General features: G+C 32.9%; 54 protein-coding genes and 1 tRNA gene (1 of these 55 only partly in view). 18 read left to right on the top strand and 37 right to left on the bottom strand.

Going from position 1 to position 57671, the window contains the following annotated elements; translation table 11 throughout:
* Positions 1–250: 250 nt before the first annotated feature.
* From tpx to FLV_RS02570, 9 genes are all read left to right on the top strand, one after another.
* Entirely contained in the window at positions 251–748 is a 498-nt protein-coding gene (tpx, locus tag FLV_RS02610) for a thiol peroxidase (protein ID WP_243230512.1), read from the top strand.
* Between the two features lie 9 nt (positions 749–757).
* Positions 758–1132, top strand: a complete 375-nt coding sequence (locus FLV_RS02605) for a diacylglycerol kinase (protein WP_243230510.1) — start codon at positions 758–760, stop codon at positions 1130–1132.
* Between the two features lie 21 nt (positions 1133–1153).
* Positions 1154–3616 carry a DNA translocase FtsK gene (locus FLV_RS02600; RefSeq protein WP_243230509.1) on the top strand — a complete coding sequence of 821 codons (2463 nt, stop codon included), beginning with the start codon at positions 1154–1156 and terminating at the stop codon, positions 3614–3616.
* A gap of 7 nt (positions 3617–3623) precedes the next feature.
* Positions 3624–4316, top strand: coding sequence for a LolA family protein (locus FLV_RS02595; RefSeq protein ID WP_243230507.1), 693 nt, complete (start codon positions 3624–3626; stop codon positions 4314–4316).
* A gap of 9 nt (positions 4317–4325) precedes the next feature.
* Entirely contained in the window at positions 4326–5780 is a 1455-nt protein-coding gene (locus FLV_RS02590; RefSeq protein WP_243230506.1) for an LptF/LptG family permease, read from the top strand.
* Positions 5781–5782: 2 nt separating this feature from the next.
* A complete protein-coding gene (gene ribB, locus FLV_RS02585; RefSeq protein WP_031453675.1) occupies positions 5783–6913 on the top strand; it encodes a 3,4-dihydroxy-2-butanone-4-phosphate synthase in 1131 nt (376 codons plus the stop codon).
* Between the two features lies 1 nt (position 6914).
* Positions 6915–7313, top strand: a complete 399-nt coding sequence (locus tag FLV_RS02580; RefSeq protein WP_110306815.1) for an acyl-CoA thioesterase — start codon at positions 6915–6917, stop codon at positions 7311–7313.
* 138 nt (positions 7314–7451) lie between these two features.
* Positions 7452–7539: transfer RNA gene (locus FLV_RS02575), tRNA-Ser, on the top strand.
* 260 nt (positions 7540–7799) lie between these two features.
* Positions 7800–9020 (top strand): site-specific integrase, encoded by a 1221-nt coding sequence (locus FLV_RS02570; RefSeq protein WP_243230505.1) that lies wholly within the window; start codon positions 7800–7802, stop codon positions 9018–9020.
* Between the two features lie 120 nt (positions 9021–9140).
* Here FLV_RS02570 and FLV_RS02565 read toward each other — a convergent pair whose 3' ends face one another.
* The 27 genes from FLV_RS02565 to FLV_RS02435 form a co-directional block, all read right to left on the bottom strand.
* Entirely contained in the window at positions 9141–9404 is a 264-nt protein-coding gene (locus FLV_RS02565; protein ID WP_243230504.1) for a helix-turn-helix domain-containing protein, read from the bottom strand.
* Positions 9405–9470: 66 nt separating this feature from the next.
* The gene (locus FLV_RS02560; protein ID WP_243230503.1) at positions 9471–9908 is read right to left on the bottom strand and encodes a hypothetical protein; all 438 of its coding nucleotides are present in this window, start codon (positions 9906–9908) and stop codon (positions 9471–9473) included.
* A gap of 42 nt (positions 9909–9950) precedes the next feature.
* Positions 9951–10235, bottom strand: coding sequence for a hypothetical protein (locus FLV_RS02555; protein WP_073409904.1), 285 nt, complete (start codon positions 10233–10235; stop codon positions 9951–9953).
* A gap of 14 nt (positions 10236–10249) precedes the next feature.
* Positions 10250–11287 (bottom strand): hypothetical protein, encoded by a 1038-nt coding sequence (locus FLV_RS02550; protein ID WP_243230502.1) that lies wholly within the window; start codon positions 11285–11287, stop codon positions 10250–10252.
* A gap of 27 nt (positions 11288–11314) precedes the next feature.
* Positions 11315–12112: a hypothetical protein gene (locus FLV_RS02545; RefSeq protein ID WP_243230501.1), complete on the bottom strand. Its 798-nt coding sequence runs from the start codon at positions 12110–12112 to the stop codon at positions 11315–11317.
* Between the two features lie 28 nt (positions 12113–12140).
* The gene (traN, locus tag FLV_RS02540; RefSeq protein ID WP_243230500.1) at positions 12141–12986 is read right to left on the bottom strand and encodes a conjugative transposon protein TraN; all 846 of its coding nucleotides are present in this window, start codon (positions 12984–12986) and stop codon (positions 12141–12143) included.
* A gap of 18 nt (positions 12987–13004) precedes the next feature.
* Positions 13005–14288, bottom strand: coding sequence for a conjugative transposon protein TraM (gene traM, locus FLV_RS02535; RefSeq protein WP_243230499.1), 1284 nt, complete (start codon positions 14286–14288; stop codon positions 13005–13007).
* Positions 14289–14292: 4 nt separating this feature from the next.
* Entirely contained in the window at positions 14293–14778 is a 486-nt protein-coding gene (locus FLV_RS02530) for a hypothetical protein (RefSeq protein ID WP_243230498.1), read from the bottom strand.
* Positions 14779–14791: 13 nt separating this feature from the next.
* Positions 14792–15412 (bottom strand): conjugative transposon protein TraK, encoded by a 621-nt coding sequence (traK, locus tag FLV_RS02525; RefSeq protein ID WP_243230496.1) that lies wholly within the window; start codon positions 15410–15412, stop codon positions 14792–14794.
* A 17-nt stretch (positions 15413–15429) separates the two neighbouring features.
* A complete protein-coding gene (traJ, locus tag FLV_RS02520; protein WP_262916378.1) occupies positions 15430–16584 on the bottom strand; it encodes a conjugative transposon protein TraJ in 1155 nt (384 codons plus the stop codon).
* Positions 16585–16638: 54 nt separating this feature from the next.
* Entirely contained in the window at positions 16639–17274 is a 636-nt protein-coding gene (locus tag FLV_RS02515; RefSeq protein WP_243230494.1) for a TerB family tellurite resistance protein, read from the bottom strand.
* Positions 17271–17900 carry a hypothetical protein gene (locus FLV_RS02510; protein WP_243230493.1) on the bottom strand — a complete coding sequence of 210 codons (630 nt, stop codon included), beginning with the start codon at positions 17898–17900 and terminating at the stop codon, positions 17271–17273. The genes FLV_RS02515 and FLV_RS02510 overlap by 4 nt, the downstream gene beginning before the upstream one ends.
* Positions 17901–17915: 15 nt before the next feature.
* The gene (locus FLV_RS02505) at positions 17916–18602 is read right to left on the bottom strand and encodes a conjugal transfer protein TraI (protein ID WP_243230492.1); all 687 of its coding nucleotides are present in this window, start codon (positions 18600–18602) and stop codon (positions 17916–17918) included.
* A 25-nt stretch (positions 18603–18627) separates the two neighbouring features.
* Positions 18628–21099 (bottom strand): TraG family conjugative transposon ATPase, encoded by a 2472-nt coding sequence (locus FLV_RS02500; RefSeq protein WP_243230491.1) that lies wholly within the window; start codon positions 21097–21099, stop codon positions 18628–18630.
* 39 nt (positions 21100–21138) lie between these two features.
* Positions 21139–21456, bottom strand: coding sequence for a DUF4133 domain-containing protein (locus FLV_RS02495; protein ID WP_243230490.1), 318 nt, complete (start codon positions 21454–21456; stop codon positions 21139–21141).
* 10 nt (positions 21457–21466) lie between these two features.
* Positions 21467–27037: an Eco57I restriction-modification methylase domain-containing protein gene (locus tag FLV_RS02490; protein WP_243230489.1), complete on the bottom strand. Its 5571-nt coding sequence runs from the start codon at positions 27035–27037 to the stop codon at positions 21467–21469.
* A 38-nt stretch (positions 27038–27075) separates the two neighbouring features.
* Positions 27076–27504: a DUF1896 family protein gene (locus FLV_RS02485; protein WP_243230488.1), complete on the bottom strand. Its 429-nt coding sequence runs from the start codon at positions 27502–27504 to the stop codon at positions 27076–27078.
* 11 nt (positions 27505–27515) lie between these two features.
* Entirely contained in the window at positions 27516–27860 is a 345-nt protein-coding gene (locus FLV_RS02480; RefSeq protein WP_410745947.1) for a DUF4134 domain-containing protein, read from the bottom strand.
* A gap of 138 nt (positions 27861–27998) precedes the next feature.
* The gene (locus FLV_RS02475; RefSeq protein ID WP_243230486.1) at positions 27999–28478 is read right to left on the bottom strand and encodes a hypothetical protein; all 480 of its coding nucleotides are present in this window, start codon (positions 28476–28478) and stop codon (positions 27999–28001) included.
* Between the two features lie 572 nt (positions 28479–29050).
* Complete coding sequence (locus FLV_RS02470) at positions 29051–30121, bottom strand: DUF4365 domain-containing protein (RefSeq protein ID WP_243230483.1); 1071 nt, start codon at positions 30119–30121, stop codon at positions 29051–29053.
* Positions 30122–30275: 154 nt separating this feature from the next.
* A complete protein-coding gene (locus FLV_RS02465) occupies positions 30276–31337 on the bottom strand; it encodes an MBL fold metallo-hydrolase (protein WP_243230480.1) in 1062 nt (353 codons plus the stop codon).
* Positions 31338–31525: 188 nt separating this feature from the next.
* Positions 31526–32089: a hypothetical protein gene (locus FLV_RS02460; protein WP_243230479.1), complete on the bottom strand. Its 564-nt coding sequence runs from the start codon at positions 32087–32089 to the stop codon at positions 31526–31528.
* A gap of 313 nt (positions 32090–32402) precedes the next feature.
* Complete coding sequence (locus tag FLV_RS02455; protein ID WP_243230478.1) at positions 32403–33269, bottom strand: hypothetical protein; 867 nt, start codon at positions 33267–33269, stop codon at positions 32403–32405.
* A 360-nt stretch (positions 33270–33629) separates the two neighbouring features.
* On the bottom strand, positions 33630–34178 hold the full coding sequence (locus tag FLV_RS02450; RefSeq protein WP_243230477.1) for a hypothetical protein: 549 nt from the start codon (positions 34176–34178) through the stop codon (positions 33630–33632).
* 24 nt (positions 34179–34202) lie between these two features.
* Positions 34203–34883 carry a hypothetical protein gene (locus FLV_RS02445; RefSeq protein ID WP_243230476.1) on the bottom strand — a complete coding sequence of 227 codons (681 nt, stop codon included), beginning with the start codon at positions 34881–34883 and terminating at the stop codon, positions 34203–34205.
* A 111-nt stretch (positions 34884–34994) separates the two neighbouring features.
* On the bottom strand, positions 34995–35774 hold the full coding sequence (locus tag FLV_RS02440) for a helix-turn-helix domain-containing protein (protein ID WP_243230475.1): 780 nt from the start codon (positions 35772–35774) through the stop codon (positions 34995–34997).
* Between the two features lie 385 nt (positions 35775–36159).
* The gene (locus FLV_RS02435) at positions 36160–36882 is read right to left on the bottom strand and encodes a hypothetical protein (protein ID WP_243230474.1); all 723 of its coding nucleotides are present in this window, start codon (positions 36880–36882) and stop codon (positions 36160–36162) included.
* A 344-nt stretch (positions 36883–37226) separates the two neighbouring features.
* On the opposite strand from FLV_RS02435, the gene FLV_RS02430 reads away from it, so the two are divergent.
* Both FLV_RS02430 and FLV_RS02425 read left to right on the top strand, forming a co-directional pair.
* A complete protein-coding gene (locus FLV_RS02430; RefSeq protein WP_243230472.1) occupies positions 37227–38903 on the top strand; it encodes an AraC family transcriptional regulator in 1677 nt (558 codons plus the stop codon).
* 86 nt (positions 38904–38989) lie between these two features.
* Positions 38990–39166, top strand: coding sequence for a histone H1 (locus FLV_RS02425; protein WP_243230470.1), 177 nt, complete (start codon positions 38990–38992; stop codon positions 39164–39166).
* Between the two features lie 141 nt (positions 39167–39307).
* Here FLV_RS02425 and FLV_RS02420 read toward each other — a convergent pair whose 3' ends face one another.
* The 4 genes from FLV_RS02420 to FLV_RS02405 all read right to left on the bottom strand — a co-directional run bounded on the left by FLV_RS02420 (position 39308) and on the right by FLV_RS02405 (position 41838).
* Positions 39308–39856: a hypothetical protein gene (locus FLV_RS02420; protein ID WP_243230469.1), complete on the bottom strand. Its 549-nt coding sequence runs from the start codon at positions 39854–39856 to the stop codon at positions 39308–39310.
* Complete coding sequence (locus FLV_RS02415; RefSeq protein WP_243230468.1) at positions 39849–40316, bottom strand: N-acetyltransferase; 468 nt, start codon at positions 40314–40316, stop codon at positions 39849–39851. Before FLV_RS02415 ends, FLV_RS02420 begins: the two co-directional genes overlap by 8 nt.
* Positions 40317–40748: 432 nt before the next feature.
* Positions 40749–41351 (bottom strand): hypothetical protein, encoded by a 603-nt coding sequence (locus FLV_RS02410; protein ID WP_243230467.1) that lies wholly within the window; start codon positions 41349–41351, stop codon positions 40749–40751.
* Between the two features lie 13 nt (positions 41352–41364).
* Positions 41365–41838, bottom strand: coding sequence for a hypothetical protein (locus FLV_RS02405; protein WP_243230466.1), 474 nt, complete (start codon positions 41836–41838; stop codon positions 41365–41367).
* A gap of 879 nt (positions 41839–42717) precedes the next feature.
* Between FLV_RS02405 and FLV_RS02400 the strand changes: the two genes are divergently transcribed.
* Together FLV_RS02400 and FLV_RS02395 are read left to right on the top strand one after the other, a co-directional pair.
* Positions 42718–43641 (top strand): serine protease, encoded by a 924-nt coding sequence (locus FLV_RS02400; protein WP_243230465.1) that lies wholly within the window; start codon positions 42718–42720, stop codon positions 43639–43641.
* Between the two features lie 12 nt (positions 43642–43653).
* Positions 43654–45039 carry a hypothetical protein gene (locus tag FLV_RS02395; protein ID WP_243230464.1) on the top strand — a complete coding sequence of 462 codons (1386 nt, stop codon included), beginning with the start codon at positions 43654–43656 and terminating at the stop codon, positions 45037–45039.
* A 399-nt stretch (positions 45040–45438) separates the two neighbouring features.
* Here FLV_RS02395 and FLV_RS02390 read toward each other — a convergent pair whose 3' ends face one another.
* Positions 45439–45771 (bottom strand): hypothetical protein, encoded by a 333-nt coding sequence (locus FLV_RS02390; protein WP_243230463.1) that lies wholly within the window; start codon positions 45769–45771, stop codon positions 45439–45441.
* Positions 45772–46228: 457 nt separating this feature from the next.
* On the opposite strand from FLV_RS02390, the gene dndC reads away from it, so the two are divergent.
* The 5 genes from dndC to FLV_RS02365 are packed head-to-tail and all read left to right on the top strand — an operon-like array spanning position 46229 to position 52007.
* Positions 46229–47593, top strand: a complete 1365-nt coding sequence (dndC, locus tag FLV_RS02385) for a DNA phosphorothioation system sulfurtransferase DndC (RefSeq protein WP_243230462.1) — start codon at positions 46229–46231, stop codon at positions 47591–47593.
* Positions 47590–49689 carry a DNA sulfur modification protein DndD gene (gene dndD / locus FLV_RS02380; RefSeq protein WP_243230460.1) on the top strand — a complete coding sequence of 700 codons (2100 nt, stop codon included), beginning with the start codon at positions 47590–47592 and terminating at the stop codon, positions 49687–49689. Before dndC ends, dndD begins: the two co-directional genes overlap by 4 nt.
* Positions 49673–50062, top strand: a complete 390-nt coding sequence (locus tag FLV_RS02375; protein WP_243230458.1) for a DndE family protein — start codon at positions 49673–49675, stop codon at positions 50060–50062. Before dndD ends, FLV_RS02375 begins: the two co-directional genes overlap by 17 nt.
* Positions 50063–50107: 45 nt before the next feature.
* A complete protein-coding gene (locus FLV_RS02370) occupies positions 50108–50674 on the top strand; it encodes a hypothetical protein (protein WP_243230457.1) in 567 nt (188 codons plus the stop codon).
* Between the two features lies 1 nt (position 50675).
* Positions 50676–52007 (top strand): DGQHR domain-containing protein, encoded by a 1332-nt coding sequence (locus FLV_RS02365; protein ID WP_243230456.1) that lies wholly within the window; start codon positions 50676–50678, stop codon positions 52005–52007.
* 5 nt (positions 52008–52012) lie between these two features.
* Here FLV_RS02365 and FLV_RS02360 read toward each other — a convergent pair whose 3' ends face one another.
* The 5 genes from FLV_RS02360 to FLV_RS02340 all read right to left on the bottom strand — a co-directional run.
* On the bottom strand, positions 52013–52966 hold the full coding sequence (locus FLV_RS02360; protein WP_243230455.1) for a hypothetical protein: 954 nt from the start codon (positions 52964–52966) through the stop codon (positions 52013–52015).
* Between the two features lie 141 nt (positions 52967–53107).
* Positions 53108–54148 carry a helix-turn-helix domain-containing protein gene (locus FLV_RS02355; RefSeq protein WP_243230454.1) on the bottom strand — a complete coding sequence of 347 codons (1041 nt, stop codon included), beginning with the start codon at positions 54146–54148 and terminating at the stop codon, positions 53108–53110.
* Positions 54148–56343, bottom strand: coding sequence for a hypothetical protein (locus FLV_RS02350; protein ID WP_243230453.1), 2196 nt, complete (start codon positions 56341–56343; stop codon positions 54148–54150). The genes FLV_RS02355 and FLV_RS02350 overlap by 1 nt, the downstream gene beginning before the upstream one ends.
* 3 nt (positions 56344–56346) lie before the next feature.
* Positions 56347–56562: a hypothetical protein gene (locus FLV_RS02345; RefSeq protein ID WP_243230452.1), complete on the bottom strand. Its 216-nt coding sequence runs from the start codon at positions 56560–56562 to the stop codon at positions 56347–56349.
* On the bottom strand, positions 56559–57671 hold the 3' portion of the coding sequence (locus FLV_RS02340) for a DEAD/DEAH box helicase (protein WP_243230451.1). Its footprint extends 297 nt past the window's final position; only the last 1113 of its 1410 coding nucleotides appear in the window; its start codon lies off the right edge, out of view; the stop codon is at positions 56559–56561. Before FLV_RS02340 ends, FLV_RS02345 begins: the two co-directional genes overlap by 4 nt.

Here is a 57671-nt window from a genome sequence, read left to right as displayed (position 1 = left end):
GTCGAAGCCCACGCAAGCAGCTCTGCAATCTTTGTCAAAATTACTTTGAGCAGGCTTCGACTCCGCTCAGCCTGACAAGCGCAAGGCAAATCTAAAATCTACCTTCTGAAAATCAAAAATTATGAGATAATTTTGTGAATTCGTGGCCATTCAAAACCCATACTTAATCTCGACTTAAACCCATAACAAATACTTTTAGATTCAAATATTAATCCTTACTTTTGAACCTCATTAATTTTAAACAAAAATCATGGCATCTATCACATTAGGAGGAAATCCGGTTCATACATCAGGCGAATTACCGGCAGTTGGATCACAATTAGCTGACTTCAGTTTAGTACAAAACGATTTATCAGTAGCTTCTTTGAGTAACTTCGCAGGTAAAAAATTAGTTTTAAACATCTTCCCTAGTGTTGATACAGGAACTTGTGCTACATCTGTTAGAACTTTCAACGCAAGTGCAAGCGCATTAGAAAACACAACCGTTTTATGTATTTCAAGAGATTTGCCTTTCGCTCAAAAACGTTTTTGTGGTGCAGAAGGTTTAGAAAATGTGGTAAACTTATCTGATTTTCAGGAAGGTTCTTTTGGAAAAGCTAATGGCTTAGATATCATCGACGGACCATTAAAAGGTTTACTTTCAAGAGCAATCATCGTAGTTGACGCTGACGGAAAAGTGGTACACACAGAACAAGTTGCTGAAATTGCAAACGAACCAAATTACGAAGCTGCTTTAGCAGCACTATAATCCCATTAAATGGAATTTCAAAAAGACAATACTTTTATTAAAGGCCGACTTAAAAGCGTAACTTACGCTTTTAAGGGAGCTGTTAAATTAATCAGTACCGAACACAGTGTTATGGTACAGTTTTCACTTGGAATATTAATGACTATTGCCGGTTTCTATTTCGATATTTCTCATGAGGAATGGCTTTTTCAAATCTTTGCAATTGGTCTTGTACTAAGTGTAGAAGGCCTGAATACAGCTGTAGAAAAAGTTGCCGATTTTATTCACCCAAATTATCACGAGAGAATCGGTTTCATTAAAGATATTGCTGCCGGAGCAGTATTTTTTGCCGCAATGACAGCAATAGCAATAGGCTTGATTATTTATATACCCAAATTTATATAGGCAAAATAAGGATACGCAGGAATGGCAAAAACAAAAAAAGAAACTGTAGACAAAAAAAGCGAATCAAAAGACGAAACTAAAAAATCATGGAAATTATCCAAACAGCAAAAATTTGTTTTGGGCTGTCTTTTGGTATTATTCTCTATTGCATTATTAGTAGCGTTTATTTCTTTTTACATAAACGGACAATGGCAGACCGACCAAAGTACAGTTAGCCACTTAAATGACCGTACTGAAGTAGTGCAAAACTGGCTCGGAAAATTCGGAGCTTACCTTGCTGACCTTATTGTTTACAGAGGTTTTGGCCTGGCTTCTTTTGTACTGGTTCGCCTATTTTTCTTAACCGGGTTATTTCTTGCGTTAGAAATGTCTACCAAAAGACTAAAAAACATTTGGTTCTGGGATTTATTTGCCATAATCATTGTCTCTGTCTTATTTGGATTCTTTGCTACTTCAGCTCCGGAATTAGGCGGAACCATTGGATATGAACTTAATTTATTTCTTCAGGATTATATTGGAAAAACAGGAACTTTACTGACCCTGCTTTTCGGATTAATCGTTTACTTGATTTTCAAAATAAAAGTATCACCTGAAAAAATTCAGTCTTATTTTGACTCTACTAAAAATGAATTCAAATCAGAATTAAATTCAATAAAACCAGCACAACAGCAGCAACAGCCTGAAAGTGCTTATAATTTAGAAGAATTTGCCATTGAGGAAGAAGATCCTGAATTAGACAATATTCATTTAAAAACCGAAGACACTCAATTCGAAATCAACAAAGAGGCTTTAAAACCAACTATATCAAATTCATCAGAAATTGATTTAAATCCGGTTATAAAACCCGTTCAGATGGATATCAATCCTGCAAACACAACAACTCCGGTACATCATAATGAAGAATTTGTTATTGAAAAAGCCGAAGAAGAAGATATTATCGAAGAAAATCTGGCATCGCGTTTAGTCGCAGATTTCGGATTATTCGACCCAACTTTAGATTTATCAAATTATAAATTCCCAACCATCGACTTATTAAAAGAATATTCGACCGGCGGAATTACGATTAATCAGGAAGAACTGGAAGAAAACAAAAACAAAATTGTAGATACACTTCGTAACTACAAAATTGAAATTGCACAGATTAAAGCAACTGTTGGGCCATCTGTAACCTTATATGAAATTGTACCGGAAGCAGGAATCAGAATTTCTAAAATTAAGAGTTTAGAAGATGACATTGCACTGTCTTTATCTGCTTTAGGAATTCGTATTATTGCGCCAATTCCAGGAAAAGGAACTATCGGTATTGAGGTTCCGAACAAAAACCCCACTATGGTTTCGATGAAAAGCGTTATCGGATCAGCGAAGTTTCAGGAAGCTGAGATGGAATTGCCCATTGCTTTAGGGAAAACTATTTCCAACGAAACTTTTGTTGTCGATTTAGCTAAAATGCCTCACCTTTTAATGGCAGGTGCTACAGGACAAGGAAAATCGGTTGGACTGAATGCTGTATTAACTTCACTTTTATACAAAAAACATCCTGCCGAAGTTAAATTTGTTCTTGTAGATCCGAAAAAAGTAGAACTTACACTTTTTAATAAAATCGAAAGACATTATCTGGCTAAACTTCCAGACACAGAAGATGCTATTATTACTGATAACGCAAAAGTTGTCAATACTCTGAATTCTCTTTGTACCGAAATGGACAACCGTTATTCTTTATTAAAAGATGCAATGGTTCGTAACATCAAAGAATACAACGAGAAATTCAAATCAAGAAAATTAAACCCGGAAGCCGGTCACCGATTTTTACCTTACATTGTTTTGGTTGTCGATGAGTTCGCCGATTTAATTATGACAGCAGGAAAAGAAGTTGAGATTCCTATTGCACGTCTGGCTCAATTGGCCCGTGCTATTGGTATTCACTTAATTATCGCTACACAGAGACCATCAGTAAACGTTATTACAGGTTTGATTAAAGCCAATTTCCCTGCGAGAATTGCCTTTAGAGTAACATCAAAAATTGATTCCAGAACTATTTTAGACACCCAAGGAGCCGATCAGTTGATTGGACGCGGAGATTTATTATATTCAAACGGAAACGACGTAATCCGCGTTCAATGTGCTTTTATCGACACTCCTGAGGTCGAAAAAATCACAGATTTTATTGGTTCACAAAAAGCGTATGCAACAGCTTATTTACTTCCGGAGTTTATTGGAGAGGAAACTGGCATCAATCTTGATATGGATATTTCTGAAAGAGATACTTTATTTAGAGAAGCTGCGGAGATTATTGTCAATGCACAACAAGGTTCAGCTTCATTACTGCAAAGAAAACTAAAATTAGGCTACAACAGAGCAGGCCGTTTGATCGATCAGCTGGAAGCAGCCGGAATTGTAGGCCCTTTTGAAGGCAGTAAAGCACGAAACGTAAACATTTCAGATTTAAGTGCTCTTGATCAATTTTTTAATAATGAACAAAATTAACCCCATCATGAAAATGAAAATTCAGGAAATCACAAACAATTCCATCATGAAAACAAGTAAAAAATGTCTGCAAATGGCAATTTTATTGCTTTTAAGCTTTACTTCTGTTCAGGCTCAGGATAAAAAAGCCAAAGATTTATTGAACCAGGTAACCGCTAAAATAAAGAGCTACGACAACATTTCTATTGATTTTAAATATTCTTTAAACAATGCCAAAGAAAACATCAATCAGGACAGTAAAGGAAATGTAATTATGAAAGGAAATCAATATGTATTGAATTTCATGGGTGTTACTAAAATTTTTGACGGACAAAAAACATACACCATTATCCCTGAAGATGAAGAAGTTACTATTTCTAAAGTAAACGAAAAAGATGATAATGCAATCACACCTTCAAAAATGCTTACTTTTTTTAATTCCGGATACAAATACAATATGGATATTGTTCAAAATGTTAAAGGAAGAAAAATTCAATATATCAAATTAGTACCTACTTCCGGAAAAGACCAAAGAAAAGAAATCCTTCTGGGCATCGATGTGCAGACCAAACACATCTATAATTTGATTGAAACAGGAAAAAACGGAACAAAAACGACTTTAACCGTTAATTCTTTTAAAACCAATCAGCCTTTATCAAAAAATCAATTTACCTTTGTGGCGAGTAAATATCCAAAATACTACATCAATAAATTAGATTAAATTACAAGGTTGAAAATTTTAGACAAATACTTACTAAAAACATTTCTGATTACGTTTACTACGGTATTCGTAATCCTTTTTTTTATATTCATACTTCAAACAGTCTGGCTATTTATTTCTGAACTCGCCGGCAAGGATTTGGATTTGATATTGGTTGTCAAGTTCCTGCTGTTTTCCATGCCAAGGATTATTCCGCTTGTTCTGCCCTTATCAGTTTTGTTAGCTTCGATCATGACTTTTGGAAATCTGGCAGAAAACTATGAGTTTGCAGCGATGAAATCTTCGGGTATTTCCCTTCAGAGAGCCATGAGAGTACTCATTATTTTCATCTTTTTATTAAGCATTGTTGCCTTCTGGTTTTCTAATAATGTTATTCCTTTTGCCGAATATAAATTTGTTAATTTCCGAAAAAACATTGCCCAGGCCAAGCCTGCCATGGCAATTGCAGAAGGACAATTTAATGATGTCGGCTTCTATAATATCAAGGTCAATAAAAAATCCGGAGAAAACGGCAATATTTTAACTGGTGTTACTATTCATGAAAAACCCACAAATATGGGGGAAAACAAAACGGTTATCAAAGCAAAAGACGGAGAATTAATAAGCAGCGAAAAGTCAAGCATTTTAAAATTAGTACTCAACGATGGTTATTATTATCAGGATGTAACTCCAAAAAAATACGAAGACAGAGCTAAATTACCTTTTGTAAAAGGTGCTTTTAAAAAACAAATTATCAATATTGATCTATCCGAATTAAACAAAACAGATACTGAAAACGAAAACATCAACAACACCAGCAACATGCTAAATGTTAACGAGTTGCGATACACACTGGATTCACTAAATAAGAACAGGGACAATGAAGTTGTTTCGTTTACTGAAAACATAAACCAACGAGTAGGATTGTCAAAATTTGTTACTATTACAAAAGAAAAAAAGAAAAAAAAATCATTACCTAATAATCTTTTATCCCTTTATGACACTAAACAAAAAAAGGCGATTTTAGATATGGCGAGCAGTAATATGACAAGTACAATCTATTCTATAGAGTCAACTCAAACAGAATTAAAAGACAAACAGCGCGATATTAACAAACACCTCACAGCATTTTACGAAAAGTTCGTTATTGCTTTTGCCTGTTTTTTAATGTTTTTTATCGGCGCACCTTTAGGAGCTATTATCCGAAAAGGAGGACTCGGCTTACCAATTGTATTTGCGGTTTTAATCTTTATTACATTCCATTTTATCAATACTTTTGGGAAACGACTTTCACAAGAAGGCGGAATGACTCCGTTTCTGGGAGCCTGGATGTCTTCGTTAATATTATCTCCTTTGGCAATTTTATTAACCTATCGTGCTACTAACGATAACGGACTTATCAATTTTGACGCTATAACAACACCTGTTCAACAAGTATTTCAGAAAATTTCCGAGCGATTTTTCCCTGCTCAAAACAATAAATAATTATGTCAACAAAAATACAACTCAATACCATTGAGGAAGCTATAGAAGATATTCGTCAAGGTAAAGTCATCATTGTAGTCGATGATGAGGATCGCGAAAATGAAGGAGATTTCCTTGCTGCAGCTGAAAAAACAACTCCGGAAATGATCAACTTTATGGCGACTCACGGCCGTGGCTTAATTTGTACGCCTCTTACTGAAAGCCGTTGTAAGGAGCTTGATTTACGTCCGATGGTGACCAATAATACAGATCACATGGAAACTGCTTTTACTGTTTCTATTGATTTAAAAGGAAACGGGGTTACAACCGGAATTTCTGCCGCTGACAGGGCAAAAACAGTTTTATCATTAGTAGATCCGAATACAAAACCGCATGAATTAGCCCGCCCGGGACATATTTTCCCTTTGGTTGCCAAACAAGGAGGTGTATTACGAAGAACAGGGCATACAGAGGCCGCTATAGATTTTGCAAGATTAGCCGGTTTTAAATCGGCTGGGGTTATTTGTGAAATCTTAAATGAAGACGGAACCATGGCACGTTTGCCACAATTGGTTGAAGTTGCCAAAAAATTCAATTTGAAATTAGTTTCGATAGAAGATTTGGTTGCCTACAGAATGCAGCACGACAGTCTGATCGTTAAAAAAGAAGATTTTGATATCGAAACCCGTTTTGGCACTTTCAGATTAAGAGCTTACGAACAAACAACGAATAAACAAATACATATTGCCTTAACCAAAGGAACGTGGAATTTAGGAGAATCAATCTTAACCCGTATCCATTCTTCACAGGTTAATAATGACTTATTGGGTACTTTAACCAATAATGTCGATCAGCAATTAGATGATATGTTTAAGATCATCAATGAAGACGGTAAAGGTGCGGTTATTTTTATCAATCAGGATATGACTGCTGTGAATCTTTTAAACAGAATCTCTGAGTTGAAAGCCTTACAGGCAGCAGGTACCATGAAAGCCCCTAAAGTGGTGATAGACACTAAAGACTATGGTATCGGTGCCCAAATTTTACATGATCTTGATATTTCAAAAATCAAACTGGTTTCTAATACCCAGCAAACCAAACGTGTTGGAATGATTGGTTACGGTCTGGAGATTACAGAATATGTAAACTATTAATATGGGGACTTTAGAAGAAAGAATTATAAAGTCTGAAACGCATATTTTCAAGGCTGTTTTTCCGAGTACGACCAACCATTACGATACTTTATTTGGAGGTACGGCACTTCATCTGATGGATGAAGTTGCTTTTATCTGTGCGACACGATTCAGCCGAAAGAAGGTGGTGACTATTTCTACAGGCCAAATTGATTTTAAAAAAGCAATTCCGGCCGGAACTTTAATCGAATTAGTTGCAAAAGTGGATAGTGTTGGAAGAACAAGCTGTAAAATTCATGTTGATATTTTCATGGAGCAAATGTATTCAGAACTTCGCGAAACGGTAGTTTCAGGAACTTTTTCGTTTGTTGCCGTTGATGAAAACAAAAAACCAACGCCGATTTTAGACGATTTAGAATAATTTTTAAAAATTTACACTTTCGTAAACACTGATAATTAGATACTTGAAAATCTATCAAAAAAAGTTCTAAAAAAGTTTCCAAAACCGAAAAAGCGTCTTATATTTGCACTCGCAATCAGCAAATGATAGCAACATACTGGAGAAATGGCAGAGCGGTCGAATGCGGCAGTCTTGAAAACTGTTGACTGTAACAGGTCCGGGGGTTCGAATCCCTCTTTCTCCGCCAGTAGAAGTTTCAAAAGAAACTTTAAAAGTCAAAAGCCTTTAAATACAAGTATTTAAAGGCTTTTTTGTTTTTTGTCACTTGTCAAAAAACACATATATTACCAAAGTACGGTGACCCTATGAGTGACCCCTATTTTTTTTCGCAAAAAAACGCAAAAAAAGGGTCACTAAAAAAAGTGAATTGCCCGGGAATTCCCTGAAAACACTACAAACTTTCAGCGATTTTAAATCAATTTGATTATTAATTTAAAATTGTGAGTTATGTTAAAAGTAATTTTTTATCTCAAAGCAGGTAAATTCAACAAAAGTGGAGAATCTCCAATTTATGTCCGCATTTCGTACAAGAAGCAATCCATAACGATGGCTGCGGGTAAATCGATCTTAAAACAAAGATGGCAATTTACCGACAACCTAAGAAGTGTTCTAAAACTTGAAAAAGAAAAGGTAATCAAGAATGCCCTGGATCTTTTTCTTCTTGGTATGGAGAAGAAGTTCAATGAACTTCTTAAAATCGATCCCGATTTTTCATTGCAATTACTCAAAGATGAATTTAAAGGAGAAACAGCCGTAAAAGAAGATGGTGTGAGCCTAATCGAAATTATGAACAGGCATAATGAGTTCTTTAAAAGAAAGGTTGATGCCAAAGAGCGATCAAAGGCTTCCTACCAGAAATATGAACGTGCAAAAGATTTGCTCATCACATTTATGACAAAGCAATATGGAATACAAGATATTTCTTTACCTGAAGTGAACAGTGCCTACGTGTACAATCTTGAGGCTTTTCTTAAATATGACAGTAGCTTTAAAGGCAAAATAGGCATTCAAAATAACTCAGTAGTCAAATACATGCGGATGTACAAAACAGCATGTAAATACAGTATCAGAATGGGAATAATAGAGAAAGACCCTTTTAGTGTTTATGATGGCAAACTACATGTCACTGATGCTATATTTCTTACTCAGGAAGAATTAAACTTAATTGAAAACAAAAAATTTTCAGTTAAGCGCCTCGAAAAGGTTAAAGATGTCTTTCTTTTTAGCTGTTACACCGGTTATGCACCTGTAGATGCCGCTAACCTTACATCCAATAATATATCTTCGGATGGGAATGATAATCTTTGGATTGTGACCAATAGAGCAAAAACAGCAATTAGAGCAAATGTCCCTATCCTTCCTCCCACCTTGGTGATTATTAATAAATACAGGAACATGCAAATTGGACTGATCCCAAAGTTATCAAATCAAAAAATGAACGCTTATCTAAAGGAAATTGCTGATTTGTGCGGTATCAATAAACACCTCACTTGGTATGTCGCGAGGCATACGTTTGCAACAACAGTTACTTTAGGAAATGGAGTAAGAATAGAGAATGTTTCGGCTATGATGGGACATACTAATATTAAACAGACGCAGCATTATGCTAAGGTACTGGATATAAATATCATGGAAGATATGTCAAAATTAAAACAAAAGTATACTTGAACAATTAGCCGGTTAAACACTCACTACTATTAAAAAAGGCAAAAGAATTCACAATTGAATCCTTTTGCCTTTGTGTTGAAATAGTATATTATTTGTTTGCAGATGTACAATCAATAATAATCACAGCTCGTTTTCGCTAAGTATTTTTTCTATTTTACTTGATTCATACAAGTAAATATCACCTAGTTTAGTATAAGGAAGTATACCCGTTTGACGGTATTTAATGATTGTATTATTTGAGAGTCCAAATATTTTCTTTAAATCTTCATTTCTATAATATCGTAAACTGTCTTTTGTATTGTTTCCTTTTATTTTTGAATCTATTTTTTCCAGTCTGGCATATAAAGGATCTAGCAATTGTTTGATTGCTACTATATAGGACATTTTTGTTTTATTACCTTCTTTAGACATAATAGTTAATTTTTAGTATTGCATTTTAAATGATACAGATTACCAGCAAATTAATTTTTCTCTCCGTTTTTCAAGTATAACAATAATATTCTCAAGAAATCTTATTTGCTTGTCTTTATAGGTAAATCCTTTTGACTCAGAAAACTGTTTACTTATTGTATCTATGTTTGTTTGAAGTCCTAAATCTCCTATATATGTAAAATTATTTTCTATAAAAAGCTGAATTTTGCTTCTATTGCACTTTTGATTTCGATCATCAAAAAATAAAATTTTCTCATCCATAAGAATATAAAAAAGTTGTGCCAAATCGCTCTTGTTGAAATTAGAACTGCACTTCTCTTTTGCTAAGGCATTAAGTGACGAATTCCTTTTACTGAGGTTAGGTTTATTTTTTTCTAAAAACCTTTCTATTTCTTGCATCCTCCCATACAATTTTGAAACCGCATCGGGAAGTTCATCAAAAGCAAACTTCTTCATAACATAAACTTTTTTTGCAATTATATTTCTTTATCAATGTCACTAAGAATTGAAATAAATCGTACTCCTTTGGTTTCTATTGCGTTTTGGAAGATAACTTATATAGCCATACTCATTTAGCTCACGCATGCATTTATGGTAGGTTACAGGCCCGGTTATCTTAGCTAACTTCATAATTTCAGACCTATAGACCTCGATAGGATTTACAAAACCCTTTTGTGTCCTAAATTGAAGCAATGCAGCATATATACCAATATGGGTAACACTGATACGGTAATCTTTTTCGATTGCCTTAAAGAAATCAGATAAAGGTTTTAGTGTTTTCATTATATTTAAGTTTATCAGCTTATACGCATACTATTCCTTTTCGAATGTTTCTCCTGCTGGCTCTCACTTGTTTTTTGAATTTGTTTTACAGTTTCCATTGTTTTATTGCCCAATGCTGTTGAGACTGTAATTTTTCTTGAATGCTCATCATAAATGTTTACCGATTTAAACTGAGGGTTGGCTTCAATATAAAACCGATGTTCATTTCCATTTTTAATCAAGGTTACAGGCAGCCTGTTTCCTTGTTTTAAAGAATAATTTAATTTATCGCCTTCTGTTTTATTGGTTAATTCCTTTAAAGGAAGTTCCTGTATGGCTTTTTCAAGATCATAACCGTATCCGAAATGAAATTCTTTGATTCTATGATTGCCACTAGCATCTTTGTCGTTAAGATCTAGTTGCATCCAGGATCTGTCCTTTTGAACCGCTCGTCCACCTAATAAATTATAAGCCTGTGTTGTGTCAACAGAATTCCCTTGCTGTAATTTGAAATATTGACTTCTATTTTCTTCAGGTTTTAACTCATTATACAGACTAGCTTTATAACCTTCAAATTGATACCCTCCGCTCTGGTCTTTAACAAAAGACAGCTCATGATTCAGTCGTTCTTTTTCGTTGACGTAATAGGAAACCGGAACAGTAAACTGTTCATGACCTTGTTTGATTTGGTACTCAATTTGATTTGACAAATCTTTAAAACCAATACGCTGTACCTGATCGTACAGCGCTTGGTTATTCTTCTGCTCTTCTTTTGCATCCTTATGTACTGCAATTTGATCTCTAAGTGGTGCAATAACTAGTTTACGAATGAGTCTTACCAATAAATTAGGATAAAGCTGTTTAAGAATTTTGTTCTTTTCCTGCTTGAGCATCTGCAAAACAAAACGTTCCTCAATATTTTTAGTTCCCTTATACTTTGTTCCAATACGCTCGTAATGATGCAGCTTTTCTTTGATCAGTGACCTATTGCCCGAAAGACTAAAATTAAACAGTTTACTAAAACGCTCTTCCCTGGAGCGCCACTGGTTTAATTCCATCTCTACTCTGTTCATGGGAAGTTGTTCGTTCATCATTACTGATTACATGGATTGACTTTTCTTTTTCTTCTTAGCTTCCTTTGGCACTTCTGGCCCATCATCATCGGCAGTTTGGTTTTGCTTTTTACTGCCTTGTTTTTCGGAAATTTGCTGAGTTTCGGATTGCTTTTCTTCTTTAGACTTACGATTATCAATGCGCTGCAAATTGCTGTCATATACATTAATTGTCTTGAATTGTGGGCTGGCTTCAATATACTGCTTAATCTCATTGCCTTCCTTTTGGAAAGTAGCGGATTGCAGGTTACCCTTTTTTAAAGAATTGATCAAGTCTTCTTTGTATTTTGGGGTTTCCAGTTCTTTAATTGGATGCTTGGACAGTGTTGCTTCTAAATCATAGCCGTAATTCTGATGGTAATGGTTTAGCTTAAAGTTTCCATTAGATTCGGATTGTTTAAAATCGATTTGAAGCCAGGCGTTGTAAATTTCGCCCTCCTTGTTGGTAAGATCTTTGTTTACAGATCTGCCTTCCATAAGATTGTAAGCCTCTTTCATGGTGATGTTGCTGCCTTTATTGATATAAAAGGTTTGCTCCAAATTTTCTTTGGAATTCTCTTTTTGCAATTCCACTTTATAAGAATTAAAGAAATACAAATCACTTTCTTTTGACTTATTGAAATTTAATGTAGCTACAGCAGTATCATTACCATATTGCGCATTATGCGTCAAAGTAAAATTAGGTTCTTCTTTCTGCATTTTTTCTTTTAATTCAGATTCCAGTGCTTCACCGAAACCGGTATACTTAATCTGATCTCTTAAGTATTCAAAATTTTTCTCGTTCATGATTTCAATTTTTTAATTATTAAATAGTTTATAGTTTGGGAAGTACAGTCACCTGTACCAGTTTTGTATTCTTGACATGTTCTTCTAAATGTCTGCCGCCATTTTTCTCCATTAGCTGAATGGCTAAGTATTTTTTTTCCGGAATTGTAAATTTTGGCAGCGCAAACACAAAGATATTTTCTGCTTCAGCTTGAATTTTATCAATATCATTCAGTATATAAATGGGCGTAATTTCAATTTCCTGTGAAGCAGTACGTTTTATTTTTTTAGTGTCGCGAATAAAAAAACGAAGCTGATCAATCTCATAATTGATTTTAGAATGGTTGGTTATCTTTATCCTGTAATACATTACTTCGTCACGAATAAAAATTCCATTGAGCCTAAAATCAATATCGTATTTACTTTCCTTTTGACCTCGCAGCTTTTTTTTGTCGTATAAGGCTAACTTTGAATATTGCTCAATCTCCTGATCATTAATAATTTCATCTGAAAAATAAATTTCCTGTCCATCCGGCTTAGTTTTATTCAGCGTAAGATTTAGCTGCGGGAAATCTTCATTATAATCCAGCACGAAAGAGTAGAGTTTACCATCAGCTGTGACTACCGTAAGATTAGTTTGGAAAAATCCTTTTTGGGCAGCCTTAACCTGAAGGATGTTTTCAAGACCTTTTGCTTTTTGTACGAGTATATCGGGGCTTCCCTTGTCGACACTTTTTATGGCAAAAGGAAATACAATATTGGTGGTTTTTGAATAGGCTATCATTAAAGAGTCCGATTCCGTTTTGGATAAATGGTTTTTACTTGATTGCTGTGCCAATACACTGATGGTCATAAATAATAAATAACTCATCACCAATAGTTTAAAATTTTTCATCTGTATCATTTTTAGTTTTTAATTGGAATCATTTTGTTTCTGTTTTTCATCACGCAGCAGTACTTTATATCCCGCTTTTACAACTACTTTAACCAGTTTTACTTTTTTACTTAGCAGGCTTTTAGCCGCTTCAATTCCCGCTCCAGCTGCCTGAGCTCCCCAGGAATCGTCTAGTGATGCAAGTCCTAAAGTTTGCATGGAGCGATCAGCGGATGCTTTGGCGACATCACGATTAATCGCTCCCGGAATATAGATACCAACAAGTCCATCCATATCATAAACAGACAAGTCCACCGGGAATAGGGAGTTATTGTATCTGATACTAGTAATATTAATAGTTAATCGTTCTCCTTTTAAGGAAGCTGTTCCAAACAAAAAATTGTCTTTTGGAACTTTAATGCCATTTATAAATATGTCGTTCATGATTCGGAACTTAACCGTGGAGCCATTTACAATTGTTTGCGTTTCATGAATAATGGCTTCTATAGCATTCTGCATTAAATCATTATTTTCAAATTCGTCTAAAGAGTAAAAACCATTCTGTTTGTACTCAGAACTATTTAATGCTTTGTTTTGTAAAAAAGAAATAGGATCTTCATACGCTTTGGTGGAAATAGTAAAGACTTGTCCACGCTGAGCCTCGGAAGCTTTTTTTAATTTTTCCTGTACTCTGTTTGGATGTTGGATATCCAAAATACTCTCCAGCATTCCACCGAGCTGTTGCAGTTCCGGATCCTGACTGTCTTGCCCATCATTCATAGATTGCATCATTTGTTCCAGCCTGTCCACATCATTGGAATGTATTGAGGGTTCATCTGATTTTGTATATCTAGCATAATCACTGTTTTGCTCTGGGACTAATACTGGCGTATTGATTGCTTTTTGCAATGCTTCCAATTTTTGATGCACTTTTTCTTCGTTTGGATCGCGATAAACAGATTTATTTAAACCATGTTGTTCTTTTCTTTGAGTAACAGCACTGCTGTCCTCAGTGGAATCAATCTGAAAGGATTGGCTTAAATAGTTGGGATCTTTTTTGATAAGTTCATCAAGCTTTGCTGAATCAAGAGCAGCCAGATCGTAGTAATTCATTTTATCCATTGAAAGCCCTTCTTTCAGGTTCGCATTGGGAAGTTTTAGATTAAAACCTTTTTGCTGTGCTGCTACTGAATTGGCAGCATCCATTTTTCCACCACCCAATGCCCAAAATATGGCAGTTAGAAATGGCAAAGCCAATATTGGCAGTACCAAGAGCATCTTACGATGCTTTAAGTCCTTTAATGATTTTGTGTTTTGTTCCATGATATTAATTTTTAAGATGTGAGTAATAATAATTTTCTATTATTGTTAAACTGTCCAGAAGTCCGGGACGATTTAATACAATGCTGTCATGAGTTTTTTTGCCTGTGGGACTTCGCCCCAGACTATCCATATATTTCCTAAAACTTGTGATTTTTTCAAATTCTATTTTACTGATAATCGCATTGAGTTGGGGAGGCTTTTCTTTTAAGGGTATATGATTGGTTGGTTTGGTAATCGGGGCTATTGTTATATTTCTAGATTTATTATTTGAAAAGCTATTCACAATTAGATAAATGCTGCAACCTCCTGTAAAAACTATAAAAGTGAATAGAACAACAATCCAATTGAGTCGTGAAAAATGAGCCGTTTTACGCTCTAGCCATTGTGCACACTTATATTGCAATCGAAGATTGGCTTGCTCAAATTTCTCCCAGATACTATTTTTAGAACCTGTAATAGCATTGCTCTTTCTTTTAAAAGTGACTTTCATAATGAGTAGTTTATTATTTTCGATTTTCGGTACTTATGTCCCGATTCTCAATAGTATTCCATCGCTCGATTAAAAAACCATGTGGATTGTTGTCGCTTCTCGATACGTTACGAAGGTTGCCTTCCGTTATAAGGTTTCGATGTGCAATACTCGTGGTACGGATGATATTTTGAGTAGCATAACATTTGAATCCATAAGGATAGTTGTTAAGGTCAATAGTCACACTGTCAATCTGTATGGTCTGGCTGACGTTCCCTGATATAATGCCGGAGTAGTAACCGTTTTCCATTAAATCGTCATAGACACGTTTTGCACTGTCATCAGCCAGATAAAGAGCCTTTGTTACATTACTTTTAATGACTTTATCATCGGGATCAAGTGTAAAGAAGAACTTGTGAAATGTCTTTACATGATCTCTCGCTTCTACGGGAATGTTATCTTTTCGGTCTGAAGCATAGGCTTCGAGTGCTTTTCCGTTAGCCAGTATATAAACCTTATTCTGCATTTGCGATACGAGTGTGAAACTCTTGTAAAGTGAAAAGCAGCTAATTAAAACACAGCCTGTAATGACCAGCATGGTAAAGCCGCGAACATGCCGAAAGGCAGTGTCAATATTTTTCATTTTGCTAAACATAAACTTTGAATTTAGGGTTAAGATTTACCTTTTAATTTATCACCCATATAACTGTCCTTGTCTTTGAAGTAAGGCGCAACATTACCGGAATCAGACATGCTTTGATACATACGTCCGGCAGCATTCCCCATCGCATCCGCTACCATTGTAGTGCCCTGAGATGTAGTATTGACAAGGGAAGTTGTAGAATTACTAAACATACTGGTCACTTTTTGCCCCAGTGCACCGCCACCACCGGCATGAACAATGTAATTAGCAACGGAAGGGACAGTGAAATAGCCTATAATCCCAATAATCATAAAGACCAAATAGGCAACATCAGTCCTGCTAAAGAAAGTATCTCCATATTCTCCTGCTTGTGCAATGTCAAGTTTTAGCATATTCTCCTGAATTTTTCCGATGATGCTTCCAAATATATTAGCCACAGGAAGCCACAAATAAATATTGATGTAGCGTGCCAGCCAGACAGTAAGGGTATGTTGAAAACCATCGAAGACCGAAATGCCAAAAACGATTGGACCTAAAATAGAAAGTACCACCAATTGAAAAGTCCGAAGTGTGTCGATGCACAGGGAAGCAGATTCAAATATTACCCTCAGTACTTCGCTCATCCATTCTTTTACTGAATTGCGAAAATTATAAGAGGCTTTACTCATGGCAAATTTGATATCATTACCAATGCCATCGAGCATTCCTTCTTTTGCGGGGTCACCGGAAGGATAAGTATATTTGTACCATTCCGCCCTATTGCCATCTCCAGTTGATCCCACATACATTTTCCAGGGATCGGTATCTTTGAGTGCTTCTTCTTTTTCTTTAAGTAGTCTTTCAATCGCTTTGTTCGATCCTTCCACCATTGCAGCAGTTGCTGTAACGGTAGGTTTCATAACACCATTAATCATATAGAGGACAGAGGGAAAAATCATAATGCAAAATCCGATAACAAAAGGACGAAAGAGCGGGTAAAAATCTATGGGTTCAGCACTGGCAATATGCCTCCAAACCCTTGAGGCGATATACCACATAGCGGCAAAACCGGCAAGTCCTTGTCCGACTCCAATCAGGTTACTGCATAAAGGCATCATTTCATCATATAATTGTTCCAATACACTATGCAGGCCGTTCATTTCATCTGCAACTCCTTGTGCATTGGTCGTAAATGGCAATATCATTGCAAGAAGCACAAGTATTATTTGCTTATTTATCTTTATCATAACACTGGATATTTAGTTATTTAAATTATAAATACTGCGCATTGCGCGGGTATCATTGCGCTCTTTTGCACGCTGCAAAGCCAGTACAGCAGTATTATTGTTGAAGTTTCTCAGGAACAAAAGTTTGTCCTGCATATCTGCATATATTTTGTCAATAGCAGCCAACCTTTCATCATCAGACATTCGCATTTTATTTGCGGTAATCACCGATGTGAGTTCATCAAGATTTCTAAGACTTTGTTTAAACAGATTATCGTACACCCTTTCGAAATAGGCAATTTCTTCAGCATTGAAATTTTTACTATCCCTAAAGCGGCTAAAAGCGGACTTGTATTCTTTTACCAAGAGCACCTGATAATTCACAATATCACCTATACGCCTGTAATTCTTAACTGTGGGACTAACCTGCATCAGCGCATCAAGAAATGTTTCATGAAGGCTGAAATTTCCTTCAGACAAATCTTTTACCGTATTATAACCTCCACTTAGTATTTCATAGCCCTTTTTCATATCCTTTAGAATCTGTTTGAACTGGGCTAACTTCTCTATGTTCAAAATCAATTGCTGGATTTCCTGTTTTTGAGCGGTTATCTGGGATGGAAATAGCAATCCGATAAACACAATTCCTGTAATCAGTAATTTTTTCATGGCAAATCAGTATTTATGCCGTGCAGGACACGGCTGTTTTTTGCTTCTTTTAATTCGGCAGCTTTTGATACAGCCATAACTTTAGCTTGATTGCTAAAGCTCTCAGAGAAAGCATAGTTATCAAGCATATTCTGGTAAATCATATCAATGCGTTTCATTCGCTCGTCATCTTTCATCTCTAACTTTCCGTCCGTAACGATTGTTAGAAGCTCATCCAGATTGGTATCACAATTTTTGATTAACCTTTCAAAGACCCTTCTGATATAATCGACTTCATCTCCATGAAACAAATCATCCTGCCGGATTTGCTGATATAAGCTTTTGTAGCTTTTCATGATTTTTGTCTGGAGCCCTATAATTTCCGTTACCCTGGCATACTTTTTTATTTTGGGATTGACTGTCTTAAGAGAATTCAGATAATCGGTATGAAGATTAAATTCTCCACGTTTGAAATCTCCTATGGTATTGAGTCCTTTTTTGACTACCGAATAGCCTTTTTGAACATATCCGATATAGACTTGCAGGGCTGCTATTTGCTCTAAAAGCATCCTTTGCTGTTTTGCCTGTGCATGAAGATTCCCTGTGGTCAGTGCAGTAAAAAGCACTACTAAAAATATCTTTTTCATGATTTTATTACTTGTTTACGGAATTCCGTAAAATTGTTTAACGGATTTGATATCATGCTCTGTTTTGGCTCTTTGAAGGCTCAGTAGTATATTCTGTCTGTTGAAGAGCGTCAGGTCATCATAATTAGCATCAATCTGATCTGCAGCAGCATTTATAATCTCCAGTCTTTTGGCATCACTCATCTGTGTGGTAAAAGAATCCAATACAAGGAAAATCTGATCAATGTTTTTCAGGCTTTCATCGAGTATTCCGGAATACACGCTTTGCATATAATCGAGTTCGCTGGACTTAAAATGAGCATCTTTTTGAAACAGGTTCCATGCTCTTTCGTATTCATCTACCAAACGAACCTGCTTTTCACTGATATCTTTGATACGCTGGTAATAGGTAATAATGGATTTGACTTTTGCCAGTTCCTCGTAATAATTCTTATAGAGTTCTTTTTGTTTCTGGGTCCAATCGGAAATCTCATCCAGCTTTAGTTTGGAGAGTACATTTTCTATTTTTTTCTGCGCATTCTGAAGCCAGATCGTTTTGTTCTGCAGTTTTTGGATCCTTAGGTCAATAGCCTTAATTACCTTTTTGGCAACCGCTTTTACGATTTCTAAAATCGGTATTGCTGCGACCGCTGCCGGTCTTGCCGGAGTGCTAATCAGTAAAAAGCACAACAGGCAAATCATGATTTTCTTTTTTGCTTTCATAAGTATTGTAGTTTAAATTCCATTTTCAAGATGTTTGTGCGCGCAAATCGATTGCAAGCGCCGCAATGCCTTTTCTGATGTCACCATCAAATTTCTTAGCGTACGCCTGTACTTTTACTTTTTCAGTTTCTTCGGTTGTGTACGCGTAATATTCCTCAAGGGATACCTCGGTGCGGTATACTTTAGACTGCATGCCTCCAAGTGAGATAAATACTTCTTTGTATTTCTTATCAGGATCATTGGCTTTGTTTACAGATAATACCAATGCTTTTTCTTTTTCAGTAAGCCCAAGCAGTTCCTGAATTTGTTCGAACTTATTTTGATACTTACTTTGGTCCAGTAATATCTTGCAGTCGCTGTTATTGATGATGGCTTGTTTAACGACTGGAGAAGAAATAATATCTTCTACTTCCTGAGTCACTACAATGGCTTCCCCAAAGAATTTACGAACAGTCTTGAATAAATACCGAATATATTCTGCCATTCCTTCCTTGGCAATAGCTTTCCAGGCTTCTTCTATCAGGATCATTTTACGGACTCCTTTAAGCTTGCGCATTTTACTGATAAAGACTTCCATGATAATGATTGTCACCACTGGAAAGAGTATCGGATGGTCTTTGATATTATCGAGTTCAAACACAATAAAACGTTCTTTCAACAAATCCAGATTCTCGGTAGCATTGAGCAGGTAATCAAATTCACCTCCCTTATAGTAAGGACGCAGTACATACAGAAAATTGTTTACATCAAAATCTTTTTCCTTTACTTTGTCACCTTCCAATATGGATACAAACTCATTTTTCAGAAATTCATAAAAACTGTCAAAGCAAGGAAACAAATCAGAATTGCTATCTAATTTTTCATAATACAATTGAAGCGCATTTGACAGTGCTACATATTCACTTCGATTGAATGTTTCATTGTCTTTTTTCCAAAGTGCCAATAAGAGTGTTTTAATACTTTCTTTTTTCTCGGTATCCAGAGAATCTCCTTCACTGATATAAAAGGGATTAAACCTAATAGGGTTCTTTTCATCGTAGGTAAAATAATAGCCATTAACCATATCACACAGTCCTTTGTAGCTGTGCCCGACATCAACAAGTACAACATGAGTTCCCTGCTCATAGTAACTTCTAACCATATGATTGGTAAAAAATGATTTACCGCTTCCAGATGGCCCCAATATGAATTTATTTCTATTGGTACATATCCCTATTTTGACTGGTTCGTCACTAATGTCTACATGGACCGGTTTTCCAGTCAAACGATCTCCTAATCGAATTCCAGTTGGACTAAGGGAAGAACGATAGCCTGTTTCCAGATTCAGGAAGCATGTCGCTTGTTCTGTAAACGTATCGAAGGTGTCATTCATTGGGAAATCTGCAGAATTCCCGGGAATTCCTGCCCAAAATATTTGTGCGGCCCCAACAGTTTCCTGTTTAGCGGCAGCATCCATCTGAGCCATTGCTGAAGAAACTTTGTTCTTCAGGTCTTTGAGTTCTTCTTTATTGTCCGTCCAGATCAGTACATTAAAATGAGCTTTGACAGGAAGTCTTTGCTGGCTGATAGCCTCATTAAGAAAATCATTGGTGGCATCACGGGCAATAAGGTTCTCCCTGCTGTAGGCTGATAAGGATTGTAATCGCAGTCTTTTACTTTCAAGTTTTTGCAACGTTTTTTGGAAGTCCTCTATGAAAATATATTGATTGTAAATATGGTTGCAGGAAAGTAATTGCCCCAGAGTCGAAGCAAATCCAATACTGAATTTGGTCTTGTCGGTTGAATACCGGTCATAATTAATCCTCGAACCGCATAAGGCAGGCAGGTCAGCTGCGTCCCCTAAAGTATAAATCTGGCAATGCTTGTCCCCAACCTGCAAGCCATCATCAAAAGCAATATCCTTAAAAACAAATGAGTTTTGTTTTTCAGACAAAAAACAATATTGTTCAATAATTCCAATTTTTCGGCTGTGGCTTCGAAGCTCATCATTAACAAGGCGGGTCAGTTTTACAAAACCACTGTCTTCCAATATTCGTCTGAATTGTCCGGTACTGTCAATAAATTCCTGACGCAGCTGTGCTTTTAATGTTTCTTCCGGAACTATTGAACTCCTAAGTAAATTTGAAAACAGGGAACTGGATGTTTTTCTTCCTGCCGGTTTTTTGGTTAAAAAAATGTAACAAGAATGATCCAGAAAGGGACGTTCATTAAAAAAACGTTCACTGCTTCGGGTAAGAAAACTGGAGTCTTCACTTGTGAAATCGGGTTCAAACTTGCTGTCTATAAACCAGTCCTGCTTATGGAATACGCTAAATTTCGGAAGCAGTTTTATCGCTTTAAGCCACGCCTGATGAAATGCTTCGTATTCCTGATCCGACAAGGTAAATATCTCGGGCAGTTCTGCTTTAAACACTACTGTCACATCGCCTTGTTTGGACAGGATGCAATCGTGCTGCACATCCATAATTGGTAAAATATCATCTATCATCTTTTCCATCATCCTTTTTTTTACCGCTCAGGTAATGCTGAGCAAATTCTATTTGGTCATCATAAATATTTTTCTGCTTTGGGATTTCACTGCTTTGGGAATCTGTCGTTTTGCCAATGCTTTCATCATTCCATATTCACCGTATTGGTGGCTCATTTTATATATTTTCAAAACCCAAAATGTTCCTGAAACACCAATAATTCCGATGCAGATAATGGATGGTAAACCGGCTATGTACATAATTGCAAACAGTATCATAAGCACCATTACGCCACCGCCCAAATACCAGATATACTGCGCTTTTAACCCCTTGAACTCTATGCTCTGGTTGATTCCTTTGTTGATTTGATACACACTGTTTGACATGGTCTTTATTTTAAAATTTCATCCTGCTGCTGCGTCTCATCTCCGAAAAAGAGCGTTCCTGCCATTTATCACTATTGCTTTCTGCTGCTGTGAGACGCTGTGATTCTTCACTGCTTTTAATTGGCAGTTGAATTACCGGAGCTGTATTTGTTAATTTTGTTTCATTATTGAGGCTAACCTCTTGCGGATTGGCTTCTTTTAATTGGTTCTCCTGAATTTTTAGGGCAATTTCCCTTTCAAGACTAAAGAGGTCGCTTTTCATTTTTTGCAGCTCATCCTCCTGGCTAAATACTCTTGTGGTTAATTGTTGTAATTGTGGCAGCTGGTTTTCAATATCATTCAGTGACTTTTGGTATTTTGCCGTGAGATGTTCCACCTTATCAATGGCATTTAGAAAATGTCGGGCTGCCAATTTGGGATTATCCACATTTGGAGTTCCTCCATTTGAAGTATATTTAATACCATCTTCCAAACGTTGTGCATAAAAGCTGTTGGAGTAACGGTACTGGTACAAACCATCATTTTGATAGGCTTCACGTTCTCTTTTTATATAGAGTCCAAAATCATATAACTTCCCAATTTGTTTGGCCTGGTTTTCTCCTTCGGGAGGTTTCCAGTTTTTATAGAGCAGGATAATTTCTTTGCCGATACTTTCAGGATCTGCTGTCTTGCAGTCATACAACTCTATGGGATTGGCTTTGGAACCATCAGGTTCATACTTCAGATTATTTTTGTAAAAGCTGTGATCGGCAGTTAGTTTGTCCAGTGTTCTAGTGGTGATTCCTTTTTCCTCCATTAGGTATTCAACCTGGTATTTAGTTCTGGAAATTTCCTTGTAATGTGCTTTTTTAAGGCTTTCCATTACCGTTACTTTTTTCTCCAATTTTGATTTTTCCAGTAATGAAGTATCACCTGATAATACTGCGATATATTCTGAAAAGTTCATTCCGCTTTGCTCATCCATTGCCCCCTCATCAATAGTCCTGACATTAAGTTCACAGTTTTTCATCTGACTGATAAAAGTCTGTTTGTTCTTCAAAAGGTTGAATTTGTAATTGTCCAGGGATTGCTCTGTGGCATAGATGAAATTTTTCACTTTATTACCATAATGCTGTTTGGCAACTTCATTACCTTGTCTGCTGCCCCGGCCGTTGCGTTGTCCCAGATCTGATGGTCTCCAGGGAATATCCATATGATGCATCGCCACAACACGCTTTTGTACATTAAGCCCGGTACCTGCTTTTTCTGTACTGCCCAGAAGAATACGTATCTCACCTGTATTCATTTTAGAAAACAATTCTGGTTTCTTCTTATCGGACCAATCGTGTATGTAGGTAATCTCATGAGCCGGGATATTAAAATCCCTTACCAGTTTTTCTTTAAGGGCATCATACATATTAAAGTCATCCGGCTTTGGTGTACCGATATCTGAAAAAACGATCTGAGTGCCTTTATGCTCGATGGAAGCCTGATAAATTTCAGCTACATTTCTGGCGCATGTATTGACTTTATTATTCGGATGATCACCATATCCTTCATTTATCAGCCTCATATCAGCAGCCATCTTTTTAGCGTAATTGGTAGCAATTAGCATCCTGCCTTTGTCTTCCTGCGAGGTAAGAGGTGCCCTGCCGATAAGTGTCGCATTACCTGTTTTGGCAAACTGCATGAGCTGGGTAATAAACTCGCTCTGCTCAGGTGTAGGACTGATATTGACAAGACGCTCCTCAATTTCAGGTTTATCCAGATCAATATGTTTTGCTGTTTTGTAATCGGTAATCTCATTATAGAACAGTGCCAGTTCCGGAACTTTAATAAAATGGCGAAAACGCTCCTTGGCAATAATCTCATTGGTGACCGAAAATTCAAAATCAGTTGTTTTTCTGGCAAAAACAGCTGCCCATCCATCAAAGTTTTCAATATGCTGGCGTTCCATTTCTTTAGGTCGCAGGTATTTGAAAAGCAGGTACATTTCTGTCAAACTGTTTGAAATAGGAGTACCCGAAAGAAAGGTCACACACAGATCCGAATCGAATTTTTCCTGAAGCGTGCGTACCGCAAATAACATATTAAGCGCCTTTTGACTTCCCTGCATATTTCCAATTCCCGCAACACGGTCATGACGTGTAGTGAAAGTCAGATTTTTGAATTTGTGAGATTCATCTACAAACAAATGATCGATACCCATTTCTTTAAAGTTGATACCGCTGTCCTTTTTATCTTCTATATCTTTCAGCAGTGTTTTTAGTCTGCCGTCCAGATTATTTTTTCGTATTTCAAGACCTTTTAATATTTTTTTGGAGATATCGCCTCCCAAATCTCTTGCTGTATCAAGATCCCGTTCTATATTATCCAGTTCATTTTGCAAGATCTCTTTTTGTATTTCGGGTGACTGCGGAATTTTACCAAACTGATCGTGGGTTAAAATGATACAATCCCAATTATTATTTTTAATCTCATGGAAAAGTCTCATTCTTTTGGCTGGAGTAAAATCATTTTCACCAGGTGCTAATATTCGGGCATTGGGATAAGCCTTTTTATAGGTTGCTGCAATTTGATTTACATTGGCATTCAATGCCAGTATTGCAGGCTTATGAATAATCCCTAATCGTTTCATTTCATTGGCAGCCACAATCATGGTTAATGTTTTTCCAAGCCCAACCTCATGATCGATTAAAGCGCCACGGTTCTGAATAATACGCCAAGCTGCATTTTTCTGGGAACTGTACAAGTCTTCAATCTCGAGGGCTTTTTTATCCAAACCCGGAAAGCTCAGATGACTTCCGTTATATTCTCGCAATACGTAACAATTGAACGTATTATTATAGAGGCTCTCCAGTTCATTTTTATCGCTTATTGGCAATTCCTGCAGCCACTCAATAAAGCCATTACGGATATTTTCAATTTTTTGATGGGCAAGCTGTATGGCTTCATTATCAGGCAGTCGGATGGGTTTTCCGCCGGCTCCCTCAACTTCGTAGGTAAAAAAGGGAGCCGTATTTTCGAGGGCGTGCTCCAATATCGTGTAACCATAAGTGGTTCTGCCGCTTTTGGGAGTTACCGAAAATTCCCTATCTATTTTGGTATTGTGACCTGTACTTACTTTAAAGGTATCCAGTGATGGGAAATAATTAATTTCAGTTGGCTGGTCAAATAATTTTCCGGCGAAATTCTCATAGTATCGGTTGGGAATCCATCGCTCGCCAAGATTGAAATCGAGTAATTCAAAAGGGATACGCTCCGGCTGTACTTTTTCCAGTGCCTGCAATCCTTTGTAGTATTGCGTGTTTTCAGGGTATAGCTGCACAGCCTGTTTAGCCTGTTGTAATTTTTCTACAACATTGCCGCTTAAATAGAGGTCTGAAGTTTCCCAATTCTGACCTGTAGGATTCAAATAAATATGATGGTTCAGACGTTCTATAACCTCGTTTTGTTCAAGTCCTGTTGCAGCAGTTATAAATCCTAAGTCAACAGCTCCTTTTTCGTTCAGACTTCGGGCCAGCGCTTCAACAGGATCATCTGTATAATAGCGTTCCTGCTGTTTTACTACAGATTCTATTAAAATATCCGACTTCACATAACGTTCGCCTTCTTTGCGTTCCAATGAAGAAAGAATGGTGAAACCGAAAGCGGAATCATGCATGATTAAACTTCGATTCTCAGCACCGTTCAAAATACCATAGTGGGAAACAAATTTGGTATACTGCTCATCTAGATTTTTCCGAACCTCTTCACTGCCAGCTTTATCTGATTGCTCTTTCTCAAACAATTCCAGATAATGATCCCGAATAGCAATATAGGAATCATAGAATTTCAGATTGCCTTGTGATGCTAATGGTTGGAAAAAGGCCTGTTTGTGTTCGTTATTAATATCACTTATAATTCCAACAGCTTCTCCAAGGCGAACCAGTGTTCCTTCTTTGTAGAACGCTTTGAATGAAAGATTTTCTTCATAAAGCTGTCTTTCAAGATTAAAGGCCGATTCCAAGGTTTTATCTCCTTCATAAATATACTTGTGATTATAATATTGAAGGGTATTGGATAAAGCCAATAACTCATGCGGCAGTAATCCGCCATTCATCCAATTGGCTGAAAAGCCATCGATCTCTTTTACATTCGAGTATAATTTATATAGGTATCGATTAGTCTTAATTTGTTTAGCAGCGATAAGCACCACATTTTCATGCGAGGGATTATCATTAGTGCGTATGGTACTGAGTATTCGTGCTGTTTTTTTATCCACTACAGTTTCATCGAGAGGATTGATGTAATCCATAGCGCGGTTGATATTCTCTGCAGGCACAGTATCAAACAAGCCAAGCTGGACAGAAATACCGCTTGCTTTACTCTCAGGCATGGGTAAATAAGTGAATTTTTGTCCGATTATTTCAGCAGGCTGAACGATCTCCGTTTTTTGAGCCTTCTCAAAGCGTTCGGGGTTAAAGTTTTCTTTTAATCCCTTGGTAATATTTTCACCAAGGTAGTTTCCAATAGAATTGATATCTGCGTTTTGTCTCACACTTTGATGCGCCTGTCCGTATTGGTTTTTACCGGCTTTTATTTCATTCCCAATAATTAGCTCGGGTCTATTGTGCAGATATTTATTAATACTGTATTTTCCAAATTCATTTTCCAGTTCAACGGTTTGAAGCAGCTCATTTTCATTATCAGACAATGTTTTTTTATGCTCGTTTTTCTGAACAATAAGAAGATGATTTGGAGCATCGGTATTTCCAGTCTCCTTCATCAGATTATCGGGCATAACTGTGACACTCACAAAATCTGCATTTTGAAAAAGATATCCGCGAGCACTCTGATTGGAAGGACTGTTCAAAAAACCGTCTGTAGTTATGTATGCCATAAGACCTCCATCAGCCAATTTGTCCAGTCCTTTTGCAAAGAAGTAGTTATGGATTTTTCCTGAAATCGTCTTGTCGGGATAAGCCTCATCATACACAGAAAAATTACCAAAGGGAATATTGCTGACCACAAGATCATAACTCCCATTATCATTTGTTGGGGCTCCTTCCAGTCCTATTACATGTGTGGTATTTTGGGTTGAAAGTGTACTGTTTAATGCTGAAAGTACCAGTCCGCTTAATTGGTCTTTTTCCACAGCAGTAATTTGTTCCAAATTTGAAAATGCACTGTCTGCTTCAGTGATAAAAATTCCTGATCCTGCTGATGGCTCGTATAATCTTTTAGGATTAATACCTTGTTCTTCCAAAGCAGTGTACAAAGTGTTAGGTACAATTTCCGGTGTATAAAATGCAGTAAGGACGCTATTGCGAAGTGAAGAAACAACTGAATTATAATCTTTTTCAGAATAGTGTTCCTGTAGTATTAGATGTAGTCGTGTCATGTCCGGATGCAACTTCAGATCTTCTTTAGTAGCACCGGATTTTATCCAGTCTTCGGTAGTGCCATTTGGGTATAATACAGCCTTGATACCTCCGAAGCCGGCATATGCCTTAAGCGCGTCAACTGCTTCTGCCGATAAAGCATCACCTTGCTGCCATTGCATTGCAATGGTAATCGCCTCAATATTGGCACTTAGTTTTTGAGATAGATTGTAAGCCATAATTACTCCTTTTCATACTACACACTGCTATAAATAGCTCAATTCACATAGTCAGCAATCTGACCAATAAGGGCATTTCTCAAATTAGGATCTTCTTCATTTTCTTTAGTAAAGCCAATGGTTTCAAAAACTGGCTTGCAGCTTTCCATAAGGTTGATTACCTCAAAGGTCAGGATACCTGACTCCTGAAAAGCGGCATAGGTTCTCTCAAACTCATCTGAAAGCAGCGAGCGGATATATAAAAACCGGGATGGTTTCAAATCTTCGGTAAGTACATTGAGACAGATTTCTTCGATTATGTATTTAGGTGTACCATCAGATAACATATCCTCCAATATGGATTTCACACTACTTATTTTCTCATTGAGATAATCCAATACACTATAATCTTCCTGTAGTGTAAACATCAAATCTGGGTTGTTATGGATAATGTAAAACCATAACTTTTCTTTGAGTAGATCTTCCATAACGACTGGTTTTAGATCCCAAAGAAGGATTTTATTACCGTGGCTACTACTACCAGAAAAACACAGCTTCCAAACCAGGCTGCCGCTACTTTTCCGGTATCAGGATCACCTGCGTTCCATTTTTGATATACTTTCACAGCACCAATAAGTCCTAACAATGCTCCTACGGCATACATCAGTTCTGTTCCTGCATCAAAGTAACTTCGTACTTGTTGGTTGGCTTCATTGATTCCTGCCAGACCATCCTGGGCATAGGTTTCATAACTTATTGCAAAAAGTAATTGTGCCAGAAGCATACAGATACTATTTGTTTTTTGCTCAATAAACTTTTTAAAATTCCAGTTCCATTTTTTCATCGCACATTATTTTTAAAATTTAAAAATTCAGAAAAAAAACGGAGGTGTAGCCGCTGTCGCAGTTCCACTTTCCTGTTACATCTGCCATACTGCGCCGGGATGGACAGGGGCAATTCCTCCGTTAAATTGTTTTATAGTTTATTCCCAAAGGGCTTCTGCTTCCTTTTGGGTTAAAGTAATTGATTCGAATTTGTCACATTCTGAGACTATCAATTCACCTATGGAAGAATTAAAAGGGGAATTTTTCACTGAAGGGAATTCTCTTAGGAGAAGCTGCAGATAATAGGTAAATTCTTTTTTGACTAATTTTTTCTTTGCGGCATCTGCAATAAAAGTTTTTAATCGTGCCACCAAAGTATCAACGTCCTGAAAGGTATTGTCAAACTCTCCGAAGGAAGTTTGTTCTGAGATTGCTTCAGGTGATTCCTGATAATTTAATTCGGATTGAGAATCCTCGTAACTTGCATTTTCAAATCCACGGAATTGAAGTTTCCGCTTTCCTGATATGACTTCTTTGAGGTCATCAAAATAAAATCGAAATCCAACAAATAAATACCAGCTTGCCAATAGCAGAATAATTACAACTATGTAATTACCCCATGAAATGTTTGTAAACATATCTCATCATTTTATCGTTCTACATTAGTTTCTCATAATACGGTAAATGGATAATTCCAGTTCCGGATCTTCATCATTACAAGGCAAAGAAACGACAGACAGCAAACCGCGACAAGTACAACTTTTTATTGTACCCCAGTTGTACCCCGTTGAACCCCCAATAAAATCAAGGAAAAAAAAGGTGAAAAAAAGGTGAAAAAATAAAAGCCTCCCGAGTGGGAGGCTGATTTGATGATGAAACAAATTATTTAGGATAGTAATTTCCGTTATCCATATTCAATTGGAATACCATAGCTCATTTGATTAATAGATAAAAATAACTCTAAAGAGTTGGTTCAAATTTTATAATTATAGGATTCCAGTTTTAAATCACACTGCTGGTAAAATTCGATGGTATTTGTTTTTCTAATGAGTTCTTGAATAATAATTATAGTTTCGATTTACCATTGCATCCATTTTTTCACAACTTGAAATCAACAGCTTGCTTTTTAATCATTTGTTCTAAGACAAACAAAAATTCAACTTAGTAATTTACAGCTAAGAAAAATAAAACCAGCTATTGTGGCAAGCTGTTAGCTACTGCAATTTTCTTCATCTTTTAGTTTTTTATTCTTCTCAATGATTTCGTGAATAAATGAGTCAAAATGTTCAGTGTTTTCAAATTTTGTGTATTCATAGTTTAAATGAATCATATCTTCATGAGTTCTTTCTACAGGAATTACAGTTTTAAAAACTAATTTTAGATAGGGTAAATCCTTATGAATCCAATAATATGCACCTTTCAAAACGAGCGTATTGTAATATTGAATTTTGTCTAAAAGTAAGGGAAAAATAATTTTTAATGGTTTCTTTGCTACTTCGTTTGATATATCGTCATGAGACCAATCTGTAATTCTTGCCCAATATTCAAAATTGAAAAGATTTTTATTCTCTTCTTCACTCAGGTCCGTTTCGGGAACGTCATCAATTAAGATTTTTCCGCACTCCAAAACTGTTTTAAAGATATCTAATGCTTGAACCTCTGTCCACGCATCATAATGCCAAGTATCAGTATATAGCTCATATACAGAATAGATGTTCCTAAGAATACTTTTATGTGCATAAAGAATGTCTACAATACTATTTTGAAATGCTATTTTTTGAATAAGCATTGTCAGTAAGAAATTTTCTGTTATTTCTGATGTCTTTGCTTCTTCCAAGGTTTTGCCCGTGACTTCGTTTGAAAGATCAACAGCTGGTAAAAATTCAATTGTTTTACTTTTTTCTGAACCATCTAATAATATTGTTGCTTGCCAAAATACTGATTTTGTAAAATATATTTTTTCAGTTTTTAAGTCAACTACAAATACTACAACATGTGTTCTATAACATAATTCCGTCCAATATGACAATGTAGTTTGTTTAATTCCTCCAACAGTTGGTTTTTTATCAGCGCGAATATAAAGATCTTCTGCGCTTTTGACCTGTGCTTTTAAATATCTTCCGATTACCCTTTCTTTAAGTACAATTTCAATTTCAAAGTCAATTCCATAATCATTTTCTGTTGCACTTCTAAATATACCTAAGTCTTTAAGTTTATATAGAAGTATTGCAAATGAGTCTGATTGAGATTTATGTTGTTTTATTCTTTTCGGAAAATTCATAATTGTCTGTTTGTAGTTCTTTAAGGTTCCATCTAACGGTTTTCAGATTCCTGAAGGTGGCGATTTTGGATCGATTCACACTCAATCAGCCACAAAGTTTGATTTAACCACTTGAACCATCACTTTTGGTTAGGTACTGTTGTGCATTCGTGATTTATATATTTATCAATAAGTCACTGCCATTTTTAGTTGATCGAGGAAATTGTTGCGAACGATTATTTTTTGAAATACAACCTAATACATGATTATCTTGATGACGGTCACCAGAACTGTCTGCAAATTTTGGTTTCATGATATCAATAATTTCTGTCGAGATATTGTTGTCACTTCCATGATGTGGGATTTTTAACCAAAATAAATTTTTTAATTGATTTTTCCAGTCTGGAATTTCCTTAAATGAAGTTATACCTGCATCTCCAGTAAATAGGAATCTATCATTTTCTTTGTCTAGAGAAATAATTATACTCGCTTTGTTTGTCGGAGTAAGTTTTGCAGAAGCTTCTGTTTTTAAGGCGTCGCATGGGTTATCACCATAATTAGCTAATTCCGTAAATCTTTTATGATAGTTTGCTAAACCTTCACTCATGTAGTCGATAGTTTCTTCTACTATTAATTCTCCTAAAGTTTTACTGTTAGGGAATAAACTATTATAAAAATCTTCTGTTGGTCCTAAAACCTTTATCTCTGGCCATCCGTTAGGTGAATAACCACTGTAAACATGCTTTACCTTATCAACTGGAATTTTTCCCAAAAAAGTATCGAGTTGCTTTAACGATTCAATTACAAAATTGGATTTAGACATTATTGCTTCTTCTTTAATATTTGAATTTATTGACATCAACTTACCTTCAAACAAAAATTCATCACGAGATTTAAGGTGTTGTAAGTCTTGTCTAGATTCAAATATTTGTAGCGCTTGTCGACTCAGTTCAGGAGAACGATGCACCCAAACTTCACTAATACCTCCAATATAGTCTTCTATAAGAGGGATTAACCCTCCAATATGGTCACTATCATAATGAGTTGCTACTACAATATCTGGAGCAGTTTTCCCTTTCTCTTTTAGACGTTGTTCAAGAATGGGTTTAACCTTAGAGAGGTAGTGCCTGTTTTCTCCTCCGTCAATAACAATAACAAGGTTATCTTCTTCTTTACTAAGAGATAGAATTATTGCATCTCCGTCTCCTACATTAAGTAAATCAATTGTTCCGTTCATATTTTATAGTGTTAGATCGTTTCGGTTGTTAGTTTTCTAGCATTACGTACAATGTATAGTAGCTTGGCAGGTGTGGCAGATTAATGAAGCTTAGAATTTCTATTAAAGGCTAATTTTTCAAGTACAAAAAGCATTAAATTAAATCTAAACCCGCCATATTGACAAACGAAGGTTTTACGTCCTTATCATTATTTGGAGGTTATTTTTTCTGTTTTTTTCTCAGTTTTATTTTTTAACAGAGAGAATTTTTTATTTGCCTCGTCCCAAATAAAAATTGAATAGTTTTTCGTTATAACATTTGTTTTTGTTATTTTATTTTCTTCGCAAGACCAGGTAAAAGTAATAAACAGGTTGCTGTTTTTTTTATATAATTTGTTGTCTTCTTCAGAGATATCGTATCCACAAAAACCTCTAGTTGAATTCTCTTCTGTCAAAGGTAAATCATAAACATTTCCTGTTTTGTTATCTACCATAACCCCAAGTGTCAAACCAGTACCTGCTCCCCAAAAAATAAAAGAATATTTTCCTCCAAAGTCAATTTTTGACTCATTGTATTGATTTATAATTTGTGTCCTATGGCTATTGGCTATATTACTACTCCTTAAATTTACTTTTACTTTTTTTCCTTTGTAAATTTCTTTCGCAGGGTATTTATCAAAAGAATAACCTGCAACTTTTTGTGCAAAAGAATGATTTGTCAATATAAATGTTATTAAGAAGAAAAAAAAGGCTTTGGTTTTTGTAATTTTCATACGTCGTGTTTTGGTTTATAATTAAAAAATGAGATTGGTTTCTAAAAATTGTCTGTGATTTAGTGAGATATGACGGCACAATTTCAGTCTTTTAAAAATACTCCTCCAAATACAGAAAGTATTTGAAGGAGTATGAATTACAAGTAAAAGTGCCAACTTTGCTAAAAACTGCCATCTATGACTTGATAAACATGTTTTTAAGCACACTTTTAAAAAAAATAAACCTCTCTTAAATGAGGTCGTTTTTTATGCTTTATCTTGAAATTTTACTTTTTAAGAGAGTTGCGCAACAGTTACGTGTGTTAGGCGTAGTTTAATTTTGTAGTTTAATTTCAAAATTATTATTACTTTCTTTTAATATAAATTCATCATTTCTCTTTATTAAATTAAAGACTAAATTTGGGTTGGTAATAATGCTCAAAGGATGTTGTAATTTGATTACTTCTTCAGGACTTTGTTTTATTTTAGCTTCCAATTCTTTAATTCCATTATGATTATCAATATGCTTATTTACTGCATCTCCACTATCTCCAGACCCTACAAAACCACCGCCCGGTCCAAAATAAAATTCTCCTGGTGCAATTTCCAATAACGTATTAGAATTGAAATCTCTTAAATGTTTTATTTCTTCGTCATCATAATTTCTTTCTAATCCATCAATTCCAGGGACCTTATATTCTTCAATACTACTTGAAAAATTTCGGTGTATAATTTTCAATAAGTCTTGTTTAGTCCAGGCTCCGTGTTCTAAAACATCAATAAAATAGGCAGTATCTTGGTAAAACCTAACATAAAGAAGTGGACCTGTTCTATTAATGAAACCATCATTTTGAAGTATTGTTCCTAAATGTAAATGATGTATTCCCCAATCAAATAGTAATCCATCTTTATTTTCAATATTTTTTAGCAATCTACTTTGATATGGTCGTAAATCATCCCCATTAATTATTTTTTCTTCTAATATATTTAAAGCATCTAGCATTTCTGAAGGACACATAAAAATATCTGATTTTAAAATTTTTCTTGGAATTGACCTTATCTTCATTTTTTGCAAAGTAAAATAAAGAATCGGTATTTTTTTGGAATCAATATTTTCTGTTTGGTAACCTTCAACTTTTAATTCATCTTCTGCGATTTTTAACCAATCTGAAAATAAATCTAATTCTATAATATTGTACATTTTTTGATTTTTTTATAAATTACGCCTAAACTCATTAATTACATCCATAAAATGGCATCAAAACAACTTTTTTTGTTGTGTTTGCGCAATAAGTTAGCTTTTCCTTCAGCGAATATAAGAAATATTTTTACTACATTTTTTTAGCTTTCTTGAAATTTAAATGTAAATAATTTCTAAGTTTTTACCTAATTACCCCCCCTAGATCATACATCAAATGTATTGTAGACAAGTCTTTAAGAATAAAAAAGTAGGTATTTAAACTGATTAATTGAATTTATTTCTGATGGCTACTAACTTTGTAATTAATAGAGATGTAAAAACCTACAGTAAAGACAGCTAAGTAATTTAAGAATTCATATTCTAAAATGACAAAAATTCAATCTCCGATTTTTTGTCCAACAGCTGCCAGCCGTCATCTGTTCGTATAAAATAGACTTTATGAAACAATGTGTCTTTCAATCCGTTTTTAATTGCTGCAGCAAAAATATTTTTTTTTCGAATAGTACTATATTCTACAATTGCCTTATTACCGGAACTCATTATTCTGATTTCCTTAATTGCTCCAAACTCTTCATCTGCAACTTTTACACGTTGAATTTTACTTATTTTATCATCTTTGGGTGTTGACAATAAGTACGGTTTTGCTGCTGTAGTAAAACTTATAAAGGAAGTTGTATCACCAAGCTTCTTCGACTGAAGTACTTTTACAAATCCTTTTTCTACAAGTCCCGATTTAAAAATGGTGTAGGCATGCGCGGGATCACCACAGAAAATATCATGGTCTACAATAGTAGGGTAATGATTTTTTTCCATAATAAGGGCGGTAGCCAATTTCTCACCCAGCTTTTTAGGCTGGCAACCTGTTGTCATCAAAATCATAGTTGCTAAAATATAAGATAGCTTTTTCATATTTTTAAGTTTTAAATTATTTAGTTAATATTCTTTAATCTGTTTAATCATACGCTCTAATGTTTCAATCGCTATTTGTTTATCCCTTTCTTCAAAAACATAAGCCTTGCTGCGCATGGCATTATAAGACAGATCTGTTTTATTTGGAGTGGATAAAAAAGGAACTATGGTTTTAAATAAATGATTCATTGATTTTGAAATAAGAATTTTTAATTCATCGGATGCCCTTAAAATTAAGGCTGTTTGATCAGTTGAAAGTTTACATAAAACTTTACCAGAAATGCTATTCATTACTACAGGGCTATTTGTCTTCCTTTCGATAATTTGTACAGGCACAGTTAAATAGTTTGCGAATCTTGATTCTACAAAAATTATTAATTCATCCAAACAGGATATTAAAGCATTTGTTACTTCTTTTAGATTATCTCTGTGTAAATCATTAATATTATTTATTTCTTTGATTTTATCTAAGAGAAATAGTAGTGTGTAATAATAATTTCCAACTAAAATTTTTATCTGTTTCTCCTTGGTAAGTGAAAAAACCTGTATAGTAAACTGTGACTGAATAAAAAATGTTTGTTCAGTCGCTTTTTTAATAATCGCTTTTGATTGAATTGGGGTGATCATTGTAAGATCTGTTTTGTCAGGATTAAGAGTTGAGGTCACCGTTAAATCCATCCATTCTAAAAGATAGGTTTGAGTCATTTCTTTTACTTTTACTTAGTAAATCTTTCTCCCGACTTGCAATCGAAAATACTCTAAATCAGTCCTTGTAGAACATTCTTAACCCGTTCAAAACATTTGTTATAATATTATTTAATTGAAATTTAATCGTGAACGGTATTCCGAAGGAGACAGGGAAGTATGTCTTTTAAAAAAAGTACTGAAAAAAGAAGTGTTAGCAAATTTCAGTTCTTCTGAGATATGTAAAATGTTTAATTCATTATTCTGAAGTAATATTTTAGCCTCCAGAATGATCGCATTTTCAATACATTGCTTTGCTGTAATTTCGGTTACCTGTTTGACAGTTCGGTTAAGATGTCCAGTAGTTACATTCAAGGCATCTGCGTAGAATTTTACACTGTGTTCTTTCCTGCAGTTAAATTCTAATAGTTTAAAAAAATGTATAACTATTTTTTCATTCCCTGCATGTTTGATATTATCATGCCAAGACGAACGATAATATATCCTTGCCAGTTCGTAGAGAAAAAGATTAAAACTCAATAGAATTATTTCTTCTTTATAAGGTTTTTTATTTGAGCTAATTAATTTGTTATTGATTAATTTAAATAAATTTATCATCGGTTCTATTTCCTTTTCTTTGATATAAATCTTAGAGATATCCTTCGAAACAAAGAATTCAAAATAGCCTATATGCGGCCATCTGATACTGTTTTTTAGTGCGAATTCTGAGGTAAATGAAAGCTGGCAGATCTGAAGTTGCTTACTCATTATCAAAATTTCACAAGCTGCCTTTTTTGGGATAACGATGAGTTCATTTATGAACATATGGATTTTTTTACTGTTTATTCCAAAACATACTGCTCCATCAGTAATGAGCAGAATTGTAAATTGGTCTGCTGCTAATACTTCCATAATTGTAGTCCTCGAAAACGTTTCAAAGAGGTGAATTTTTATACCTAAGTGATTATATTTTAATTTTCTGAATTTCAAAATATTGGTTTTAGAAAGATTCAACTTAATTCTAGAAACTGAGTTTAATTTTTAAATTATTTCGCAAAATATCTGGCTATCAGTGAAACGAAAACAAAAAGTAAATTTGAAATACCGTTTAGAAAAAGCAGCTGGGCTAATTTCCTTGGAGATTCATTTTTTATACTGCCATCCACCAAATAGCCTGTTATTTCATCATAGGATAATAGATCTATGATGAAATAAAGGCTTACAAGATTGAAAAGAATCAAAAATACACAGTAGATGTAAAGCAGTTTTTTCTCAATCAGGAAAATTCGATTCATCTCTATTGGTTTTGCAGATTATATAAAAGCAGTCCCGTTACAATAGATCTGCTAATGGCAGTAGAACAATTGTTCACGGCTCCTTGAACGGCTCCTGCTCTATTCCCTACTGAGGTTTCCCAATCCTTATCTTTACGTTCCTTGGCATAGTAAAGTGAATATCTGGCAATAGAAGAACTGGTTAGCATTATTCTTTTCTCTTCCTGGCTGAATTGGGGATTGTTTATAACTGAAGACTCCCATAAGATTATAGATTGATGTGTGACAGCATATTCATCGGCTTCCCAAACTGTCAAAGAATCCATGAAATTTGAAAGACATATTTTAGCACTATTTGTAATTGGCGCAGTTGTAATCTCCTGCTGTAACTGTGCTTCAGGAGCATCAATAATAGCCTGAATTTGTGTAAAATTGATTGGAAGGTTTATGTCTAAATTTAAAAAGTCGATGTTTAATGCTGCAATAGAATCAACTTTTTGGGCAACCCCGACCGCTGTGATGTCAGAATAATTGCCGCTCAAATAGGCATCTAAAATATCATTATGTATTCTACCAGCTATATCAAAGGCATTATCAGGATTTTCAGGACTTAGATTATCACTTAGTTTTGATGTTTGCTCATAATTATACGAGGTATCTAAAATTTCCGCGTCATCCATATTTTCATTTGTGCAGGAAATTAGTAGCGATATTAGCGCTGTCATAGGTAATAAAAAATTTTTCATGATTTGAAGTGTTAAATGTAAAGACTGTTTTCAAGTCAGTTCATTTCACCCGGGTTAGCAGAACTTTAATCTGACACGATGTCAAATATTTTTTGCTTTTGAATTCAAGGCAAATCTAAAATCAGGAATCGAATTTTGCAAAACATTATATATCGATTTTCCGCTTTTTGTTATGGATTTTCAGAAAATCCATAGGCATTTAGTGAAATACATCACACTGATTATTAAATATTTAAATTAAATTTGATGCTGTTTTTTTTGAAAATTGATTGATAAAAATTATTACAATGCATTTTTGTCAAAAACTAGATATCACATCAAATAAAATCTAATTTTTATTTAACATGATTATAAAAAAGTATATATTAATAATAATTCTTTGTTTAATAGATCAGATCTATCCGCAGGAAATTAAATCCAAAATTTCCGATACGCTTAATAGAAAAGATTATGATTATTTGTTTGAGCGTATAGAGGATGCTGCTGATGATAAGATAAAACAGTTATACTATCTTCAATACTTTTTGAATAAGGCTAAAAGGGAAAAAAATTCCGAGGAAATTGTAAATGGGTATAAAAACTATTTACACTATTCTCCAGAAAGGCTAAAAATAGTATATGCAGACAGTATGATTTATGCAGCCAAAAAATCGCTTGATAATGCTCTTATTGGTTCGTCTTATCTTTCAAAAGGAATTGTTTACTATGCCAGGAAAGAACATAAGAATGCTCTGGATAATTATCTCATAGCAGATGATTTTATTTCCAAGACCAATGATAAGTATTTAATCTACAAGGTTAAATATAATATTGCGAGTATAAAATATTTTCTGGGATTTTATGATGAAGCAATTTCCTTGTTTATTGAGTGTATTGATTATTATAAAGATGAAAATACAAGAGCCTACTTAAATTCATTGCATTTACTTGGTTTGTGTTATAATAGGATTGGTAATTATGGATTTTGTTCTGAGATAAATAAAAAAGGAATTGAAGAAGGTGTAAGACTCTCTAATATTGAAATGCAAAATTATTTTATTCACTCGGAAGGCATTAATCAGTACTTTAAAAACAATTATGCTGAAGCTATAAAAAAAATTAATTATTCAATTCCCTCTATAAGGGAAAATAAAGATTTTGGCAATGAGTCTGTTGGATATTTTTACATTGGTAAAAGCTACTGGAATCTTCACAAACCTGAAATGGCGCTTCCTTATTTTGTTAAGGTAGATAAGATTTTTGATTCTAAAGGTTATATGCGTCCCGATCTTAGGCAGAACTACGAATTACTGTTAAAATATTATAAATCAAAAAAAGACTTTCAAAAGCAGCTTTATTATACAGATAAACTGCTAAAGGCAGATAGTATACTTGACAACAAGTTCATCTATCTTTCAGGTCGGGTTCGAAAAATTTACGATACAAAATTATTGCTTGCAGACAAGCAAAGAATTGAAAATTTGTTTAATAAAAGAAAGTATAATGACTTAATCTTTATTGGTGTTATTACAGCAATGTTTATAGTCTTATTATTTTTTGTGTACAGACATTTTAAGATCAAAAGCATTTATAAATTAAGGTATGAGGAATATATGCAGAATAACAAAATATCTTACAAAGATGCAGTTAATATAGTTCCAAAAGGTATTGAAGAGATAAGTGAGGATAAGGTTGCAGAGATACTTATTAAATTGGAGAAATTTGAACATGATAAGAAATATCTTGAAAAAGATCTCAATTCTATAAAACTTGCAGCTGCGTTTGGATGCAATCCAAAATATTTATCAAAAGTTATTTATCATTATAGGGGTAAAAAATTTGTCAAATACATCAGTGATCTAAAAATTGATCACCTGATCACATTAATGAAAGAAGATAAAAAAATAAGAAAATATAATAATACAGCATTGGCTGATGAGGTAGGGTTTAGCACCACCCAAAAATTTTCACAGGCTTTTTATGCTAAAACAGGCTTTCCTACTTCCTATTTTGTAGAGGAAATTAATAAAAGTTCAGAGTAAAAATAAATTACATTATTTTACCTGTCATTGTTGCCTCTCTAAAACAAAATTCTATTTTTGCTTTCTTAATTTAATATAAAAATAGCATGAAAGATTTATTAGTAAAAATCAACACCGAACTTGAAATATTCAAAACAGAATCTGAATCTTTATCTGAGAAAGGTGTAAAGGCAGCAGGAGCACGAGCACGTAAATCATCTTTAGAGATTGAAAAACTTTTAAAAGAGTTTAGAAAAGTTTCTATTGAAGAATCAAAAAAATAATTCAATCTTACTTTACTTAAAAAGCCTTTCAGATTTTCTGAAAGGCTTTTTTGTAATAAGTAATTTTAATCCCTGAGATTCTAATATTAATGAAAGTAACAAATTAGAACTTAAAAAGGTAATTTCTATTATCTGTTTTGGTTATCGGCTGTTATCTACAGTTTCTAACTTTAGAGATTCACTAAACTTTACGTGCTTCTCAATTTTTGGTCTCCATTTATCTTGTGTTGACATAGTATCACAAATTTTTTCATGAAAATAAACTTGATACCATGTCTTTTTATGGAATTCACAAACATTCTCATATGTTTTTTCAGAATGGATCATTAACTTCAAAATAAATTCTTCTTTAGGTGCTCTATGATTGTTTATCACTTGACTTAAACTTACCGGAGTTATATCAATATCTTTTGCGAAACTGCTTCTCTTATTGTAAATAGTATCAATATATGCCGATAAGAATTCTGAAAAATAGTGGTGATTATCATAAGACGGTTTGCTTATATAAGCTTCCATTTTTAATTTTAATTGTAATAGTTTGGCACGAATAACCTGTTCTACGGGTAAGTTTTTAATTCGTTGTAAACGTGCTTCCATTAAAGCCGCTCCATCGGTATCACGTTCTGAATTTGATTTGTATCTTGAATCTACTCCAAATTCAATATCTTCAATATTTACTTTCTTATTCATTATCGTATGTTTTTATCAAGTTTAAAATTTCTGGAACCTCAAGACTCAAAGTCATTCCGGTTATATTCATATTGTATTTGTCGATATAATGCTGGGCAATATTACTTTTTGGTTTCAGTGATACGCAGGCTAACTCTGCATATTCTGCTACTGCAATTTTCGCAGCATGGGCAATTAAGTTTGCAGCAATATTATCAAATTTCTTATTCGCACCTTTATTTTCTAATGAAACCGTTAGAAGTCTAATATGGATCCTCCATTCCTCGGGTATTCTTTCCAAGGAAATAATTCCTAAAATATCATTTGAATTGATAATTTTTAATTTATAGATTTCGTAATTCTTTTCAGCCTTCCAATCGAAAAAATAGCGTTTTTTATCTATAGACTTAAAATCAATATCTTCTACTGGCAGAATTTCTACATTATAAATTTTCCCCGAAGAAGTTTCTTGAATTGTCATTTTACAAATTTACAAATAGTTTACTTATTCCGGAAACATTTATTGTTAAGTTTACGTTTTTAGGAAAATCGAAGACAACTTTTATTTGCTTATAATTTAAGTGGTAATGCTTGTATGATATGTATTAAGATGACATTAACTAATTTTAGAAATTGAAAAACTTTTAAAAGAGTTTAGAAAAGTTTCTATTGAGGAGTCTAAAAGTAATTCATCCTACTTTAAGCCTTCCAAATAATTGGAGGTTATTTTATTTATAAAAGAATCTAAAAACAACAGGGTTATTTTTGTATTGAAGTTCAATATTATTTACATCAAATAACATTTTCTTTAGTCTAGTTACGTATTTGATTTTATTGTTTGATTAACAATTTACAATCAGTCTTTTTTCTTATTATTTAGTTCAATAAGAAATATACAATTGAAGTCGTTTATTTATTGATCATTAACCGCTTTATTAAAGTCGTTCAAATTGTAAGTAGGTTTTTTTAATTGATATAGTTTCTCTGAATTAATTTTATCTAAATATAGGTTATTCATATTCTTTAATATTTTTTTTATTTCATCAATATCTGTTTTTTTTATATTCTCGGTTTTTATTTCGCCATTTTTTATATCTTTTAATAGCAGAGCATTTTCTATATCTATTTCATCTAATTTGTTGGCCTTTATTTTATCTAGCAATCCAATTTCATGATGTGTAAATCCACCACTACCCGGAACCACTATTTTTATAGGTGGAGAATCCGTTTTAATTGTCCAGCTTCCTAATCCAGAGCCATATTGAGATTTCACCTCATTGAAATAAACATCACAATTATTAGTAAAGGTATAATCCTCTCTAATAGATTTATATGCACTATAATATATAAGAACCTTATCTTTTTTATTCTTATTAATTGATGCGTCCGATAGCTTTGCTAAAACTCGACATGTCGTTTGTAGTTCTTGCTCTGAAAATTCGTTTTTTGTATTTTCTTGAAATGAAATAAATATTCCAGCACAAATTATTACAATAATAATGAATAGTTTTTTCATGATTTAATATTTTTTACGTTGGGATCTTTGGTTTATGAACTGTATCAAGTGGTGTATCATTTTGTATTGATTCAATATTATATGAAGGGAAATGGTCTTTACTATCAATTGTTGATGCAACGAGATAAGCACCCACAATTAATGCAATAATTCCTGGTGAAGCAGTAATTAATTTCAGACTTAATCCTTTCGCTTGCCCATCAATTGTTGTGTTTTCTTTTAGTGTATAAAAAGCTATTCCAAGTCCAAGAAACATAATTGAAAAACCTGAAAACAATCCAATTGATCGCTTAATCATACTTAAATGCAAATGATAGGCGTAGAATCTGTATTCTGGAGTATTTATCCCAATTATAGATTTGTCAAAAACTGTTGTTTTGTACCAATTGATATTATTTACTAAAAAAAAGCCAATAATAATCAACGTTACAGTACAGGCAAATGTTAAAAACCATGGGGCAAATACTTTCCAACTAATTTTTTTCATTGTGTTATTTGTTATTAAGTGACAATTAATGCTATATAAACGTTACAAAATTTATCTACATACAAAATAGGCTGTCAAAATAATTGCAGAAAGATGTTATACTTTTTTATTCAGTTTCGCTTTTCTGTCGAGATGAAAAGCATTAAAAAAATATTTATTATTCACAATTTAAACAATCCAAAACGCCAAAAAAAATATTTTTATCGACGATTGTGATGTTGAATATTAGGCTTTGTAAGCTGTTTCAAAGTCTAAATCATTTTAGGGAGTTCTATTTTATTTAATTTTAACAAATTCTTCATAAATCTATTTTCCATCTTACTAAGTAAATTATTTTTTGTTAACAAGAAGCAAGTATAAACACCTGTTTTAAAACATTTTAATTAAAAATAAATAGAAACCAAAAACATTTAAAAAAGAATCTGAATTATTAATTAGCAAAGGTGTTCAAGCAGCGTTTAATGTATAACGAAAGTTTGTCTGTGTTTATATGTTTTCAAGAATGCTAAAAAAAGGACTTTTCATTTTCCATTGCTTTAAATACCATTTTTAAAAGCCAGTAGATTTTCATCATATTTGGATTTTCTAAAAAAAATGCAAAGGTCAGATACATTCCCACCACATATTATAAAAACACATTAGGATTGGATTCCGCAAATGAGAAAGGAAGAGTAATCTAAAAAACCGGATATCCATTGATACTTTTAAATTAAAAAAACTCTTAAATCAGGTATTTTTACCTAGAATTTTATAAATAAAAATGGCGAGATTTGTTACTTGGACGAAGAAATCAATCCGTTTCACATAATTTATTTCATCAATTATTATTTCATTATTTATTGATTAAAACTTTGTATTGATTTAAAAACTAAATTATGTATGATATTATCTACTGCTAAAAAAGTTCGTTTTCTTCAGGAATATATTTCAGAATGGGCAGAGAAACTTATAGCTCCGCATCGTGAGAATATTTCTGGTATACGAATCGACAAAAAGTTCATAAAAGGCAACAAGCAAATACAATATGCCATAGTGTTCCAAGTAGTCAACAAACTGAACAAAATTGAGCTTAAAGAAGGTCAAATTATTCCAGACTATTTTAATATTTTTTTTCCGGACGGTATTGAGCGTCGCATAAAGACAGACATACACCAAACTGGAGAATTTAGATTTCAGTCTTTCATAGGTAGTGAGATTGAAAGTGCACACAGCTATGAGTTTGGGAGTATGGGGCTTTTTGTTAATGATTTTTTCAACAACTCTTATGCAGTAACAAATTATCATGTTGCAGCTAAGACACTTATGAATCAAGGTGTGTTTTTATACAGAAATGACAACAATACTCTTGATGTTAGTATTAAAGACTCTGATGGATCCACCCTTAACGGAAGCTTTGCTATCGGTAGGTTAAATAATGATGTCGACATAGCTTTTATTTCGGTTGCAAAAACTTCAAATATAGTAAATAGGCTACCGAATGGAAATCTAGTGAATATTCCATGGGGAAAAGAGAAAACCCTTAATGCCTCAGGAAAATTGATAACAATTTATTCATTTTATAATGATGGAGTTTCAACAACCATAAAAGATACATCAATGTCCATCAACAATCCAAGCTGTAACATCACTATCAATAATCTTATTCAGCTTAAGGGTGTTGTAACTCAACCTGGCGATTCTGGAGGGCTAGTAGTAGACCATATAAATTCAGTTGTAGGGATTGTAGTAGGAGCTGACGATTACTCGTCATACATAATTCCATTCTATAAAATATTTGAATACTTAAAATGTTATCCAATCTAAAAACCTATTTTTATGAAACACTTCTACTCAATCTTATTTTTTCTTATCATTACCATATCCAATGCACAGGATATAATACAAGCGAATATTGATGGCAATATCGCTAGTTTGAAAGCTGGTACACAGGAAAATCCTAAAACCGAAAAACAAGTTATAAATTCATTTATAATTGTGAATTACACATTACCTACCGGACATTCCCTCAAAGTAACTGGTCCAGATGGCACGCCTAAATCATTAGTTCAGGCAGATCTACCAAATCCTGTCAGTTTCGCAGATAATCTTGTTGAAAAGCAGGTAACTATAGAACTTATGAATGGTGCAACTGCCACAGGTAAAAGCTGGGCTTTTACTATAACTAATACAAAATCTACGGAGACAAATACTAATACAAATACTAATTTTAACTTTGACGATTATCTCAATAATGTGTATAACTATATCAAAACTTCCAAAGAATTAACTATAACTCCTTTTGGTATTATTGATAAAGAAGGTCGGGTAAATATTTACATTGATTATAGAGGGAATAATCTTCTAACCACTATACCGCAAGGTATATCTAATGCACAATATGTAGTACATGTTATAACCCCTTATTCTTCAAAAGATCTCAACCCAACCATATATACGATTAAACAACGATCGGGAAGTTTTGATGATGCCCTTAATTTTAGGAATACGGGTGCAGCAAATACATTTAAGGAAAATGGAGCCATCAAATATGAAACTGTACGTGACGATAAATTCCTATTGTCAACAGCAACGGACAATATTGATTTTGACCTTGTTGCAGTGCAAAACCAAAACAGTACTATTACCAAAACAGTCATTGAAAACTATACCATAAAAATGACCCCTACTTATCAAGGCTCCTTTGATATTGGTTTTGTAAAAACAGAGCTTGCAAACCCTACATATAGTCTTATTAATTCTCCAGATGGGCTTACTCAAACAGTAAAAGTGACCGACGACGGAAAATCAGAAGGTGTCGCAACAATTATGGCAACATTTTACTATTCCCCTATTGTAATATTAGAAAGCTTATTAGGTAAAAAAACGATACCTTTCTACAAACTAAATGGACGTAATTTTCTTGACGACCATAAAATTTATGAACGTTTTTACCCAACTGTTGGAGTAGGTCTTAACGATAAGGTTTTTGAAAACCTATTTATAGGCATAAACTGGGAGGTTGTAAGGGGGTTTGCCTTATTCTACGGATGGAATTACCGAAAAGTTAATACGTTTGAGATGCCGAATTTCGAATCCGGAAGCACTCCTGTAACAGAAGACCAATTTAACTATTATACAAATGAAAAGTGGAAAACTAAACCAGCTTTCGGTATCAAACTCGATCTTCTGGTCGTAAAGGGGCTATTTGGAAAAGGTAATTAATTAATTGATTAATATTTATTTTAACATTATCAACCAAAATATATTCAATCTAAAGTGAATTTTACAAGGGGAACTTCTGGTATAAATAGGTCTGAATTTAAGAAAAAATAGTAGCAAAATAAATACGAAAATCGAAACATTTCTAACAGAATCAAATTCATTAATTGAAAAATGTGTTAAGACTGTCAGAGATACAACATGTAATAAATATTAGAAATTGAAAACCTTTTAAAAGCGCTTAGAAAAGGTTCTATTGAGGAATCTAAAAAAAAATCACCTTAATATGAAGGGCTGTTTTACAAAACAGCCCTTTTTTAATATGTTTCATTCTAGTAGAAAAAAACAGACAATTATTTTAATTTCTTATTTAAACGAATTGCAAACTACATCATATTCCAACTAATCTTCACTTTCTTCGGTTTCATCAAGATTGTACCAGCATCTGCCAACATCCGCAATAGGATTAACTAAAATTGAAAAAATTTGTCCAGTAGCCTTAGCAGCTTCTTTAGCTGCTCCCAATATGTCATGTTTTGTGATAGAATCATCGCTTGATATATAATTGTATTCTGCTGAAGGTAAATCATGGATTTTCCCTGTAGTTGATCGTATTGTTTTAGTAAAACCTAAATCTTCCATTTCAGCATGTAAGACTTTATAGGTCTCAGAGTCTAATTCATATTGTTTACCCTCTTTATTATGTAGTTGCACTCTAACAGTAAATCTCTTCATAATTAATCTTTTTTAATTAAATTTTTATAAAAGTAATAAGTGGAAAAATCTATTTATTACGGTTTTCCGTAATTGTAGAATTTAAAGGACAAATTAGTTGATTAAGAAATAGATTAGTTAGGTAGAAATACCTGTTTTTACTTTAATTTAAAAAGCAACAAGATATTTTTCAATATAATTTTATTTAAGAAGCTTTAATTGTCCCAATAAAAAGAGAAGAGTTACATCATGAGCAAACATCTGTTTTAAAAGAAGACATAATCTAGAATACTTCTGTTTTATAACACTAAGTTTTTAACATTCAGAAATCTAGAAAGTTAGTAAAAGTCAGAAATTGTAACGGTTTCTAAATATAAATAAAAACAAAACAATAGACTAAAATTGTTTATATTAAGCCTAAATTTGCACAAATGATACTTTAAAATTCTTTAATTTTAAAGGTAATTAAAAAATAAAAATGACTCCGATAAGAAGCAAAAGAATTGAGGCTGTAATAGATGAGATTATTGATCAGTATACATATGCAGATCAATCAGATAGACCTTGGATTATTGGTTTTAGTGGTGGAAAAGATTCCACTGTTTTACTTACTCTTGTTTGGATTGCCTTACAAAGAATCCGAGAAAATCTACCTTTTCCATTTCAGTTAAAAAGGCCTGTTTATGTTGTTTGTAACGACACAATGGTTGAAAACCCAATTATAGCTAGTTATGTAGATGATGTTTTAGCTAAAATTATAGAAGAAGCAAGAAATCAGGATCTACCTATATTTGTAAAGAAAACTGTTCCTAAACTTGAAGAAACTTTTTGGACAAACGTAATTGGTAAAGGATATCCTGTTCCTAATAATGCATTTAGATGGTGTACTGATAAACTAAAAATAAAGCCAACGTCTTCTTTTTTACTTGAGCAAATAGATGAAAAAGGAGAAGCAATTGTTTTATTGGGTACCCGTTATGAAGAAAGTGTTGCCAGAGAGCGATCAATGAAAAAGCATGAAGTTACAGGGAATCGATTATCAAAACATAATAGTACTGCTAATACTTATGTATATCCTCCAATTAGAGATTTGATGTTGGAAGAAGTATGGTACGTTATAAATGCAGTAAAGTCTCCGTGGGGCTTTGATAATTCTATTCTTTTCAAAATATATGCTGATGCCAGCGCTGATGATTATGAATGTCCAACGGTAGTTGTAAACAAAGAGCATAACTCATGTGGACAAAGCAGATTCGGATGTTGGACTTGTACTGTAGTAAAAAATGACAAATCAATGACAGCATTAGTTGATAATGGTCAAAACTGGATGGAACCTTTATTAGCTTTCAGAAACAGATTAGTTGAGGGAAGAAACATCTCTGAAAACAGAATGGATGTGAGAAGAAACAATCAAATTGCTGTACGAGAAGACGGAACAAATAACGGTACATATACTTCTTTGTATAGATATCAAATTCTAAAAGATTTGTTATTAGTGCAAAAAGAAATTCAGAAAGAAAGACCACACATAACTTTAATTAACAACCAAGAGTTGATTGCTATACAAGTTACTTGGAATAGGGATGGTTATTTTGATCATACCGTAGGTGATTTGTATAAGGAAATTTACAATAAAGAAATAAGTACAAACAATATCAAATCACTTGATGATACTGAACGTAGAATCTTAAAAGAAGTTTGTATAGATGAGCCTAATTATTATCATTTAATTGATAATCTAATTGCTTTGCAAGAAACCAAAACATTGATGATTAGTAAATATGGCCTTCACAATGATGTTGAAAAAAGAATTGAAAGCTTTGTAAATGAGAATGGACTATGAAAATAAATAAAATAAAATTTCAGAATTTCAGAATTTACAAAGGAGAAAATGAAATACTTTTAACTCCTAATTCTTCAAAAAACATCAGTATTATTGCTGGTAAAAATGGTTTTGGAAAAACTACTTTTTTAACTTCTCTTATTTGGGTTTTTTACGGGAAGATGATGAGTGAAGTTGAGGAAAAGTATAAGAAAGACATCAAAAATTCTGGTGGATATGATAAGTTTATTAGGACTCTTTTAAATAGAGCAGTAAAGACTGATTATGAAAATAATGAAAAAACAAGCCCTGTATTTTCAGTAGAAATTGAATTAAAGGACATTTTAATCCCTTTTATTCCATGCAAATCTGTTGTTATTAAAAGATCATATGATTTTAAATCCGACTCAGAGGAATTAAAAATATTTATAGATGGTTTAGAAAACGAACTAACAAAAGAAGTTGGTTATGAAGTTTTTATCAATGATTTTATTTTACCTCGTGAAATTGCTAAATTCTTCTTTTTTGATGCTGAAAAAATAGTTTCACTAGCGGAAGCTAAATCAAAATCTGAATTAAAAAATTTAAGCAAAGCGTATTCAGAAGTTTTAGGGATTAAAAAATATGAAGATTTAAAAAAGAACCTGGAAACCTTACTAACTAAACTTCGCAGAGATGGAGCCTCTCCTGCTCAGCAAACTAAACTTTTCGAACTAACTGATACAGAGTCTGAATTAATTAAATTAATTGATTTTAATCAAGATAAGCAAGCCAATATTGATCGTGAAATTTCGAGTTATAAAATAACTAGTGATAGCATTCAAGAAAAGTTAATACGTGAAGGAAATGGAGTTACTTTAGAGGAACTTCAAAAAATGAAATCTGAAAGAAATATCTTAAAAGAAGAATCCACCGAGATTAAAAATAAACTAAAAAAACTAATGGATATTGCACCATTAGTTATTGCAGGAAAGAAATTAGTACAATTAAAAGAACAATTAATTAGTGAGCAAAATGCTAATAATACTTCTCTGGACAAAGTAACGTTGGTTAAAGAATTGAATTCATTTACCGCTACTTTATTGAAAAAATTGGAAACTTTAAACTTAGATATAAAGGCTAAATCCAGTGTAGAAGACATTATTAAAAAAACTATCTCAGAGAAAGAATCCTTAAAAAGTCATGATACATCAGACATAATACTTTTAGATTATACAACAGAACAATTTAGAAGCTTTGATGCAGTTTTCAATAATATCAAAGGGACATTTTCAAGCCAATTTAATTCTGTAGTACAAGAAGAAAAAAACAATAGAATTTTACTTTTTAAAGTGTACAACCAAATTAAGCAAGCAGAAGCTAGAAAAGATAATCCTTTGGCTAAAAAGTTACGCGAAGAAAAAACTGAAACCGAAAATAGAATAACTATATTAACCCTTGACAAGGGAAAATTGATTGAGGAATATGATAGTTTAAATAGTCGATTAGCTTCAACAAGAAAAGTATTATCAGAATACGAAAAGAATTTTAAATTAGCTGAAACTGACCAAAAGAAATTTGTAGTAACAGAAAAGTTACTGATAAAAATTAATGAGATTATCAAAAAAATAAAAGAGGATAAAAAATATTCGTTGCAAAAATCTATTATGCTTGGTCTTAGAAAAATCATGCACAAAAATGACTTCATTTACAATGTTCGAGTAAATGTAGTCGATGATGTTATGGATATTGATTTATTGGATAAAAACGATGATGTAATAGACAAAGATTCTCTATCAAAAGGCGAGCAGCAATTATATGCCACAGCTCTATTAAAAGCTTTAGTCGATGAATCTGGTATTAAATTTCCAGTATTTATTGATAGCCCATTACAAAAGTTTGATAAATACCATTCTAAAAATATTATTAAAGAATTTTATCCGGCTATTTCTGAGCAAGTTGTATTGTTTCCTTTATTAGAAAAAGAACTATCTGAATTGGAATATGACTATTTAAAACCAAATGTAAATAAAGTTTTTGTCATCGAAAACAACAATAATGGTTCTAGCTTTAAACCTTACCCTGTTGACCAATTATTTACACATTTAAAACAAGAGCAAGATGTTTACGCAAATTAAAACAAGTAAAGATAATAAAGAAGTAGTTGCCTTGCTAACTCGTAAACTAGGTTTAGGAACCGAAAATGTAATTGCAAGAATAGCCTACACTTATTCTTTGTCTCAAGATAAAAAATTAGACTTAAATGATATCAAGGATTCTGGTGGTAAAGAATATTCCAAATCAGTTCTTTTTGGAGATTATTATGATATTTATCTTGGGTTGCTTTGTGTTCACTATGGTCTATACAAAACAGACAAAGATATTAGTCGCTACATTAAAATGCATGTAGATGATGGTTTACAACTTTTAAACCTCGAAATCAGTAATCGAAATAATATAGACGGTTTTGATTTTTTAGTCGAAAAAATATCCTTTAATTTAAGCAATTAAAAACACTTATAAGATCGTAAGTATTAAAAAACTAAAAAGATACATATGTTTGGACATTTAAAATATAATTCTTCACAAAAAAAAATCATTACGGATTGCATTGAATCTAATAAAGAAGAATATGAAAAATGGTTTTTTAATAATCTACTTTATCCTCTTTTAGTCATTGTCATTTCAATTTCTTTAGTAGGTTTGGTAACTAATGATATTGAATGTGTAGTCGATTATGCTTTAAACGGTTCTCTTTCTCTAATAGGTATTAATGTCCTTTTTGCAATGTCAAGTTATTTATTTAGAGTTAAAAATTTTGAAAAAGATGAATTAAAAAGCGATGTCCTAAACTTATCTAGTAAGTTTAGCGATTGGAAAGTAGTATTAATCGTTCTTGGAACAATTTTATATGTTTTACCAGTTTTATACCCATCAAATTCTACAAGTTTTAGGATTTTACTATTTGTATTGGGTCTATTCATATTAGGTTTATCAATTAATATATCATCAAAAATGTTTATGATTAGAGATGATTTTTATCAAAAGGCATACAACTTAGAAGAGTCATTTGATAAAATAATTACGGAGGAAACAGAGGCAAAACACGGAAAAAATTGGTAATATGAGTAATTTAATAGATAATGTAATAAAAGGATTTCCTGTTCTTCAAAATAAACAGGATTTTGTTGTCAGTGTATTTACAATTGAGCAGATTTTCAAATTCACAAAGTTCACTAATAGGCTTATTGTTGGATATGATGAAGAACAAATCCCGATATATAATGACCAAATTCAACGGTATGTAGAAAAACCAAGAGTTGACAAAATATCTGATTTTCTTACAAAAGATCCGGACGCAACATTTCCAACAAACCTTGTGTTACATATTCCAAAAGAGGTAATAGAAAACCAAAATGAAAATGATGGTATAATTGAAATAACATTAAACAATAAAGTTTTTGAAGAACTTAAACATGAAAATGGAAATGTTTTTATTACAATTATTGATGGTCAACATCGAATAAAAGGAATAGAACAAGCAATACAGGATTTAAAAGATGAGATTACTTTTTTACAAAAAAGTTCAAGAGATATTAATTCGCTTGAAATCATAAAGGAATTAAGTTTTAAAACAGAGAGATTAAAAGATTTACTTAAAATTGAATTAGTAGTTACATTCTTTATTGATAAAACTTTGGAATATCAGGCCATGATTTTTTCAACAATTAATAGAACTCAAAAGAAAGTATCTTCAGATTTGGTTTCTAGTTTGTTTGGTTTAACAACCACTGACACACCTCAAAAAATAGCTTTACAGGTTGTGCTAAGTTTAAACGGACACATAAATTCTCCTTTTTACAAAAGAATAAAATTGTATGGGGGCAGCTATTCAAAAGACAATAGTCCTCCCTTATCTCAAGCCACAATGGTATCTTCTATCGTTAATCTTATATCTGAAAGTATAAGAGAGGCTGAAAATGACAGATATTTAGAAAGACAAAAATTACTTATAAGAAGCAGTGGTTCACAAAAGCCACTTCCTTTTAGAAAGTTTTATGCAAATAATGAAGATTATATAATTTCAGATATATTTTATTATTTTTTTAATTCTGTGAAATATACATTTAAAGATAAGGAAGGAAATTCATATTGGGAATTCAAAGATGAAAAAAGCACAGAAAATATTTTACAAACAACAGTCGGCTATGAGAGTTTATTGAAAATACTAACTGATATTTTAAGAGAAATTAAAGTTGATAACATTAAAAACACAGAGATTTTTGATGTTTATTTGGTAAAAGCCAAAACTTTAAACATATCCGATATTAATCGATATTCTTTCAATAACCGCGGAAAACGATATCTTTATCTTGATATGAGCCTTGCTATATGGGAAACAACAGATTTTAATGACTCGAGATATATTGAGTTGAAAAAACTTGAAAACGAGTAAGTAAACTAATCTATAGGAATATATTTTTCTCTACAATAAATATCAATTTCAGTATCATTTAAAAAGTACTTATCACAAAATTCTTCTAATTCCTTTTCAGATGATTTATAATATTTATCACTAGCGGTCATTAATTTTTCAATCTGCTCAATGAATTTTTCAAAATCTTTATTTATTTTACATAACTTGTCAATTGTCTTAAAATCTAGGTCCCTATATTTTGCTGGATACAAAATTTTACTTTCGTATGGATTTGCCTTCAACTCAATTATTCCAATTCCAAACGATTGATTTAATCGTTCCATTTCTTCATTTAAACTATCACTAATTTCAAAAGCTACCAGGTATCCATAATTAGCCCAACTAGAATTTGAAACCGCCTGAAAAAATGTTTTCTTTAATTCATAATCGGAATTAATCTCTCGTTTGATTTCAAAAGAAGAAATTTTAAAAATGTCTAATTTATTAATTGCTTTTAAAAAAGTTTGATTAATTTTTGACTGCAGATTCAAGAATTGTATTCCAATAACATCCGGGTGTATCCATTTTTGATGATTATCTTTAGAACTTAAAGATTGTTCATGAAAAATCGTTTTTGAGAAAGTATCGGTATTCTTCAAAAAACTACTCAATAACTTATGTAAATCCCTTTCTTGATAATCATTCTTTTTAAGCTTTATTTTGTCTGGATCTATTTCTGAACCTAATTGATCTATTAAAACAGTTTTTTCTATTTTAGTTAAATAGTATTTATATGTTTCCCCAGAAGTTTTATTTCTCTTAATTCTTGAATCTCCATTTTTTATAAATTCTCCCAAAATTCCTGAAACAATTGCAGCTGGTTTTTTTGCTCCAAATTCATAATAACCTTTATTCACAATATGCTGATAAATTTCTGATGCATTAGCTAGACCACTAATATCTTCCAAACTCTTTAATATTGATTCTTTAATTGTCATATTATATTTTGTTTCAAACAATCTTGTCGATAGATTTATAAATAATATTTATTTTTCATTGAGCAACTTCTAAAACTTTTATCTAATTTATCTAAATCCAATGTTTTTAATAACTTTATTTTAGACTAAGAAACAAAATCATTAATCCCAATGGTTTTCTATATAAGACATCATTTCGCTTGGATTTAGAGCTTTTGTTGATGCAGAACGTCTTATATAAAATTCTTCTATTCCCTTATTTTTAACGAATATTGGACCATTTTTTCTAAAATCTACATTTAACCTGCAAATCATTTTTCCTTCTATTTCTGGAAAAGATAATGCTAATGCTGCAAATGCGGAATTACCCATATATTTCTCAATTAGATTATCCAGATGTTTTTGAAACTCATCTAATAAATCGTGTTTATTTCCAAATGATTTAAAATCCGCATCTAATCCAAGTATTTCTTTTGTATCTGAAATGCCTATTAATAATGTCCCACTTTTTGTATTCATAAAGCCAGCTAGAGTTTTAATACAAGATAGTTCCATTTTATCATCTGGTTGATTTGTATGCAAATTTATTCTCAGCGTGGACTTGAATTCTGTATTTGAAGTCTCTCCTTGTTCGATTAATTTGATAGTAGACGTGACTAAATCCTCATCTTGCTCCTCCACTACTAATGTTGTAGGGTTTTCATATTCTAATGTGTTTACACAACTTTCGGCAAGTAAGTCAATGAACATATAAGGACTATTAAGTAGATTATTTTGTTCATATTCTTTTTGAAGATATTCCAATCCTCCATTTGCATAACTTTCAATAAATGTTATGATATCATTTATAACACCATTAAGTTGTGCTTCTTCCATATCTTCTAACTGATTCCAAGTAAATCCGATTTCTTCACAATGTGAAAATATGATCATTAACAAAAAATCAACAAGTGTAGAATCCCTTTTCCATTTTCCAACTTCAATAAATTCTGTAGTTAAATTTCTATTAGGTAGTGGCAGATTTAAGTTTCGTTTTAATCCTAAAATGAATGCGTAAATGTACAATTCATATATTGGTCCAAATTGACTGTATTCAGACTTAGACTTGCCTTTATTTGCAAAAGCTTGAATAATTGGAATTCTGCTGTTCGCGTATCTTGGCCTTTTAATTAAAATTTGACTTTTGAAAGTTTCTGAATTCATTATTTTAATCTTGTTTTGGTTGTAAAAAGGTCTACTTGTTCTGCACCTACAGGTACGTGATTCACATACATCGTTGTTACACTATTATCTTTTAACAACCTTTTTCCAAGATCATTAATTTTCATATCATCACTAGCCATATATATTTCTTTTACGAGAACTATACTTTGTGGAAATACTTTTCCAGTTGCTTCAAAAAAGCCCTCTGTAAAACCTTCTCCAAAAGCTGAAATAGGTGCGTCCGCAAGTAAAGGGTAATTATACTCCGTATTATTTGCAGAAATAATCGCCATGACGACAGAGAATTTTTTCATCCTTTGAAATCCTTCGGAACTACCATAAACTGCATTGTTTTTACTATCTAGATAATTAAAATTGATTGAACCAGAAGGTGTTTTTTCAAATTTTAAAATACCTCCTGCTAGATCATTATTTTTAATTAAATTTTGAAAATGGTCGTTTGAATGCTTTTCTAAAAGTTTAACCATATTATCATATACTCGCTCTTTTGCAACTAAAGTAGCATTTGCTAGATCAATTGCTATTGAATAATTATCTTTAAATCCTTGTGGAATATCTTTAAGGGTGTTTAAACTCTGAATTTCTATTTCAATATTACCTATTTCCGTTTTTAATTTGCCTATTTTAGGCTTAATAATATCATCAATTTTTGACCTTGCATTTTCCATTCGTCTTATTGCTCCTTGATAACTTGACAAAATATCCGCGGGATTACCATCAGAATCATTACCGCCAATTAAAATATCCTTTCTCTGATCAGTCAATGACTTTAGTTGCTCTTTAATCCTTTGAATTTGCTTTTTTAAATCTTCTTCTTTTTCCTGGGTAGTTTTCACACTTTTATGAACTCCCCTAATTCTACTATAAAAAGGTTGTCCATTAATTTGAAGATTGCCAAAAAAATCTTTTAAATCATTTATTACAAATGGTTTTTCTGTATTAGTATCTCCTGGCCTGTTTAGTAATTTTACTAAATAATCATACTCAGGCTTTCCCTTTTTTACTGGGCGGTTGCATACATAACAATGTTCATTTTCAATCATATTTTGAATTGATACCGCGTCAGGAGAATTTACTGGTAAAAAATGAAAATAATTATTAGGATTTTCTTCTATGTTTTGTAGTGCCTTTTTTTGGAAGTGCTCATTAATAAAGACATCATTTAATCTACGAAATTTTGTAACCTCTTCTTCAAAACCCATTGCAATCCACGAAAAGTTACCGTCAAAAAAACGATTATTGATTCGATCAAGAAACTCTTCAAACTCATCAACTTTATCTCTCAACTTTTTGTTTAAAGGTCTTATTTTATCATCTAACTCTTTTCTTCGTTCCGCATTCGCATGATGCTTATCTAAATAATTTTTTTCTTTTTCAGCATCTGAATAACTTGTTTCCCACTCTAATAATTTTTGATTCTCAAAATCCAATTGTAATTGAAACTTATCTTTTTCATCTAAAGCCGCTTGAAATCTTTTTGATTGTTCATCGTTTGCATTATTTTGGCTTTTCAAATCTTTTTCTGCTTTCGATTTAAATTCATTCGTCAGTTCAACTAACTTTTTGTATTTACTTATATCTGTTAAATTTTGAACAGCATCTTCAATACTTGCTTTTTCACTAAAATCAATTATATCATCAACCTCTTCACCTTGAAAAAAAGAATATTTTCTAAAAGCTGGCATAATTAAACGATCTATAATTTTCCTTTTTTCGTCTTCTTCGTAAACAGGCTTGAATTTCGTTAAAATAAGTTCAGTTTTATTTACTTCTGTATCATTAATTACTAGTTGCCAACTTTGAGGATCTGAAATATTATCATTGAGTTTAGTTAATGTAAATGATTTAATAATTTGATACTTAACTCTATCTCCAAATGTATACTCAATTTGAATCGCACAATCTACTTTCTGTCTTACCGAGGTTTCGATTTTTGCTTTATCTGATATAATTTTTACATACATTTCTTTTATATTCTTACGACGTTTGTCATCAGAATCTAAGACAACATCATCAAAAAGCCATAAAAATGCATTAAAAAATTTTGATTTTCCGGCGCCATTATCTGCCACTATGATATTGACACCATTCTTTAGTTCATAGTAGTTTTCTTCAAAATCTCCATAATAATTAAAAAAATTTTTAAAAGCAATACTGTTGATTATTGATGCCATGGTTTATATTTTATGGATATTTTTTATTGTCATATATATCTGTCTACCTGTTCTATCGTTATCATTTTCATTAATTATCGTAGCTAAAATATCGACTATTTTTTTACTTTCAGGTCGAAAAGGTTGTAGATTATCAAGCTCAGCTTTATTAATGTTATATTTTTTCATCAAATCTGGGTCTGATAGGATTTCTTTCAAAATTTCATCTCTTTTACTCATAATTCACTTATTATTTGGTCAAGGTTTAATTCGTATTTTGACAGCACTTCTTGTAAGTTTGTTTTTGAATCATAAAAGTTCATTGATAGGCTAGCAAAATGTGCAACTCTTTGTAGTTCGTTTTTGACCATTTTTTTTTCCATATTAAAAAAATCTGATGAACCGTTTGACATATCAGGCACAACCACCATATCATAAATTGTAGCAAACGGTTTGTCTTTGTGTTTCCTAAGTAACCTTCCACGTCTTTGAATAAATTGCCTTGGATTTCCCGTACTTGAACAAAATATACCAACTTCCGCTCTAGGAATATCAACACCTTCATCTAACATCTTCATTGCAAAAAGTACATCAATTTTTCCTTCAGAAAAACCTCTTAATATCTGATCTAATTTATCATCATCAGAAGTATAAGAATTCATTTTAAGTAAGGGAATAGTATCAGCAGCAGTTTTTATAAATAGATCTATTAGCTTTTCTGTGGAATCATCTCGAGTAGAATATCCTTCAGGGACATAAGCAAATACATATTTAAGTTTATCAATTTTATTGAGTTGCATTAATATTTTTTTAAAACATGCAATTTTATTGATTGCTTTATGAATTACATTTTTCCTTTTTAGCAATAAAATTTCAACCATTGGGTCTTTTTTAAATTCCCCCTTTTCAAAGTCAAAGAATCGTAATAATTTTATTGAAATTTCAATATACTCTTGCATTTCACCAGAATCAAGCTCTACTAAAACAGGAAAATATTTATATTCGGCTAAATAACCTTCCTTTAGTGCTTTTTCAATGTCAAATGAAAAAGTATAAGGTGGTGTATCTTCGAAAAAGTCATTTAAAGCCTCAGTACCTTCAATGTCATATATCCTTTTTGGAGTAGCTGATAATCCAATTCTTTTTTCACATTTAATATCATGCAATTTTTTTCTAATATTATATGCAGCAATATTATGAGCTTCATCCGCAATTAGAAGAAAGTCTTTATCAATCCTTTTAAAGTATTTCTGAAACTTATTGGTAACAAAGCTACCATAGGTAGCTATAATTATTAAATCTTTTTTATTTCCCCAGTTAAAACTACTTACATAACTTGCTAAATCTCT

This window comes from Flavobacterium pectinovorum (genome assembly GCF_022802975.1).
In the GTDB taxonomy this organism is placed as follows: Bacteria; Bacteroidota; Bacteroidia; order Flavobacteriales; family Flavobacteriaceae; genus Flavobacterium; species Flavobacterium pectinovorum_B.
This window is presented reverse-complemented; position numbering and strand designations above follow the sequence as displayed.

Coding starts and splice junctions, on each gene's coding strand:
- tpx (WP_243230512.1), top strand. CDS start 251: ATGGCATCTATCACATTAGGAGGAAATCCGGTTCATACATCAGGCGAA.
- FLV_RS02605 (WP_243230510.1), top strand. CDS start 758: ATGGAATTTCAAAAAGACAATACTTTTATTAAAGGCCGACTTAAAAGC.
- FLV_RS02600 (WP_243230509.1), top strand. CDS start 1,154: ATGGCAAAAACAAAAAAAGAAACTGTAGACAAAAAAAGCGAATCAAAA.
- FLV_RS02595 (WP_243230507.1), top strand. CDS start 3,624: ATGAAAATGAAAATTCAGGAAATCACAAACAATTCCATCATGAAAACA.
- ribB (WP_031453675.1), top strand. CDS start 5,783: ATGTCAACAAAAATACAACTCAATACCATTGAGGAAGCTATAGAAGAT.
- FLV_RS02580 (WP_110306815.1), top strand. CDS start 6,915: ATGGGGACTTTAGAAGAAAGAATTATAAAGTCTGAAACGCATATTTTC.
- FLV_RS02570 (WP_243230505.1), top strand. CDS start 7,800: ATGTTAAAAGTAATTTTTTATCTCAAAGCAGGTAAATTCAACAAAAGT.
- FLV_RS02565 (WP_243230504.1), bottom strand. CDS start 9,404: ATGTCCTATATAGTAGCAATCAAACAATTGCTAGATCCTTTATATGCC.
- FLV_RS02560 (WP_243230503.1), bottom strand. CDS start 9,908: ATGAAGAAGTTTGCTTTTGATGAACTTCCCGATGCGGTTTCAAAATTG.
- FLV_RS02555 (WP_073409904.1), bottom strand. CDS start 10,235: ATGAAAACACTAAAACCTTTATCTGATTTCTTTAAGGCAATCGAAAAA.
- FLV_RS02550 (WP_243230502.1), bottom strand. CDS start 11,287: ATGAACAGAGTAGAGATGGAATTAAACCAGTGGCGCTCCAGGGAAGAG.
- FLV_RS02545 (WP_243230501.1), bottom strand. CDS start 12,112: ATGAACGAGAAAAATTTTGAATACTTAAGAGATCAGATTAAGTATACC.
- traN (WP_243230500.1), bottom strand. CDS start 12,986: ATGAAAAATTTTAAACTATTGGTGATGAGTTATTTATTATTTATGACC.
- traM (WP_243230499.1), bottom strand. CDS start 14,288: ATGGAACAAAACACAAAATCATTAAAGGACTTAAAGCATCGTAAGATG.
- FLV_RS02530 (WP_243230498.1), bottom strand. CDS start 14,778: ATGAAAGTCACTTTTAAAAGAAAGAGCAATGCTATTACAGGTTCTAAA.
- traK (WP_243230496.1), bottom strand. CDS start 15,412: ATGTTTAGCAAAATGAAAAATATTGACACTGCCTTTCGGCATGTTCGC.
- traJ (WP_262916378.1), bottom strand. CDS start 16,584: ATGATATTGCCATTTACGACCAATGCACAAGGAGTTGCAGATGAAATG.
- FLV_RS02515 (WP_243230494.1), bottom strand. CDS start 17,274: ATGAAAAAATTACTGATTACAGGAATTGTGTTTATCGGATTGCTATTT.
- FLV_RS02510 (WP_243230493.1), bottom strand. CDS start 17,900: ATGAAAAAGATATTTTTAGTAGTGCTTTTTACTGCACTGACCACAGGG.
- FLV_RS02505 (WP_243230492.1), bottom strand. CDS start 18,602: ATGAAAGCAAAAAAGAAAATCATGATTTGCCTGTTGTGCTTTTTACTG.
- FLV_RS02500 (WP_243230491.1), bottom strand. CDS start 21,099: ATGGAAAAGATGATAGATGATATTTTACCAATTATGGATGTGCAGCAC.
- FLV_RS02495 (WP_243230490.1), bottom strand. CDS start 21,456: ATGTCAAACAGTGTGTATCAAATCAACAAAGGAATCAACCAGAGCATA.
- FLV_RS02490 (WP_243230489.1), bottom strand. CDS start 27,037: ATGGCTTACAATCTATCTCAAAAACTAAGTGCCAATATTGAGGCGATT.
- FLV_RS02485 (WP_243230488.1), bottom strand. CDS start 27,504: ATGGAAGATCTACTCAAAGAAAAGTTATGGTTTTACATTATCCATAAC.
- FLV_RS02480 (WP_410745947.1), bottom strand. CDS start 27,860: ATGAAAAAATGGAACTGGAATTTTAAAAAGTTTATTGAGCAAAAAACA.
- FLV_RS02475 (WP_243230486.1), bottom strand. CDS start 28,478: ATGTTTACAAACATTTCATGGGGTAATTACATAGTTGTAATTATTCTG.
- FLV_RS02470 (WP_243230483.1), bottom strand. CDS start 30,121: ATGAATTTTCCGAAAAGAATAAAACAACATAAATCTCAATCAGACTCA.
- FLV_RS02465 (WP_243230480.1), bottom strand. CDS start 31,337: ATGAACGGAACAATTGATTTACTTAATGTAGGAGACGGAGATGCAATA.
- FLV_RS02460 (WP_243230479.1), bottom strand. CDS start 32,089: ATGAAAATTACAAAAACCAAAGCCTTTTTTTTCTTCTTAATAACATTT.
- FLV_RS02455 (WP_243230478.1), bottom strand. CDS start 33,269: ATGTACAATATTATAGAATTAGATTTATTTTCAGATTGGTTAAAAATC.
- FLV_RS02450 (WP_243230477.1), bottom strand. CDS start 34,178: ATGAAAAAGCTATCTTATATTTTAGCAACTATGATTTTGATGACAACA.
- FLV_RS02445 (WP_243230476.1), bottom strand. CDS start 34,883: ATGACTCAAACCTATCTTTTAGAATGGATGGATTTAACGGTGACCTCA.
- FLV_RS02440 (WP_243230475.1), bottom strand. CDS start 35,774: ATGGAAGTATTAGCAGCAGACCAATTTACAATTCTGCTCATTACTGAT.
- FLV_RS02435 (WP_243230474.1), bottom strand. CDS start 36,882: ATGAAAAATTTTTTATTACCTATGACAGCGCTAATATCGCTACTAATT.
- FLV_RS02430 (WP_243230472.1), top strand. CDS start 37,227: ATGATTATAAAAAAGTATATATTAATAATAATTCTTTGTTTAATAGAT.
- FLV_RS02425 (WP_243230470.1), top strand. CDS start 38,990: ATGAAAGATTTATTAGTAAAAATCAACACCGAACTTGAAATATTCAAA.
- FLV_RS02420 (WP_243230469.1), bottom strand. CDS start 39,856: ATGAATAAGAAAGTAAATATTGAAGATATTGAATTTGGAGTAGATTCA.
- FLV_RS02415 (WP_243230468.1), bottom strand. CDS start 40,316: ATGACAATTCAAGAAACTTCTTCGGGGAAAATTTATAATGTAGAAATT.
- FLV_RS02410 (WP_243230467.1), bottom strand. CDS start 41,351: ATGAAAAAACTATTCATTATTATTGTAATAATTTGTGCTGGAATATTT.
- FLV_RS02405 (WP_243230466.1), bottom strand. CDS start 41,838: ATGAAAAAAATTAGTTGGAAAGTATTTGCCCCATGGTTTTTAACATTT.
- FLV_RS02400 (WP_243230465.1), top strand. CDS start 42,718: ATGATATTATCTACTGCTAAAAAAGTTCGTTTTCTTCAGGAATATATT.
- FLV_RS02395 (WP_243230464.1), top strand. CDS start 43,654: ATGAAACACTTCTACTCAATCTTATTTTTTCTTATCATTACCATATCC.
- FLV_RS02390 (WP_243230463.1), bottom strand. CDS start 45,771: ATGAAGAGATTTACTGTTAGAGTGCAACTACATAATAAAGAGGGTAAA.
- dndC (WP_243230462.1), top strand. CDS start 46,229: ATGACTCCGATAAGAAGCAAAAGAATTGAGGCTGTAATAGATGAGATT.
- dndD (WP_243230460.1), top strand. CDS start 47,590: ATGAAAATAAATAAAATAAAATTTCAGAATTTCAGAATTTACAAAGGA.
- FLV_RS02375 (WP_243230458.1), top strand. CDS start 49,673: ATGTTTACGCAAATTAAAACAAGTAAAGATAATAAAGAAGTAGTTGCC.
- FLV_RS02370 (WP_243230457.1), top strand. CDS start 50,108: ATGTTTGGACATTTAAAATATAATTCTTCACAAAAAAAAATCATTACG.
- FLV_RS02365 (WP_243230456.1), top strand. CDS start 50,676: ATGAGTAATTTAATAGATAATGTAATAAAAGGATTTCCTGTTCTTCAA.
- FLV_RS02360 (WP_243230455.1), bottom strand. CDS start 52,966: ATGACAATTAAAGAATCAATATTAAAGAGTTTGGAAGATATTAGTGGT.
- FLV_RS02355 (WP_243230454.1), bottom strand. CDS start 54,148: ATGAATTCAGAAACTTTCAAAAGTCAAATTTTAATTAAAAGGCCAAGA.
- FLV_RS02350 (WP_243230453.1), bottom strand. CDS start 56,343: ATGGCATCAATAATCAACAGTATTGCTTTTAAAAATTTTTTTAATTAT.
- FLV_RS02345 (WP_243230452.1), bottom strand. CDS start 56,562: ATGAGTAAAAGAGATGAAATTTTGAAAGAAATCCTATCAGACCCAGAT.